Consider the following 56,314-nt stretch of genomic DNA (forward strand, 5'->3'; position numbering starts at 1 on the left):
GGAAGAAGCCGAGCGAGGCCAGCTCGGGATGGCGGCGGGCGAGCTCGGGACGCAGCAGCCGCCGCCCGAACGCGCCGAGGAAGTCGCGCACCCGCTCGTCGCCGACACCGAGACTCCCCGCTCCGGCCATCCCATCGAGCAGCCCTTCGACGTCCACCCGGGCGCCGGGGTCCAACGGACCGGCCGCATCCCGGGCGCCGGGGCGCAACGGGCCGGCCGCATCCAGGGCGCCGGAACGCGACGGACCGGCCGCATCCCGGGCGGTCGCCCTTCCGGGGAACCGCACCGCCAGCTCGTCGCTCGGGGGCGCGTCCATCAGGCGGCCACCTCTCCGGCGGTGTCGCTGCACCCGCGGGTCTCCGCCCGCGGCAGCCGCCCCAGCACCGAGAACCGCTTGCCCGGCCACACCCCGTCGTCCACCCCGTGCACCACCCCGAGGTCCTCGGTGAGCAGCACGTGCCCCGGATAGGACGTCGGCAGCGTGCTCACCACCTCGATCACCCCAGGCACGCCCGGCGGCGCCTCCCGCCACGTCTCCGGGTCGCGGATCACCACGTCGGCGAAGTCGGGACAGTAGAGCCCGTCACCCTCCGGCCCTTCGAGGAACACCGTGCCGATCTGCTCCACCATGCCGTAGAAGTCATGGATCCGGCTCAGCCCGCACTCCGCGCCCAGCCGGCGGCGGAAGGCGGCGTTGTCCACGGCCTGGTCGGCCAGCTTCTTCCAGCCGCCCGAATGGATGAGCACGCCCTGGGAGAGGTCGGCCCGCAGCGCCGGCAGGTGCAGCCAGACCATGAAGGTGAAGCCGAACACCAGGAACGGCGCGTGGCCGTGCCGCGCCAGGAAGGCCTCGACCGCCCGCCGGTCGAGGCCGCCCCGCTCGTCGAGCACGAAGGTGTGGTCGCGGCCGAAGTTCATCATTCCCAGCACCCCGGCGCCACGGGCGCTCAGCGCCGTCGCGCGGGTCACCGCCCGGCTGTCCACGATGAGCATCGGCAGCCGCCGCTCGCCCAGCACCGCCCGCAGCGTCGCCGCCAGCATGCGTGGCTGCGCCGCCGCCGCCTCGCGGTCGAGGTAGACGCGGCTGGGCGCCTGCCCGGTGGTGCCGCTGGACGTGAGCACCCTGAACACCTGCTCCTCGGGCACGCTGCGCAGCTCGTGCGTCTTGAACAGCCGCACCGGCAGCCACGGCAGGTCCGCCACCCGCTCGTACGGCCCCGCCGCGCCGATCGCCTCCAGAATCCTCTGGTACGGCGGGCAGGCGCGCCGGTGCCACTCGGTCAGCTCGGCCAGCCGGGGCAGCAGCGCCGCCTCCCGCTCGTCGGCCGTCAGCCGGAAGACGCTCACCCCGCGCCTCCCCTCGCCCGCGGGGCTCCTGGGCGGTCCGGCGGGCTCATGCGCGGGACTCCAGCGCGCGGTAGTCGATCTTGCCCGTGGTGAGCAGCGGCAGCCGGTCCACCGCCCGCACGTCGAAGCCGCTCCAGTGCAGCCGCAGCTCGGTGCCCAGCCGCCGGGCCAGCCGGGCGCACCCGTCGCGGTCGAGGCCCTCGGCCCACACCGTGACGCGGTCGTCGCCGCTCGTCGCCGCCACCGGGCCGCAGTCGCGCAGCAGCCCCTCGACGTCGTCGAGGTTGACCCGCACCCCGAAGATCTTGGCGATGCGCTTGACCCGGCCCGTGAGATAGAGGAAGCCCTCGTCGTCGAGGCGGCCGAGGTCGCCGGTGCGCAGCACGCCGCCCAGGTCGTCGCCCCGGGCCAGGTCGGCTGCCGTCTCGGCGTAGCCCATCATGACGTTGGGGCCGTGGTAGACGACCTCGCCGTCGTCGACGGTCAGGCGGCCGCCGGGGACGGCCTGCCCGCACGATCCCGGCTTGCCGGCCAGGTGGCGCGGGGCCAGGACGGAGATGCGGGCGGTCGCCTCGGTCTGGCCGTACATGACGAAGAACCGCTCCGCCTTGGCGGCGAACTCGCCGAGCAGCTCGGCCCGCAACCGCCCGCCCGCCTGGGTCATCGTGGTGAGCGTGGGGTGCTCGGCCGGGTCGAAGCGGAGCCTGCGCAGCATCTCGTACTGGTAGGGGACGGCGGCGAGCGAGGTGCAGCCGTGGCCGTCGAGGTGGGTCCAGAAGGACCGCTCCAGCAGCCCCGCGTCGGTCAGCACCACGGCGGCGCCCGCGGCGAGGTGGCTGTTGAGCACCGACAGGCCGTAGCTGTAGTGCAGCGGGAGGCTGGTCGGGGCGATGTCGCCGGGGCCGATGGCCAGGGTGGTGGCGATGGCCCGGGCGTTGGCCAGCACGGCCCGCCGGGACAGGCGGACGAGCTTGGGGTTGCCGGTCGAGCCCGAGGTGGCCAGCAGCAGGGCCAGGTCGGGATGGGGGTCGGGGGCCTCGCGGCGGCCACGCGGCGAGCCCTCGACGGCGTGCGCGAATCCGAACACCGCTGTCGGCCGGAACCTCCTGATCAGCATGGTCAGCGCGCCGGGGGAGAGGTCGGCGTCGAGCAGCGCCACCGGCGTGCCGGCCCGCAGGGCGGCGAGGTAGCGCACCACCGAGCTCAGGTCGTTGCGCATGCCGCAGAACACCGGGCCGGGCGGCACGCGGGTCAGGACCCGCGCCGCCCGTTCGATCCGCGCGGCCAGCTCGGCGCCCGCGAGCGCGCCCGGCTCGCCCGCGACGACGAGCCGCGCGTCCGGGTGCGGGAATGCGTCCATGGCAGGTCCATCCGTCGTGTCGGCTCTCACAGCACCAGCCCGCCGTCGACGCCGATGACCTGGCCGGTGATGAAGGAGGCGGGCTCGGACAGCAGGAACGCCACGGCGGCGGCCACGTCGGCGGGCCTGCCGAGACGGCCGAGCGGTGTCGCGGCGACCGTCGCCGCCCGCGCGTCGTCGCCGAGCGTGGCGAGCATGCCGGTGTCGATGTAGCCGGGCGCCACGGCGTTGACCCGGACACCGGCCGGGCCCAGCTCCTTCGCGGCGGCCACGGTCAGCCCGAGCAGCGCGGCCTTGGTGGCGGCGTAGACGGCCTGACCCGGGGCGCCGCGCACCCCCATGATCGACGAGACGAGCACCACGGCCGGGCGGGTGCCCCGCCGCAGCAGTCGGACCGCCGACTGCAGCGTGTGGACCGCACCCGTCGCGTTGGCCGCGAAGAGCCGGGACACCGTGGCGGTCGGCGTCATGCCGAGCAGGCCCGCCTCGTGCACGCCCGCGTTGACCACCAGGGCGTCGAGCCGGCCGTGACCGCGGTGGATCCCGCGCATCACGGCGGCCACGGCCTCGGCGTCGGCCACGTCGCCGTGCGCGGGGAAGGCGCGGCCACCGGTCTCGGCGGCCACCTCGGCGGCGGCCTTCGCCGCCCGCTCCCGGTCGCGGCCGTGCACGACCACGTCGTGCCCGGCGGCGGCCAGCGCGACGGCGACGGCCCGCCCGATGCCCGCGGTCGAGCCCGTGACCAGGGCCACGCGCGGACCTGCGGCGGCCGGATCGGGACGCGGCTCAGGACGAAGCGCCGGCACCGTGCTTCTCCAGCAGCCGGACCGCGTGGGTGAACGAGCTCATGTCGATCATCTCGTCGGTGTCGATCATGATGTCGAACTCGTCCTCGATCGCGGCGACCAGTGCCATGTGGGCCAGCGAGTCCCACTGCGGGATCGCCCGGTATCGGAGGTCGTCGACGTCGGCTCCGGCCGGGAGGCCCAGGGAGACGCGGAAGACGTCGCGCAGCCGGTCGAGGTGGATCATGATCACTCACTCTCTGTGGTCGAACCGAGACGTAGTGTAGCTCTGATCGCGCATGGCTCAAACCGAGACCCCGTCGCGGGTAATGGAACCGTATAACGCCGGATGGCGCGGGGGCGCGGCTGCGAATGTCGGACGGGGCGCGCCCACCGCTACAGGGGAAATGATGGACGAATCAAATCACTGGTACGGTCACTCCCGCATTCTCGGCACCTACTGCGGGCTGCCCGACGACACCCCCCGGCGTATTCAGGGGTTTGTCCAGCACGGCTGGAACTATTTGCATGGATTTCCACCCAACGACCATTGGTGCAGCCCGGGATATCCCCGTTTCATCTGGAGTGACGTGCTCAGACGCCGCGGCTGGTCCATGGGGCGCAGGGGCCATTACCTCATCGGCGCCCCCTGGATATACCTGCTCGACATGGAGCCCGACCTCGGCCGGATTCCCGAGGCCGAACGCCGCGGCACCATCTGGTACCCCTTCCACGGCTGGGAGAAGGGCGCGGTCGACGGCGACCACTTCCGGCTCGCCGCCGAGATACGCGAGGTCGAGACCGGCCCGGTGACGGTGTGCCTTTACTGGCTGGAGTTCGGCGATCCGGACATCAGGCGCGCGTACGAGTCGGCCGGTTTCCGGGTGGTCTGCCACGGCGACCGGGGGTCCCGCTGGGACGGCAGGGGCCGCGACTTCCTGCGCCGGCAGCTCACCGAGCTGCGCCGGCACCGCCGCGTCGCCTCCAACCGCCTCGGCAGCGCGCTGTTCTACGGCGCGTCCGTCGGCTGCGACGTCGCCGTCTACGGGGATCCGATGCAGTTCGAGGGGGAGCGGCCCGAGTACGGCGGCACGGCCCGGCGGATGCGGTTGTGGCCCGAGCTGCACGGGGTGCGCGTCGACCCCGGGCTGGCCGCCGAGGCCGCGCGGCGCGAGCTGGGGTTCGACCATCAGGCGACACCGGAGGAGCTGCTGCGCATGTTCGGCTGGAAGCGGGTGCGATGCGCGTGAACGAGACGCCGGGCAACGTCCGCATGATCGGCGGCGAGATGCTGCTCTGGTCCGACGCCGACGCGGCCACCGACTGGCGGGGGGTCGGCCTGGAGCTGGCCGGTCGGCTCCTCCCGGCGAGCGGCCGGGTGCTGCTGGCCGGCCCGCACGCCGCCGGGCTGGTCGCCGCCGTCGCCGATCGGGCGGGCCACGCCGCCGTCCTCGTCCGCTCCCATCCGGACGCGTGCGCCCTGGCCGGACGTCACCCCTCGCTGACCGTCCACTGCGGCCGGCTGCGCGCGCTGACGGAGGAGGAGCCGTACGACCTGGTGCTGGCGCTCGACGGCCTGGGACGCACGCACTCCGCCGAGGAGCCCGCCCCGTCGTGGCAGGAGTCGTTCGAGGCGCTGGCCCGGCTCGTCCCGCCCGGCGGCCGGCTCGTCCTCGCGGTCCCCAACGACCTGGGCGTCGACCGGTTCGTCGAGGCCAGGCCGCCCGACCGGCAGGGCGCCGACGGCGACTGGGAGCCCCGGGGCTTCGACCCCACCCACCCCTGCGGCCCGGCCGCGCTCGACGCGGCCCTGGCCGCGGCGGGCCTGGTGACCGAGGGCCGCTACGCCGCCTACCCGGGCCGCGACGCGCCGCGCGCGCTGCTCGCGAGCGAGCTGCTGGCCCAGGAGCTCCCGGAGGCGCTCACGGTCCCCCTCGCCGCCCGCGGCGGCGACACCATGCTGGTGGCCGACCCGCTCCGGCTGACCCGGCTGGCCTTCCGGCACGGTCTCGGCGAGCACCTCGCGCCCCTGTGGGTGGCGGTGGCGACCCGTCCCGCCGCCGGCCTTCCCGCCGAACCGCTCGCCGGGCTCCTGCCCGCCGGGCTGGTCGAGGTGGGCCGGGTCGTGCACGAGGTCACGGCCACCACCACCAGGCGGCTGCCCGACGGCAGCCCGCGGCCGATCCCGCGCGGGCGCGTCCTGGAGGAGGTGCTGGTCGAGGCGTGCGCCCGGGAGGACGTGCGGTCGATCCGCCACCTGCTCGCCAGACTCGCCGACTGGGTCGAGGACGGCGGCGACGCGCCCGCCGACAACCTCGTCTGGGACGGCGAACGGTTCGCCGCCGTCACCCCGCTGCCCGCGCCGACCGGCCCCGTCGCCGCGCGGGTGGTGCTCTGCCGCATCCTGTGGCGGTTCGCCGTACGCCTGCTGGCCGCCGGGCATCACCATCCGTGGCCGTGGCCGCAGGCGGCCGACGAGCTCGCGCTGACCCTGTGCGGCATGGCCGGCCGGCCGTGCGGCGAGGACGACCTCGACCAGGCGCGCAAGCTCGACGCCGAGCTGGGGGAGCCGGCCGGGCCGGCGACCGCGCCCGCCTACCGCGACCTGCTGGCCGCGCACGACCGGCTGTCCGACCGGCTCACGGCGACTCTGGCCAGGGTCGCCCGCCTGGAGACCAAGCTCAGCTACCGCGAGCGGGAGTTGGTGCGCGCCAGGGCCAAGCTGCGCAGGACCCAGCGCAAGGCCGCCGCCCTGCGCAGCAGCCTCGGCCACCGCCTCTCACGCCGCCTCGCCCGCCCCCGCAAGGCCGCCCGCAGGATGCTGCGCCTGCTGTCCGGCTGATCGAGAGGAGCACCCGTGCCGATCCTGTCGGTGATCGTCCCGTTCCACGACGTCGAGAGATACCTCGGCCCCTGCCTGGACTCGCTGGCCGCCCAGACCCTGCGCGACCTGGAGGTGATCTGCGTCGACGACGGCAGCGGCGACGGAGGGGCGGCCGTGGTCGAGGCCCGCATGGCGGCCGACCCGCGCGTGCGGCTCGTCCGGCAGGACAACCATGGCGTCGGCCGGGCCCGCAACACCGGCCTGCGGCACGCGACCGGCCGCTACCTGGCGTTCGTGGACGGCGACGACATCGTGCCGCCGCGGGCGTTCCACCGGCTGGTGACGTCGCTGGAGTCCACCGGGTCCGACCTGGCGTGCGGCAACGTCATGCGGCTGCACCGCAACCTGCTCGTCCCCTCGTGGGCGCACCGGGAGGCGTTCGCCCGGCCGCTGCGGCGCACCCACATCACCCGCCACCCGCTGCTGGTGCGCGACCGCATGCTCTGGAACAAGGTCTACCGGCGCTCGTTCTGGGAGTCGCTCGGGCTGAGATTCCCCGAGCGGATGTACGAGGACCAGCCGGTCGCCATGGCCGCCCACGTGGGCGCGTCCTCGGTCGACGTGCTCAAGGGGGTCGTCTACCACTGGCGGCTGCGCGACGAGCGCTCCTCCATCACCGAGCGGCGCCTGGAGCCGGCCAACCTGCGCGACCGCCTGCTGTCGGTGCTGGAGACGTCGTCGCTGCTCGCCGAGCGGGCGCCGCAGCTCATGCCGTACTTCGACCGCGACACGCTCGACATCGACCTGGCCGTCGCGGTGGAGGCGGTGGCCGGCCTGGGGGCCGCCGCCGACGCCGAACTGCTCGACCTCGCCTGCGGCTACCTCGACGGGGTCGAGCCCGAGGCGCTTCTGAGCCTGCCGTTCGCGCGCCGGCTCATGGTCCGCCTGCTGCACCTGCGCCGCCTGGAGGAGCTGGCGGCCGTGTTCGACCGGGACCGTGACGGCCGCCTGTGGCCGCGCCTTTCCGCCGACGGTCTCGTGCGCAGGCGCTGGTACGCCCGGCATCCGGCCCTGCCGCGCCCCCTGGCGGAGGTGACGGGCGAGCTGGCCCTGACCGCCCGGCTGCTCGACATCGGCTGGCGCGACGGCCTGCTGTGCGGCGAGGGCTGGGCGACGGTCGGGCGGTTCGCGGTCGAGGAGCTGCGGCGGATGCGCGTACGCGTCTGGCTGCAGGAGCGCGGGACGGGCGACAGGATGGCGCTGGGGGAGGAGATCGTCTCGCCCGCGTGGCGCAGCGTGGCCCAGGAGGGCGGGGGCGCGGTGCCCGAGCACGGCTTCTGCTTCGGGTTCGCGCTGGACCCGGCGGCGCTGGGCCCGGCGCGGCGGGCTCGTGAGGGACGCTGGGACCTGTGGGTGGAGCTGAAGGGCGCGGGGCTGCGGCTGGCGGCCAAGGTGGCGGGGCCGCGCTGGCTGCCGCCCTCGGTGCCGGCGCCGGTCCGCCTGACGGCCGCCGAGCCGCCGTTCGTCCCGGCCCCGCGCCGCGTGACCGACCCGGCCGCCCTCCGCGTCCCGTCCCGCGACGTGGCCACCAGCCGTCCGGGAGCCCGGTCCCGACCGGCGCCCGACGAGCCGTCCCGACCGGGGGACCCGTCCCGGCGCGGGGACGCCGAGCCGCCGTTCGTCCCGGCGCCGCGACCGGTGCCCGTCACACGCGCCCCTGAGTGCCCCGGAACTCCGGACGTCCCGGAGCCCGTGGCCCTGCCGGAGTCGCCGGATGTCGCGGAGTCCCCAGCCCTCGCGGAGTCCCCGGCCCTCGCGGAGTCCCCGGCCCTCGCGGAGTCCCCGGCCCTCGCGGAGTCCCCGGCCCTTGCGGAGTCCCCGGCCCTCGCCGAGCCGCCGGGCGTTTCCCAGCCGCCTGCCGTCTCCCGGCCGGTGCGGCGGGCGGGGGTGTGGGTGGTGCCGGTGCGCGGCGGCAGGGGAGTGTGGGGGCTGCGGCTGCGCCGCGCGGAGGCGTTCGTCAGCGAGTGCCGCCTCGACGGGGACACCCTGCTGGTCGCGGGGGAGCTGGCGGATCCGGGCGACGGCGACCCGGTGCTGCGGCTCGTCCGCCGCACCGACGGCGAGGAGATGTACTTCCCCCTGACGCTGGCCGGCCACCGCTTCCGGGCCAGGGTCCCGCTGGGCGACGTGGACGAGCCCGTCGGCCGTGAGTCGTGCTGGGAGGTCGTCATCGACCAGGGCCGCCCGCTCCGCCCTCTCGTCCGTACCCCGGCCCGCCCGGCGGCGACCGTCGCCGGGCGGCGCTTCCAGGTGGACCGGAGCGACGACGGCACCCTCATGCTCGCCGAACGCTGACAACCGACCCCCGGACGACCGACCCTCGGGCGGCCGACCCCGGGCGACCGGACCGCGAATGCCCGGAGCCCGGGCGACCGGACCGGAAACGACTGGGCGTCGCCGGTCCGGCCCTCCGCGATCGGAAGGCTAGGAGCCGAGGATGGACGTCAGGCACTCCACGACCCGGTCCTGCTCGGCGGAGGACAGGTCGGGGAAGAGCGGCAGCGACAACTGCTCGGCGTAGTAGGCCTCCGCCTCCGGGCAGAGCCCGCGCCGGTAGCCCAGGTCCTCGAACACCGGATGCCAGTAGGCCGGGATGTAGTTGACCTGCACCCCGATCCCGGCCGCCCGCATCCGGTCGTACACCTCGCCCCGCCGCCCGTCGCGCACCCGCACGGGGTAGAGGTGCCAGCTCGGCTCCACGTACGGCCGTCGCGCGGGCAGCGTCAGGCCGGGCACCCCGGCGAGCAGGGCGTCGTAGCGGGCGACCAGCTCGGCCCGCCGGGCCCTGAACGCGGCGAGGCGGCGCAGCTGGCTCGCGCCGAGGGCGCACAGCACGTCGGGCAGCCGGTAGTTGAGCCCGAACTCGTGCACCTCCTGGTGCCAGCCGCCGTGGCCGGGGTCGCGCTGTTCGGCCGGGTCGCGGACCAGTCCGTGGTTGCGGAAGCGGGCGGCCCGCCGGAACCGCTCGGGGTCGGCGACGGCCACCGCGCCGCCCTCGGCGGTGGTGACCGTCTTGGTGGGGAAGAACGAGAACGTCGTCAGGTCGGCGAGCCGCCCCACCGGCAGGCCCTTGTAGGTGGAGCCGATGGAGTGGGCGGCGTCGGCGACGAGCACCGCACCGGCCCGGGTGGCGACCTCGCGCAGCTCGTCGTAGTCGGCCGGGTGGCCGGCGTAGTCGACGGCGGTGACGGCCCGGGTGCGCCCGGAGACGGCGGCCGAGGCGGCGTCCGGGCAGAGCGTGCCGGTGTCGGGCCGGATGTCGGCGAAGACCACCCGCGCCCCGCGCAGCGCGGCCGTCGCCGCCGTCGCCACGAAGGTCAGCGGCGAGGTGACCACCTCGTCTCCGGGCGCCACCCCGGCGGCCACGTAGGCGACGTGCAGGGCGGCGGTGCCGGAGGTGACGGCCAGACAGGGGACGCCGCCGGTCCAGCGTGCCAGCTCCGCCTCGAACCGCCCGACGGCGGGCCCCGTGGTCAGCCAGTCGCCGCGGAGCACCTCGACGACCGCCTCCACGTCGTCGTCACTGATCGACTGCTTGCCGTACGGGAGCATCAGACGCCGACCGTCACCATCTCGCGCAGTTGCTCCACCGACAGCCAGCGGTCATTGGTGTCGGAGCGGTAGGCGAAGCCCTCCGGCAGCATCTGGCCGCCCTGCGGCGGCACGTAGCCCCAGGTCGCGATCGTCGGCAGCACGACGTAGCGGTCGGCGAGGAGCAGCGTGCGGCGGCCGTCGTCGGGCGCGATCATCTCCTCGTGCAGCTTCTCGCCCGGCCGGATGCCCACCTCGTAGACCGGGTTGCGGGGGGCCAGCGCCTCGGCCAGGTCGGTGATGCGCATGCTGGGGATGCGCGGCACGTACAGCTCGCCGCCGCGCATGAGGTCGAAGGAGTCGACGACGAAGCGCACCGCCTGGTCGAGCGTGATCCAGAAGCGGGTCATCCGCTTGTCGGTGATCGGCAGCGTGGCCCCCTCGCGGGCGAGCCGCTGGAAGAACGGCACCACCGAGCCCCGGCTGCCGACCACGTTGCCGTAGCGGACGACGGAGAAGCGGGTGACATGGCTGGCGGCGTAGTGGTTGGCCGACACGAAGAGCTTGTCGGCGACGAGTTTCGTCGCGCCGTAGAGGTTGATCGGGCTGGACGCCTTGTCGGTGGACAGCGCGACGACCTTCTGCACGCCCGCGTCGATGGCGGCCTCCACGACGTTCTGCGAGCCGGCGACGTTGGTGCGGACGTACTCGAACGGGTTGTACTCGGCCGTGTCGACCTGCTTGAGCGCCGCCGCGTGCACCACGTGCTCGACCCCGTGCATGGCCCTGGCCAGCCGGTCGCGGTCGCGCACGTCGCCGATGAACCAGCGCAGCCGCTTGTCGTCGCCGAACTGCTGGCGGACCTCGTACTGCTTGAGCTCGTCGCGGGAGAAGACGACGAGGCGCCGCACGTCGAGAACGTCGAGCGCGTGGCGGATGAACGCCTTGCCGAAGGACCCCGTGCCTCCGGTGATCAGTATTGACGATCCGCTGAGATTGCTCACGGGGCCCCCTGGAATCGCGCTGACGCGCTGTAGTCGTCCGAGCTGGCCGGTAGCATAGCGCGACCGGTCAGCGACGCACGGTCACACGGGGGAATGGGGCTTCGGTGCGCATTGTCGGAATTATTCAGGCCCGGATGGGGTCGACGCGCCTGCCGGGCAAGGTGCTGCGGGAGCTGCGCGGACGGTCGGTGCTGGGCTGGGTGGTGCGCGCCGTCAGGCAGGCGGAGGCGGTGGACGACCTGGTCGTGGCGACCACGACGGAGGCGGCCGACGACGCGGTGGTGGCCGAGTGCCGCAGGCTGGGCGTCGCCTGGCACCGGGGGCCGGTGGACGACGTGCTCAGCAGGTTCGTGGCGGCGGTGGAGGAGCACCCGGGCGAGGCGGTGATGCGCTTCACGGCCGACTGCCCGCTGCTCGACCCGGCGGTGATCCGCGAGGCGGCGCTCGTCTTCCGCGCGGTGCCCGGCCTCGACTACCTGAGCACCAGCCTGGCGCGCACGCTGCCGCGCGGCCTCGACGTCGAGATCGTCAGCCTGCCGGCGCTGCTGCGGGCCGACCGGGAGGCCACGGCCCACCACCGAGCTCACGTCACCTCCTACGTCTACACCTGCCCGGGCACGTCGCGGCTGCTTGGCCTGGCCTACGCGCCGGTCGCCGGCGAGCTGCGGGTCACCCTCGACACGCCGGACGACTGGCGGCTCATCTCCCGCGTCGCCGACGAGTTCGGCGACCGGTGCGTGCCGCACGCGACGCTGGTGGGCTGGCTGCGCGCCCGGCCTGACGTGCGCCTGCTCAACGCGCACGTGCAGCAGAAAGCGCTGCAGGAGTCTTGAGGACGCGGGTCGGCGTCCGCTGTGACGCGGGGGGCGCGCGCGGGGTGGGCCATCTGGTGCGCTGCGTGGCGCTGGCCGAGGAGTTGCGCGGGCGCGGGGTCGAGGTGTGCTTCCTGGGCGACCTGGCGGGGTCGGCGTGGGCGCGGGCGCAGCTGCTGGAGCGCAGGCTGCCGCTCGTCCCGGCGCCCGAACGGCCGGCGCGCCTGGCCGCGCTGGCGCGCGACCTCGAACTCGACGCCGTCGTGCTCGACTCCTACGACCTGCCGCCCGGCACGGGCGCGGCGGTGCGCGAGTCGGCCGCGGTGCTGGCCATCGTCGACGGCGACTCGCCGGGCCAGGACGCCGACCTCTACCTCGACCAGAACCTCGGCGCCGAGCTGCGCCCGGTTCCGCCGCTCACCCGGAGGCTGGCCGGGTCGCGCTACGTGCTGCTGCGCGACAGCGTCCGGCGGCTGCGCCGCAAGGCCGGGGCGCGACGGGCCGTGCCACGCGTGCTGTGCTTCTTCGGCGGCACCGACAGCGCGGGCGTGGCCCCCGCCTGGGCGCGGGCGCTGGCCGACACGGGCCTGCCGTTCCAGGCGACCGTGGTCAGCCCCAAGCCGTTCGCGGTCGAGGGGCCGTTCACCGTCATCCCGCCCACCGACCGGCTGCCCGTGCTGATGGCCGAGGCCGATCTCGTCGTCACCGCGGCCGGCTCGGCCGTGTGGGAGCTGCTCTACCTCGGCGTGCCGGCCGCCCTGACATGGGTGGCGGACAACCAGCTCATCGGGTACGAAGCGTTGGTGGGCCGGGGCATCGCCGCCGGTCTGGGACCGGAGGCGGGCCCAGCCGCCACCAAGGTGCTCGCCTGCCTGCTGGCCGACCCGGCGGCGCGCGAGGAGCTCGGCCGGCGCGGCCACGGCCTGGTCGACGGCAAGGGGCGCGAACGCGTCGCCGACACCCTGCTCGCGCTCATCGGCGGCTGACAGGGTCCACTGGGCGACGTCCCGTGCGACGTCCAGGGCGGGCAGGGACCGGCGGCGCGGCGCGCGTGAGCGTCACCTGTCAGCGTGGGCGGCTGAGGGCGGCCTCGGCCAGATCCGTCCAGGTCCCGGCGGAGGAGTGGGGCACGACCACCCAGTCCTTCACCACCCTGCCCCGCCCCGAGGGGTCGAACAGGGACGCGCCAGGCAGCCCGAGCGCGGCCGTGTGTTCGGGAGTGTCCCTGACGAGCCGGAACACCATCGCGCCGTCGCGCCACAGGCTCGCGAACACCTTGCCCGCCTGGTCCTTGAGCGCGGGGCTCCCCATCATCGTGGAGACCCGTACACCCAGGTCGGCCAGCTCGGCGCCGACCTGCCTGAAGTCCTCTTCCGCGCTCATCGTCAGTAGGTCCCCAACTCCATGGCGGTGTGGCCGGGCGGCTGGTCGTGGCCGGGGCCGCTCCCGTGTGACGCGATCGCCGCGGCTCCGCCTTCCGGCAGCACGGCGATCACGTTAGTCGCCCCGGCGGTGCCGATCAAGGCCGGGAAGGGGCCCCGTGCCCTCGCCTCCTGGGACCCCGTCTAGACGAGGTCCCAGGTGAGCGGGGTGCCGAGCGGGACGTCGCGGGTGAAGCGGCGGCCCATCACCTCGGCCAGCGCCGCGGGGGGCAGCCCGCCGGCGGGCCGGACGGACCGGACGTTGCCGTCGGTCACCGCCTCGCCCGCGCGCACGTCCCTGACCACGTACAGCGACCGGCGGAAGCGCAGCCCCTCGCGCTCCGACGGCCGCGGCCCCAGCTCCGGCCGCCCGAGCGCCTCCCAGGCGCGCCCGCTCTCGGTGACGAGCGCCGCCAGTTCGCCGGGCTCCAGCGAGAAGGCCGCGTCCACCCCGCCGCCCCGCCGGTCGAGCGTGACGTGCTTCTCGATCAGGCAGGCGCCGAGGGCCACGGCGGCGAGGGCGGCGCCGAGTCCCGGTGTGTGGTCGGAGACGCCGACCACGGCCCCGGTCAGCCCGGCCAGCAGCGGCAGCGCGCGCAGGTTGCTCTCGGCCGGGTCGGCGGGATAGCTCGCCGTGCAGGCCAGCACGGCGAGCTGGGCGCACCCGGCCTCGCGGGCGGCGCGCACGGCCGCGTCGATCTCGCCGGCCGACGCCATGCCGGTGGACAGGATCAGCGGCTTGCCGGTGGCGGCGGCGAGCCGGATCAGCGGCAGGTCCACGATCTCCGACGACGCGATCTTGTACGCCGGGACGTCCAGCTTCTCCAGCAGGTCCACGGCGGTGGGGTCGAACGGGGACGAGAACGCGACCAGGCCCCGCTGCCGGGCCCTGGCGAAGATGGGCTCGTGCCACTCCCAGGGCGTGTGGGCCCGCTCGTAGAGGTCGTAGAGGCGCTCGCCGCCCCACAGCTCGTGCCCGTCGCCGAGCCGGAACGCCGGCCCGTCGGCGTTGACCGTGATCGTGTCGGGCCGGTAGGTCTGCAGCTTGACCGCGTGCGCGCCGGCGTCGGCCGCCGCGTCCACGATCGCCAGGGCCCGCTGGAGGCTGCCGTCGTGGTTGCCGGACATCTCGGCGATGACGAACGGCGGATGGCCCGCCCCGACGGCGCGGCCCGCGATCGTGATCATGTGGGGTCCTTCCTGGTCAGCTCGACGGTGACGACGTCCACGGGCGTCCCGTCCACCTCGCGCCGGTGGACGCCGACCTCGGCGAAGCCGAAGCGGCGGTGCAGCCGCCGGACCGGTTCGTTGCCCGCGAGCACCTGGCCGCGCAGCGTGGTCAGGCCGAGCGGGCCGAAGGCGTGGCCGATCGCGGCCCGCTCCAGCCCGGCCCACGCCCCGAGCACCGCGCCCGTCCGCTCCAACCCGTCCAGGTCGAGGTAGAAGCCCCACTCACCGGTCGTGGCGGCGGGATCGAGCCCGGAGAAGGTCACCACGCCCGCGTCGCGCCCGTCGTGCTCGTACACCAGCACGCGCCTGGCCGGATCGTGGCGCACCGCCGCCCACCAGCGGGCGTGCTCGGCCGCGCCGATCACATGGGTGGTGAAGCTGGCCGCGCGCACACGCGGGTGGTTGCGCCAGCGCAGCAGCGCCGGCAGGTCGTCGTCGCGAACCGGCCTCAGCACGACTCCTCCTACGCTCCGTGTCGGTACGAACTCACACCGTAGCGGATTATGTGTCTGGTAAAGACCTGATCAGGGAGGGGCAGCGCGACCCGCCGACCGGCGACGGCCGGGGCATGCTGCCGTCTAACCATCCCCCGCACGCAAGGAGCCCGCTCATATGGCGCCCCTGGTCAGCGTCGTCGTCCCGTTCTACAACGTCGAGCCGTACATCACCGAGTGCCTGGAGTCCCTGGCGGCGCAGACGCTCGCCGACATCGAGGTCATCCTGGTCGACGACGGCTCGACGGACGGCAGCAGGCGGATCGCCGACGCCTTCGCCTCCCGCGACCCGAGGTTCGTGGTGGTCCGCCAGCCCAACCGCGGGCCCGGGCCGGCCCGCAACGAGGGCATCCGGTGGGCCCGCGGGTCCTACCTCGCCTTCGCCGACAGCGACGACGTCGTGCCGCCCGAGGCGTACGAGACGCTGGTCTGCTCGCTCGAACGCACCGGCTCCGACCTGGCGTGCGGTGGCGTTCGGCGGATCAGGGACGGCGGCCTGGCCGCCTCGTCGCTGCACGAGAAGGTCTTCAGGCGGGCGGTGCGGCGCACCCACATCATGGACCGGCGGGTGCTGGTGCGTGACCGGACCGTGTGGAACAAGGTCTACCGCCGGGACTTCTGGCAGGAGCACCGGCTGCGCTTCCCCGCCGGGATCTACGAGGACGTGCCGCTCAGCATGCGGGCGCACGTGCTGGCCGACAGCGTGGACGTGCTGCCCGACGTCGTCTACCACTGGCGCAAACGCGAGTCGGGCGAAGGCTCGATCACCCAGCGCCGCGCCGAACTGGCCAACCTGAGCGACCGGCTGGAGGCCATCTGCGCGGTCCGGGCGTTCCTGCGGGAGGAGGCGCCGGAGCTGATCCTCGCGTTCGACGGGCTGGTGCTGGAGAAGGACATCGTCTTCCTGTTCCAGGCGCTGGAGCAGGCCCGCGACGAGGACGTCCCGCCGCTGCACGACCTGGCCCGCCAGTGGCTGGCCGTCCTCAGCCCCGCCGTGCTCGGCACCGCCCCGTCCCTGCGCCGGCTGGAGCTCCACCTGGTGGAGCGCGGTCTGATCAAGCAGTTCCGCGAGGTGCGGGAGTTCAGGCGGGCCACGGCCGACTCGCCGCGCATCGTGCCGCGCGGGCTGCGCAGGACGGGCTGGTACGGCGACTACCCCTACTTCCGGGATCGCTCGCTGCGCATCCCGGACACGGTGTACGACGCCACCGACGAGCTGAAGCTGATGGCCAGGGTGGAGGAGTGCCGGTGGACGGGCAGCCGCTTCACCGTGCTCGGCGAGGTGGCCGTCCACCGGGTCGAGCGCCGGCCGCGCAAGGTGCGGCTCTTCCTCAGCGACGGCAACCGCGAGGTGCCCGTGCCGTCCCGCCGGACGAAGAACGGCAGGTACGTGGCGGAGATCGACCCGGCGCACCTCAAGGGCGGCGGGCCGACCTGGCGGCTGCACGCCCTGGTCGACGCCCGTGGGGTGGAGCTCACCGGGCATTTCCGCGACGGGGACGCCAACCGGCCGTGGCGGCTGTCGGTTCCGGGATGGTCAAGAACCGGCATGGACATCGCCCATTAGTTCCAGAGAGTAATACGGACATGACGTTGCGTAGCCATGCTGAATCCATGAGCACCTATTCGCTCGCCGAGGTCTACGCGGCCCGTAAGCGCAGAGACTCCTGGTGGACCGTCTACTTCGTGGACCCGGTCGCCTGCCGGGCGGCTCTGGCGGTGGCCAACCACACCCGGATCACGCCGAACGCGCTCACCGTGACCTCGCTGGTGCTGGGCCTGCTCGCCGCCGGGTGCTTCGCGATGGACGAACTGGCCGCGGGGGCGGCCATGTTCTACCTGAGCTTCATGATCGACTGCGTGGACGGCAAGATCGCCAGGCTGAAGGGCACGGGGACGCCCTTCGGGCTCTGGCTCGACTACGTGGGCGACCGGGTGCGGGTGGTCTTCTGCGCCGCGGGCCTCGCCTACGGCCAGTACGCGCTCACGGGGGAGGCGCGCTGGATCGTGCTCGGCGCCGGGGTGGCCGTGCTCGACCTGTTCAGGTACGTCAACGCCCCCCAGATGAAGCGGGTCCGCGAGACGATCAAGGAAGCGCGGGCCCAGGCCGCGGAGTGCGCCACGGCGGCCGGGCTGGTGCCCGCTCCGCGCGGCGCGGGCAGGCGGCGGTCCTTCGGCAGGCGGCTCAACCGGTATCTCGCCCGCCGCCGGGTCCGTACGCACCTGATCAGCGGCATCGAGTTCCACGCGGCGGTGTTCGTGGTCGCGCCCCTCGTCGGGGCGGCGGCCCTGGTGCCGGTCGCGGCCGTCGCCGGCGTCCTGCTGCTCGGCAACGAGATCTTCCTTGTCTACCGGATGTGGCTCTTCACGCGCAGGCACACCGTGTCCGCCCCGCAGGAGAGCCGAGAGCACGTTCTCGTCTAAGTTTCGGGGGTTAGAACCAGATGTCCGATCGGCCAGTGTTCGTCGTCGGCTGCCCGCGCTCCGGCACCACCATGCTGCAGCTCATGCTGCACTCGCACCCGCGCATCGCGGTGCCGCCGGAGACGCGGTACCTCATTCCCGCCTACATGCGCCGCCGGACGTTCGGCGACATGCGCCTCGCCCAGCGCCGCCGCGCGCTGGCCGAGTGGGTGGCAGGGGACCGCACCACCAAGTTCAAGGAACTCAAGATCGACAACGACGACTACGTCCGGCAGGCCGTGGAGGGGCCCGGCTCGCTCGGCTCGGTGCTCGGCATCACCTTCCGCATGTACGCCGAGCGGTTCGGCAAGGCCCGCTGGGGCGACAAGCGGCCGAGCTACGTCAAGCAGGTCGAGTACCTGCTCAGGCTCTTCCCGGACGCCCAGTTCATCCACCTGATCAGGGACGGCCGCGACTGCGTCTCCTCCCTGAAGGAGATGCCCTGGTACACCCACAACTCCTTCCACGCCGTCTCCACCTGGGCCGAGGCGATCGACGCCGGGGTCCGGCTGCGCAAGACGATGCCCGAGGACAGCTACTACGAGCTGCGCTACGAGGACCTCACCGACGACCCGTCGACCGAGCTGAAGAAGCTCTGCCTCTTCCTGGAGGAGGACTTCGACCCGGCCATGGTCTCGCCGCGCGAGGCCGCCGCGGTGGCGGTGCCGCCGCACAAGGTCTGGCACAGCAACACCCACGGCGACGTCACCCGTTCCCGGGTCGGGAGCTGGGCCAACCGGCTCGACGCCTGGGAGATCTCGCTGTGCGAGCAGGTGCTCGGCGACCGGCTGGTGGCCAACGGCTACGAGCTGACCGGCGCGCCGCCGGCCTCCAAGGCGCACCTGGCGATCTTCCAGAAGACCGCGCAGAAGCGCCGGGCGAGCCGGGTGCGCAAGCACATGCGCGACCGCATCAACCGGCTGCGCGAGCCCGGACCGGTGGCCGCGCTGCTCACCACGACACAGCGGGCGCTCGCCGGGGTCCCGCAGCAGCGGGCCGAGGAGCCCGAGCTGGCCGACCGCTCGCGGTAGAGCCGGATGCCCGGGGCGCCGCACGGGGGTGGGCGCTCCGGGCATCCGCCTGTCGTCCGCTCAGCGGGAGATGTGGGTGAACAGCGCCTCCCACTCGTCCAGGACGCGGTCCAGGCGGAACCTCCCGGCCCTGGCCCGGGCGGCGGCTCCCAGCCGGCGCCGCTCCTGCTGCGACTCGGCGAGCCGGGCCAGCTCCCGCGCGAACGCGTCCACGTCGCCGGCCGGCACGAGCACCGGACCGGCCGACCGCACCCCGCCCGACACGTCGAACGCCACCGCCGGCACCCCGTGCGCGGCGGCCTCCAGCAGCACGATCGGCAGCCCTTCGTGCTCGCTCGTCACGGCCACGATCGAGGCGGCCAGGTACTCGCCCGGCATCCGCGCCGCCGCCACCCGCCCCTTGATGACCACCCGGTCGGCCACGCCCTCCTCGGCCGCGTGGACGCGCAGCCGCTCCAGTTCGCCGCCCTCGCCGATCAGGTGCAGCTCCCACGGCCGGGGCACGCCCGACCGGGCGAACGCGGTGATGAGCCGGTCGAACCGCTTGACCCCCTCCAACCGGCCCACCCCCAGCACCCGGGGGGTCTCCAGCGTCGCGGTCTCCTGCGGCCAGGTGGCCAGCGGGTTCGGCACCGCCCACGCGTTGGGCAGCAGCGCGTGCTCGGAGAACATCCACGCGTCGTCCCGGCTGAGGAAGACCGCCTGGTCGAGGGCGGGGTAGTGCTTGCGGATGGAGCCGAGGTGCCAGCAGTCGCGGGCGTGCTCGTACGAGCCGTGATACTGGCCGATGGTGCGCAGCGAGTCGGGCAGCAGTCGCGCCAGCCGGGTGACCACCGAGGGCGAGGTCATGACGGCGAAGCCGGGCTGCACGGAGCCGAGCAGCCGGGCGAGGCGCCGGTCGGCGTGACAGCGCGCCAGGCGCCCCTGCCGGTCCACGGCCGTCCGGCTGATCACGTGCTCCTCGTACAGCGGGCTGTCGACGTAGTGGAACGGCGATGCCGCCTGGTACAGGCCGATCACGTGGACGTCGTGGCCGCGCCCGGCCAGACCCTGCGCGAGGGTGTGCGTCACCTGCTGGACACCGCCGAGAGTGTCGGCTTCCAGGCACGCGAAGACAATGGTCACGGCACCCTCCGCGCCTCGATGAAAGCTCCGAAGAAGTCCTCGACGACCCGGGCCGCGGCGTCGCCGCGCTCGTCGGCGCACCACGTCTCGCGGAAGGCGGCGTACCGCCCGGCGTGGGAGGCGTGCACGGCGGGCAGGTCGCGCAGGCAGGCGACCAGCTCCTCCGTCGTGGTCACGCACGGGCCTGGGGCGATCGACGGAAGGTCGTGGTAGACGCCACGCTCGCGCAGCCGGTAGTCGTCCCAGTCGTCGATGAGGAAGAGCATCGGCCTGCCGGTCAGCGCGTAGTCGCACATCACCGACGAGTAGTCGGTGAGCAGCGCGTCGGAGGCGAGCATGAGGTCGTTGACCTCGGGATAGGTTCCGGCGGGCCGGACGAAGTGCAGCAGGTGCCGCGGCACCGCGTAGCGCTCCACCGGGTGGGTCCGCAGGATCACCACCCACTCGCCGGCCAGCTCCTCGGCCATCAGCTCCAGGTCGGCCCGTACCGACCTGCCGTCGCCCTTGGCCTGGTCGCGGTAGGTGGGGGCGTACAGCAGCACCTTGCGGCCGGGCGGGATCTCCAGCCTGGCCCGCACGTCCGTGGTGGATCTGCCGTGCACCAGGGCGTCGCAGCGCGGCGTGCCGTACCGGTAGACGGGCCCGGTGTAGCCGTTGGCGCGGACGAAGTGCCGGGTGAACTCGGCGCTCGGCGAGACCAGCGCGTCCCAGCGGGCGACGGCGGCGCGCCAGCGCCGGCGCGGCCGGTCGAAGTCCGCGCGCAGGTCGGGCGCGTCGAAGCCGATCGACTTGATGCCCTGGCCGTGCCAGGTCTGCAGGTAGCGGGTACGGCGCGGCTTGGGGTAGTCGAGCGGGAAGCCGTGGCTGTCCACCCAGAGGCCGGCCCTGGCCAGGGTCCAGACGTAGCGCCAGCCGCCGCGCCGCACCAGCCGGGCGCCCTCGGGCGCGCCGCCGCGGCCGGGCGCCACCGACCAGACCACCTCGACCGGCAGCCGGCGACGGCGCAGCTCCTCGTAGATCGCCCGCGGGCTGCCGGTGCAGCCCTTGCCGACGTCCGACTCGAACAGGGCCAGATTCCGGCGCGGCGGCAGGATCCTGATCAGCGTCCGGTAGGCGCGCAGCTTGTTCGCCGGGGTGCCGGCCCGGCGCAGCAGCGCCCGCCGGATCCGCGGCAGGAGAGGCCGGCGCGGGTGGGGGGCGCGCACGATGAGGTGGGCCGCCGGGCCGCCCGCCGAGACCCGGACGCCGCCGGGCAGCTCGATCGGCTCCATGGCGGGGTTCACCAGCAGCCGGTCGGTCGTGGTGTGGCCGGTGGCGAGGCTGGTGAAGCCGATGCGCGGGTCGCACTGGGCCCGCGGGACGAAGCTGACCTCGCTGACGTAGCCGCCCTCACCGGACGCCTGCGGGTGGATCGGCACGCGCTCGCGGCCGAGTCCCAGGAACGCGGTCCACTCCAGCGGCAGCGCGCCGAACGGGTCGTAGGTGCGCACGGTCATCCTGACCCGCGGGCCGTCGGCGGAGAGCTCGGTCACCTCGTGCCGCAGCCGGCTGGCGCTGAAGGGCAGCTCGGCCAGCCGCAGGCGGGTGATGTCCATGCCGGGGGAGACCGTGGTGCCCCAGTACGTCCGGCCGGCCTGCCGCACCGCGGCCCGTGGCGGCGCCTGCGGCCCGGTCAGCGAGGTGGCCGCGACCAGCAGGTCGTCAATCCGGTCGGACAGGATGAGGTGGCAGCACACCCTGGCCATCGGGTCCAGCCGGTCCAGCACCTCGGCGGGGACCCCCTCCAGGTACGGCCGGACGACCGCGGCGAACTCCTTGGCCCACACCCTGTCGCGGGTGGGCAGCGGGTTGAGGTAGACGCGCAGGTCCTGGCGCAGGAACCGTTCCTGGCGGGCCGGCACCAGGTCGGCCGCGCCGTGGGCGCGCAGCGCCGCGTCGCTCCGGCGGGCGGCGGCGACCCGGTGGCGGACGTTGTCCATGTCGCCGATGCTGAGCGAGATGGACGAGCGGTCGCGGGTGCGGTGCCAGAGGTAGACGACCCACGGGACGACGGCGAACCGCTCGGCGACGGCGTACAACTCGCTGGAGAAGACGTGGTCCTCGTAGTGGATGTCCTCGGGGAAGCGCAGCAGGCGGTCGCGCAGGAAGCGCACGCTGTAGATCTTGTTGGTGGTGAAGGAGTCGAGGAACAGCTCCGGTTCCTCGCGGATGCCGGACACCACCCTGCGCCGGGCGAACAGCGCCGGGTAGTAGCGCTGGGTCCGCCCGTTCCACTCGTACAGGCGGGTGATCTGCCCGGAGACGAAGTCGGCGCCGGTGCGTTCGATCTCGGCGAGCAGGCTCTTGCAGGAGTGCCGGGGGAGCTCGTCGTCGCTGTCGAGGAACATGACGTACGGCGACTCGGCGGCGTCGAGGCCGTCGTTCCTGGGCGCGCCGCAGCCGCCGCTGTTGGCGGCGCGGCGCAGGTAGCGCACCCGGGGGTCGGCGCGCATGAGCTCCTCGGCGACCCTGGGGGTGGCGTCGGTGCTCGCGTCGTCGGCGATCAGGACCTCGAGGTCGCCGAGGGTCTGGGCGAGCACGGAGCGTACGGCCCTCGGCAGGCGGTCCGCGTCGTTGTAGGCGATCACGACAACAGTGCAGGCCGGCATGCCATCTCCCCCCGGTCGGACACGTGCCAGGGGCATTCCCGCAGGTCGCGGCATAGTGCCCGGCTTGGAGGGGTTTTTGCCGGATTTAACGCTTTCGTCGCCTGATCAGCCGGCGGAGGAGCAGCAGTGCCACGACGGCCGCCGCGACGGGCGCCAGCCGCTTCAGCACCGGGGCTCCGGCGATCTCCAGCAGGTCGAGCGCCTGCTCGTCGGCCGTGCGCGAGGTGCGAGCCGCGGGCGCGTGCTCCGCGGCCACGGGCTCCTCGGTCGCAGGCTCCCCGCCCGCGGATTCCCCGCCTACGGACTTCTCGCCCACGGTCTCCCCGCCTACGGACGGCTCGCCCACGGTCTCCCCGCCTGCGGTCTCCCCGCCTGCGGGCTCGTCACGGGCGGGCCGGTCCTCGGCCGACGGATGCTCGGACAGCAGGTCGGACAGGTTGGCCGCGAAGCGGTCGATCAGTTTGCCGCCGACCTCCGCCATCACGCCGCGTCCGAACTGCGCCGGCCGGCCGGTCACATTGAACGACGTCTCCACCGCGACGGCCGTCGCGCCGCCCGCCGGGCTGAGCCTGGCCCGGACCGTGGCCGAGGCGGTGCCGGCGCCCCGGTCCTCCTTGCCGGACGCCTTGATCGTGAGCGTGTGGCCGTCCTTGTCCACGTCCTCGAACTCGGCCGTGCCGCGGTAGGCCACGGTGATCGGACCCACCTTCACCTTCATCCGGCCGGTGAACCGCTCGCCCTCGACGGTGTCGAGCGACGCCCCCGGCAGGCACGGCGCGACCCGCTCGACGTCGAGCAGCACCGCCCACGCCTGCTCGACCGGGACCGGGACAGTGAACTCGTGCTCGAACCGCATCGCCATCGGATCCGCTCCTCCTCCGCCGTTCCCTCGTACCTGGACGGGCGGGACGCCCCGGGAGGGGTCGCCCCGCCCCCGCGCCTCAGCCCCAACCGGCGGCGGTGCGCACCGCCCGGTGCGTCAGCACCCTGGCCAGATGCCGCCGGTAGTCCGGCTGGGCGTGCAGGTCCGCCGGCGGCGACGTGTCCGCCGCGGCCTCCTCGCACGCCGCCCGCACCCGGTCACCGGCCTCCGCCCCGCGCAGGGCGGCCTCCGCCGCGCGGGCCCGCACGGGCGTCGCGCCCATGTTGGTCAGCCCGATCCTGGCCTCCTCGATGCCGCCGTCGGAGCGCTTGACGGCAGCGGCCACCCCCACCACGGCCCAGGCCTGCGCCGTACGGTGGAACTTCTCGTAGTGGTAACCCCAGCCCGGACCGAGCTTGGGGATCCGCACCCCGGCGAGGATCTCGTCCGGCTCCAGCGCCGTCTCCAGGTAGTCGGCGAAGAACTCGGCCGCCGGGATCTCCCGCTCGCCGCGCGCCGACCTGGCCACCAGGACGGCGTCCAGCGCCAGCACCACGGCCGGCAGGTCACCGGCCGGATCGCCGTGGGCCAGCGAGCCGCCGAACGTGCCGCGGTGCCGCACGGCCGGGTCGGCCACCGTGGCGGCGGCCAGGGCGACCAGCGGGCAGGCGCCGTGGATCACGGGAGAGCGCAGGACGTCGTCGTGCGTGGTCATCGCGCCGATGTAGACGTGGTCGTCGCGGTCGTGCACGCCCGACAGCTCCGGCAGCCGGCCGATGTCCACCAGCGTCGACGGGTAGGCCAGCCGCAGCCGCAGCAGCGGCAGCAGCGACTGCCCGCCCGCCAGCACCTTGGCGTCCTCGTCGGCGGCGAGCGCCTGGCACGCCTCCTCGACCGACCCGGGCCGCACGTAGTCGAACGGGGCAGGGATCATGACCGGGCTCCTTCCAGCGCGCGCCAGATCCGCTCGGGCGTGCAGGGCATGCGGATGTCGTCGATCCCGTACGGGCGCAACGCGTCCACGACGGCGTTCACCACGGCGGGCGTGGAGGCGATCGTGCCCGCCTCGCCGACGCCCTTGACGCCCAGCGGGTTGCCGGTGGACGGCGTCTCGGTGCGGTCCGTGGTGAAGTCAGGCAGGTCGGCCGCCGACGGCAGCAGGTAGTCGGCCATCGTCGTGGTCAGCAGGTTGCCGTCGGCGTCGTAGACGGCCTCCTCGAACAACGCCTGGGCGATGCCCTGCGCGATGCCGCCGTGCACCTGGCCCCGCACGATCAGCGGGTTGACCACCCTGCCGACGTCGTCCACGGCCACGTACGAGCGGATCCGCGCCTGCCCCGTCTCGGTGTCCACCTCCACCGCGCACAGGTGCGTGCCGTGCGGGAAGGAGTAGTTGTCCGGGTCGAACGTGGCGTCGGAGTCGAGCCGCGCCTCCACGCCCTCGGGCAGGTCGTGCGCCGTGAACGCGGCGAACGCCAGCTCCTGGATCGTCTTGGCGGACCCGGTGCCCCGCACCGTGAACGCGCCGCCGTCGAACTCCAGGTCGTCCGGCGAGCACTCCAGCAGGTGCGCGGCCAGCTTGCGTGCCTTGGCCTTGACCTTCTCGCACGCCTGCAGCACCGCGACGCCGCCGATCACTAGCGAGCGCGAGCCGTAGGTGTCCATGCCCTTGTGCGCGATGGCGGTGTCGCCGTGCAGCACCGTCACGTCGTCGAACGGCACGCCCAGCGAGTCGGCCACGATCTGGCTCCACGCCGTCACGTGCCCCTGGCCGTGCGGCGAGGTGCCGGTGATCACCTCGACCTTGCCGGTCGGCAGCATGCGCACCGAGCCGTGCTCCCAGCCGCCGGCGCCGTAGTTGGCCATGCCGAGCATCCGCGACGGGGCCAGCCCGCACATCTCGGTGTAGGTGCTGACGCCGATGCCGAGCTGGACGGGGTCGCGCCGGTCACGCCGGTCGGCCTGCTCGGCCCGCAGCTTGTCGTAGCCGAACAGGGCCAGCGCCCGGTCCGTGGCCGCCTCGTAGTTGCCCGAGTCGTAGGTCAGGCCCGAGACGGTCGTGTACGGGAACTCCTCGTGCCCGATCCAGTTGCGCCGCCGCACCTCGACCGGGTCCATCTTCAGCTCGGCGGCCAGCTCGTCCATGATCCGCTCGATCGCGAACGTCGCCTCCGGCCGGCCCGCGCCCCGGTAGGCGTCGGTCGGCATCTTGGTGGTGAAGACGCCCGTGCAGCCGAACTCGTAGGCGTCCATCTTGTAGATGCCGTTGAACATCGACGCGCCCAGCATCGGGATGCCCGGCGTCACCAGCATCAGGTAGGCGCCCATGTCCGCCAGCAGCCGCACCCGCAGCCCCCGGATGCGCCCGTCGGCCTCGGCCGCGAGCGTCAGGTGCTGGATCTGGTCGCGGCCGTGGTGCACGGTCAGGTTGCCCTCGGAGCGCGACTCGGTCCACTTGACCGGCACGCCGAGCCGCCGGGTGAGCAGCAGGCACAGCACCTCCTCGGCCGTGACCTGCAGCTTCGAGCCGAACCCGCCGCCCACGTCGGGCGCGATCACCCTGAGCCGGTGCTCGGGGATGCCGGTCGTCACGGCCAGCATGACCCGCAGCACGTGCGGGATCTGGGTGGACGACCAGAGCGTGAACGTGTCGCCGTCGGTGCTCGCCAGCACCGCGCGGGGCTCCATCGCGCTCGGGATGAGCCGCTGCTGGACGTACGTCCGGTCGATGACCACGGGCGCGTCGCGCAGCGCCGCCTCGACGTCCCCCGAGGTGATCGTGACGCTGAAGGCCTTGTTGCCCGCTTCGTGCACCTTCGGGCTGTCCGGCGCGAGCGCCTCGTTCATGTCCATGACGGCCGGCAACGGCTCGTAGTCGACCTCGACCGCCTCCAGCGCGTCGGCCGCCCGGTAGCGGTCGGTGGCGATGACGCAGGCGACCGCCTCGCCGACGTAGCGCACCTGCGACACGGCCATCGGCGGGTGGTCGGGGATCACGATGTCCTCGCTCACCGGCCACGCGCACGGCAGGCTGCCCTGCTCGTCGGCGAAGTCACGGCCGCTGAAAGCGGCCACCACACCCGGCAGGTCGCGCGCCGCCGACACGTCCACCCGCGTGATGCGGGCGTGCGCCATCGGGCTGCGCACGAACATCACGTGCAGCATCCCCGGCTGCTGGAGGTTGTCGGTCCACCGGGTGTGCCCGGTCAGCAGCCGCCGGTCCTCCTTGCGCCGCCGGGCGCGGCCGATCTCGCGGGCGCCGTCCGGCTCGGAGATCTGCCCGCTCTCCGCGATCTGCTCGCCGACCAGGCCGGCGTCCAGTTCGGTCATGGCGTCCTCACCGCCTGCCCCATCTCCTGGGCGCCCCTGCGCACCGCGCGGACGATGTTGCAGTAACCCGTGCACCGGCACAGGTTGCCCTCCAGGCCCCGGCGGATGGTCTCCTCCGACGGGTCGGGGTCGTCCCTCAGCAGGTCGATCGCGGCCATCACCATGCCGGGCGTGCAGTAGCCGCACTGCAGCGCGTGCTCCTCGTGGAAGGCCTGCTGCATCGGGTGCAGCGAGCCGTTCGCCCCCAGGCCCTCGATCGTGACGACGTCGCAGCCGTCGGCCTGGACGGCGAGCACCGAGCAGCTCTTGACGCTCCTGCCGTCGAGCATGACCGTGCAGGCGCCGCAGTTGGTGGTGTCACAGCCCACCGGCGTGCCGGTCCTGCCCAACCTGTCTCGCAGCAGGTGAACGAGCAGCAGTCGCGGCTCGACGTCCTCTTCGTGTTTGATCCCGTCGACGGTTATGGCGATGCGGGGCATACGTCCTCCCTCAGAGCAGGGGGGAATAAGTGGATAAATGCCAAGGTACGCCGGTGTTTTTCCCGGTCAAGGGTTACTTACCTCTGACGACCCTGGCGACCACCGCCACCAGCCCCGCGAAACCCAGCCCCATCACCACCAAGCCGGACAGGACCAGCGGATCCGTGATCGAGCGGGTCAGTAGGAGGATGCCCAGCACCACGAACAACAATCCGCTCAGCAGCGCCATCCAGTCGGTCCGGTGCGCCCGCCCCGGCCGGTCCAGCTCGGACCCCGGCATGCCGTCGTGCTCACGCGGCACGCCGCACCTCCACGTCGCCCATGCCGCCGCGCAACTGCAGCTCGATCGTCGGCGGCTCGCCCTGCGGCCGGACCTCCGGCTCCAGCACCTTGTCCCACGTCACGTCCACGCCGCCGCGCAGCGACTGGTCGAGCTTGATGTCGCCGACCCGGTTCTCGGCGTGCACCTCCACCCTGGCCTCGGGCGGCACGATCACCAGCAGCTCGCCGACCCGCACCGAGGCCCGCACCGTGAGCTCGGCTCCCGGCGCCAGCTCGATCTGCGACAGGTCCAGCCGCCCGCTGCCCAGCCCGATGTCGTACGACCGGCTCGCGGCGGCGTTCGCGGTGAGGGGGACCCAGACGGTGTTGCCGACCTCGCGGGGCCTGCCTCCGAAGGTCATCACCGCCGCGATCAGCAACGCCACGGCGGTGCCCGCCGCCACCAGCCCCGCCCCGCGCCCCCACCAGGCGGCGACCAGCAGGCCCGCCCCTATGGTGACCAGCACGGCGCCGCCCACGATGGTGGGATTCGCTCCCGTGCCCGATCCGGCTTGGACCGCCACGACGATGCCTCCAATGACGATGGCCAGCAACACGGTGATGAGGCCGATGAACGATCTGGGCCGCCGGCGGCGCGGCGCCGGCCGGCCGTACAGGGCGGGGTCGTAGGGGGAGGAGTGCCCGGCCCGCCTGCGCGGGTCCAGCGGCTGGTAGCCGTCCGCCCGGGGGAGCCCGCCCTCCTCGGTGACACCGGCCGCCTGGAAGGCGTCTCGTCGCCGGTGCGGGCCACTCGGCTGGAACGGGCCGCGCGGGGCGAACGGCCGGCCGTACACGGCGTTCTCCTGCGAGTTGCCGGACCCGCCCCGACGGCGCTCCGTCCCGCCCGCCTCGCCGTAGGGAGGCGGCTGCTCGTCCGCCTCGCCGTAGGGGAGCGGCTGCTCGCGCGTCCCGCCGTACGGGAGCGGCTGATCGTCCGCCGCCTCGACGGGGACGGGCGCGGGCCGGTCGCGCTCGGGCTCTGGCACGCCCGCCGGGGACCCGTCCGCCGCCGGCGAGGGGCGCGCCTCCTCGGCGGGACGCGGAGCCGGCCCCTGCGCCGGGCCCCGGAGCTCGCCGGGCACGGGGGCCGGCGGCCGGTCCGCGTCGGGCGCGGGCGTGCCGACCCCGGCGGGCGCCCGCTCGGACGGCGTGGAGACCGGAGGGTAGGCCGACGGGTAGGCCGACGGGTAGGCCGACGGCGGGGCCGCCCGGCGGTTGAGCCGCTCGGGCATCGATCGGACCAGGGCCACCAGGTCCACGCCGCTGGAGTGGGCGGCGAGCAGCGAGACGGCGAGCAGCAGCCCCACCACCAGCGTCCCCGTGTCGAGCCACACCGTCGTGAGGTTGATCGCCAGCCCGAACCCCAGCACCGCCGTGAGCAGCGCCAGCACCGTCTCGGCGTCGAAGTCGCGCTGGGTCCAGGTCTCGATGTACCCGGGCCGGCCGCTCGGCTCCTTCATCAGCAGGAACGCCGCGATGTACAGGAACAGGCCGATGCCCGAGCCGAACAGCAGCACCGCGAAGGCGACCCGGAACACCACCGGGTCGATGCCCGTGTGCCGTCCCAGCCCGGCGCAGATGCCCAGGAGGAGACGTCCCTCGCTGCTGCGCCGCAGCGCGCGGGGAGGCGCGCCGGCTTCCTTGGGCGGTGCTTGCGTCATGGCACCATCGTGGCCCCTGCCGGCCGTCCCTGCATCCGGGGAACCCCTGACCCGACCCGGGGGTTGTTCCGGATGCCGTTTTCGTCCCGCGCGTGTGACGATGGCGATGTTATGGCTGACCAGAAGACTCTTGCCGAACCCGGTGGCGACGCCCCCTACCGCCGGTTGATGCGGCCCATGGAGGGCCGCCTCCTCGGCGGCGTGGCGCAGGGGCTGGCCGCACAGCTCAAGCTCGATCCCGTGGTGATCAGGCTGATGTTCGTGCTGCTGAGCGTGGTCGAGGGAGTCGGGGTGGTCGCCTACGCGGTGCTGTGGATGATCTCGCCCCGCGAGCCGTACGAGGGCCGGCCGCCCGCCCGCGACTGGAGCCAGCTCGCGGCGTTCAGCGCCATCGGCGTGGCGCTGCTCGCGTTCGGCTGGCTGACCGGCGCGTCCAAGGGCGGCATCGGCGTGCTCCCGTTCGCGGTCGGCGGCATCGGCGCGCTCATCCTGTGGCAGCAGGCCGATCCGGAGCGGCGCAAGGGCTGGGTGAGCGGCGCCACCACGAGCATCAGGAAGAACCGGGCGCGCACCCTGCTCGGTGTGGCGCTCGTCGTCGGCGGGGCCGCGGGCTTCCTGGTCATCGAGGGGCGGCTCGCCGAGGCCGGCCAGGGGCTGCTGTTCACCGCGGTCGTGGTCGGCGGGCTCGCCGTCATCGCCGCCCCCTGGCTCGCGGGCCTGTGGAAGGAGCTCCAGCTCGAACGGCGTGAGCGCATCCGGCAGGAGGAGCGCGCCGAGGTCGCCGCGATGATCCACGACTCGGTGCTCCACACGCTCACCATCATCCAGCGCGTCGCGCACGACCCCCGCGAGGTCAGCCGCCTCGCCCGCGCGCAGGAGCGTGACCTGCGCAACTGGCTCTACCAGCCCGCCCAGGACGCCGACGCCACGCTCGCCGCCGCCGTGCGCCGGATCGCCGCCGAGGAGGAGGACGCCCACGGCGTGGCCATCGAGGTGGTGTGCGTGGGCGACGTCGAGCTCGACGCGGAGGGCAGGCTCGCCGCCATGCTGAAGGCCTCCCGACAGGCCATGGTCAACGCGGCGAAGTACTCCGGGAGCCCCTCCATCTCCGTGTACGCCGAAGTCGAAGGTGAAGAGGCCACGATTTTCGTGAAGGATCGGGGCAAAGGGTTCGACCTCGACGCGGTGCCGGCCGACAGGATGGGGATCAGGGAGTCCATCGTCGGCCGGATGGAACGCCACGGCGGCACGGCCAGGGTGCGCACCGAGCCGGGCGAGGGCACGGAAGTGATGCTGACCATGAAGGTGGCGAAAGAGTGAACGTGATCCGGGTGCTGATCGTGGACGATCACCGGTTGTTCCGGTCGGGTGTGCGGGCGGAGCTGGGCGACTCGATCCAGGTCGTCGGCGAGGCCGAGGACGTGGAGACCGCCGTGCGCGCGATCTCCGAGCTTCAGCCCGACGTGGTGCTGCTCGACGTGCACATGCCCGGCGGCGGCGGCCAGGAGGTGCTGCGCCGGGTCCTCGGCTCCGGCTCGCAGGTGCGCTTCCTCGCCCTGTCGGTCTCGGACGCCGCCGAGGACGTGATCGGCGTCATCCGGGGCGGCGCCCGCGGCTACGTGACCAAGAACATCAGCGGCAGGGAGCTGACCGACGCGATCCGCCGGGTGGCCGAGGGCGACGCGGTGTTCTCGCCGCGGCTGGCGGGATTCGTGCTGGACGCGTTCGCCTCGTCGGAGGCGCCCTCGATCGACCCTGAGCTCGACTCGCTGACGCAGCGTGAGCGGGAGGTGCTGCGGCTGATCGCGCGCGGTTACGCGTACAAGGAGATCGCCAAGGAGCTGTTCATCTCGGTCAAGACGGTGGAGACGCACGTGTCGTCGGTGCTGCGCAAGCTTCAGCTCTCCAACCGGCACGAGCTCTCCCGCTGGGCCACCGCCCGCCGGCTCGTCTGACGGCCCCGGCCCCGCGCCCCCGCTCTCCAGGCCGCGCCCTCGCTCTCCCGGCCGTGCCCCTGTTCTCCCGGCCGCGGCCCGCGATCACGGTCCCGCCTCCGGTCCCGTGCCCGGCTCGCCGGGGCCGTTCCGGGGCCGGGACGTGCGGTCGTTCGCGGGGACGAAGGAGGTCGACAGGGGAAAGGTGAGCGGGCCGTTGCCGGAGCGGGCTGGTACAACGGCTGGTGACGTGCGACATTTCCGATATGGGCAAAGATGTGCCGGTCGTTGTCTTCAGCCGGGACGACCGCCGGAAATACCGGGAAAAGGTGCGTCGATGTCTCGACGTCTTCGCCCAGATGCTCGCCGCGTCCCGCTTCGCCGACGAACGCCCCCTGGCCGGCCTGGAGATCGAGCTCAACCTCGTGGACGCGGGCGGCGAACCCGCCATGTGCAACGCGGCCGTCCTCGACGCCATCCAGCGGCCCGACTGGGCGACCGAACTCGGCCAGTTCAACATCGAGATCAACATCGAGCCGCAGGACCTGGCCGGCGACGGCGCGCTCCGGCTGGAGAACGACGTGCGGGCCCGGCTCGACCACGCCGAGGAGCGCGCCCGCTCCCTCGGCGGACACCTGGCCCTGATCGGCATCCTTCCCACGCTGCGCGAACGGGACGTCGACGAGGGCACGCTGTCGGCCAACCCCCGCTACCGGCTGCTCAACGAGCAGATCTTCGCCGCCCGCGGCGAGGACCTCCACCTGTGCGTCGAGGGCGTCGAACGGCTCGACACCCACGCCGCCAGCATCGCCCCCGAGGCGGCCTGCACCAGCGTCCAGCTCCACCTGCAGGTCAGCCCCGAGGCGTTCGCCGCCCACTGGAACGCCGCCCAGGCGGTCGCCGGGGCCCAGGTGGCGGTCGCCGCCAACTCGCCGTACCTGTTCGGCAAGGAATTGCACCGCGAGACCAGGATCACGCTGTTCGAACAGGCCACGGACACCCGTCCGGCCGAGCTGAAGGCGCAGGGCGTGCGCCCGCGCGTCTGGTTCGGCGAACGGTGGATCACCAGCGTCTTCGACCTGTTCGAGGAGAACGTCCGCTACTTCCCGGCCCTGCTGCCCATCTGCGCCGAATCCGACCCGGCGGCCGAGCTGGCGGCGGGCCGGACCCCCGAGCTGGACGAGCTCACCCTGCACAACGGCACGATCTACCGCTGGAACCGGCCGGTCTACGCGGTGGTCGGCGGCGTCCCGCACCTGCGCGTGGAGAACCGGGTGCTGCCCGCCGGCCCGACCGTGCTGGACATCGCGGCCAACGCCGCCTTCTACTACGGGCTGATGCGCGTCCTGCCGTTCGGCGAGCGGCCCATCTGGAGCCAGATGTCGTTCGCGGCGGCGGAGGACAACCTCACCACCGCCGCCCGGCACGGCCTGGACGCGCGGCTGTACTGGCCGGGGATCGGCGAGGTGCCCGCCGCCGAGCTGATCCTGCGCCGCCTGCTCCCCATGGCGTACGAGGGGCTCGCCGTGCGCGGCGTGGACACCGCCGTCGCCGACCGGCTGCTCAGGGTCATCGAGGGCCGCTGCCTGACCGGCCGCACGGGCGCGACCTGGCAGGTGGAGAAGGTACGCGCCCTCGGCGGCGACAGGCACGAGGCGCTGCGCCTGATGACGCTGGAGTACATCGAGCGCATGCACACGAATGAACCCGTGCACACCTGGGAAGTCTGACCGCGTGACACGCGCCCTCGCCCTGGTCCTGGTGCTCCTGCTCGCCGGGTGCGGGCTCACGGGCGTGCCCTCCAGGGACGTCCGGGGCGCCGACACCTTCGCGGACGACGTCCAGGGGGCGCGGGAGCTGGGCGAGACGTTCTGGAAGCAGCAGTTCGGCGAGGCCGGCCGGACCTACCGGCCGATCAACGGCTTCGTGCCCTACTCGGGGCGGTCCGGCCCGCGCTGCGCCGGGGAGCGCTCCGTGCCCAACAACGCCTTCTACTGCCCCGCCGGGCATTTCGTCGCCTTCGACCGCGACTGGATGGAACGGCTGTGGAGCGAGATGGGCGACGGATCGGTGTACCTGATCGTGCTGCACGAGCTCGGCCACGCCGTCCAGGCGCAGCTCGACTCCCGGTTCGAGCTGAACGTCCAGGCGGAGCTGCAGGCCGACTGCTACGCGGGCGGCACGCTGTCGGCCCTGGTCCAGGCGGGGTCGCTGCGCGCCGAACCGGGCGACGAGGAGGAGTTGCTGCTCAACCTCGAAGCCGCCGGCGACCCCACGGACGACTGGCTCAACCCGGCCGCCCACGGCACGGCCGAGCAGCGCCAGCAGGCGTTCGCCACCGGCTACAACCGTGGGGTGAGCGCCTGCTGATCGCGGGCCTCCGGGTCCGGCCCGAGATGTATCCGAGCGTCAACCCCCAGGATGATGCGAGCGATCATGAACACGGCATAGCGTGGCCTCATGCCCTTGGAGGAGACCGGCTGGCTGCGCGGGGGCGCGTGCAGATCCAGCGACCCTGAGCTCTTCTTCCCCCTCGCCCCCTCACCGGCCCAGGAGGCGCGCGCCAAGGAGATCTGCGCCGGGTGCCGGGTGCTGCAGGAGTGCCGCTCCTACGCGCTGCGGGCGGGCGAGGCGGAGGGCATCTGGGGCGGCCTCACACCGCAGGAGCGCCGCCGCAGCCGCTTCCCGGCCGGCTGGCGCACCCCCGCAGCGTCCTGACCCGGGCGTGCGCGGCACCGCGCGGGCGCTTCGGCGTGTCCGGAGTGACGTGTGGGCCCGCGGGCGCACACGGGGCGACATAGCCTGCAGGAGTGCTGCTTCCCTCGATCGCCGTGCTGGTCGCGGCCAACGTCCTCAACAACAAGGTCGCCCCCCGGCTCGGCCCGCTGACCTCGGCCGCCGCCACCGCCGCGCTGGTGGCGATGGCGCGCAGGTCGGGGGCGTCCTGGCGAGAGCTCGGGTTCGAGCAGCCCCGGCGCGGCGCCCTCGCCGGGGCGGCGCTGGCCACCGGGGTCGTCGCCGCCTACACGGCGGGCGTCGCGCTGCCGCGCACCCGGCCGCTCTTCCACGACGAGCGCGCGCTGTCCCTGTCACGGGCGCGCGTGCTGGAGGAGGTTCTCGTACAGGTCCCGTTCGGCACGGTCCTGCTGGAGGAGGTGGGCTTCCGCGGCGCCCTGTACGGCGGGCTGCGCCGCACCCACGGCACGGCGACGGCGACGGCCGTGTCGTCGGCGCTCTTCGGGCTGTGGCACATCCTGCCGGCGATCGACATGGCCCGCGCCAACCCCGCCCTCGGCGCCCTCACGGCGGGCGAGTCGCCGGGCCGTCTCGACACGGCCCGGGTGGTCGCGGGCAGCGTGCTGTCCACCGGGGTGGCGGGGGTGCTCTTCTGCGAGCTGCGGCGCCGTGCCGGTCTGCTGGCCCCCTCGATGCTGCACCTGTCCACCAACTCCCTCGGCTACGTCTTCGCCCGCCTCGCGAGCAGGCGGGGCACACGGATTCCGCCCGAGGGGTAGAGATCCTCCACCGCCGTCCCGACGTGCACGCCGAGGGAGGGCTTCGGTGCAGTACGTTCTCCGCTGCGCACGTTCCGTTCCGGACGATGTGCGGAGCGTGCGTATATCAAGATCACTGTCTGTGATATACGGTGGAGGTAGCGGAGGTGATGCCCCTTGCGTACGGTCATCGACATCGACAAGGAGCTCCTGGAGGTCGTCCAGGAGGAGCTTGGGACGAAGAACATGAAGGAGACGGTCCACGCCGCCCTGACGGAGGTCGCCGAAAGGGCAAAGCGTCGAGAAGCGTTCGAATACTGGACCTCACGGGACAATACCGATCTCTTGGATCCGGAGATCATGAAGCATCCGTGGTAGCCACCGGCGTGGTCTACCTCATCGACAAGAGCGCTCTGGCGCGCATGCCCAACCCGCTGGTCGGACGCGCCCTGAAACCGCTCATGCTCGACAAGATGTTGGCGATCTGCACGGTCACGCAGCTCGAAGTGCTCTTCAGCGCCCGAGACCCCGCGGGGTACGAACTTGACGCACAGCATCTGCGCGACGACTTCCGGTGCTTGGAGCTCAATGCCGACGTGCAGGCACGAGCCCTCGACGTGCAGGGCTTACTCGCCCGTAAGTCGCAGCACCGGGGCGTCGGGCCGAACGACCTGCTGATCGCGGCCTGTGCCGAGGTGCACGGGGCGACGGTCCTGCACTACGACCGCGACTACGACGTCATCTCCGAGGTCACCGGGCAGCCCTCTCTGTGGGTGGTGCCGCCGGGCTCCGTGTCGTGATCCGCCCTCGGCCTCCGTCCGCGCACGGAGGCCGCGTCCGTGGCGGATGGTCTGCCGCACCGGCGCAGGTGAGTGCCGGTGGGCGGGGGCAGTGGGGTGGGGCCGGTGGTGCAAAGGCCGTGGGGCCGGTGGTGCAAAGGCCGTGGGGCCGGTGGTCAGGCCGTGGGGACGATCTGGAAGGCCTCCGCGTAGCGGCCCGCGCCGAAGCCGGCCCGCGTCGCCCACTCCGCCCAGCGCGCCTTGACCGCCTCCTCGAACCCCTCCACGTGCGCGATCTGGCTCACGTGCGACTGCAGGGCCGCCAGCTTGCGGTCGAGCACGGCGGTGACGTCCACCCAGTGGTCGGGCGTCATCCCGCCCATCAGCCACACCTCCGGCACCGTCCACGCCTCCAGGCCCTCCTCCCGCAGCAGCTCGGGGAAGGCGTACGGGTTGCGGGCGTCGGGGTAGACCGCGTCGAGCGCGGCGCCGCCGACGGCGCGGTGGTCGGGATGGCTGGGCGCCACGAACTGGTAGTTGCGGTCGGGATGGTGGGTGATCACCAGGTCGGGGCGCACCTGGCGGATGACGCGGGCGATGTCGCGTCGAAGCTCCAGCGACGGCGTCACCGTCCCGTCGGCGTAGCCGAGGAAGCGCACGTCGGTGACGCCGACGGCCTTGGCGGCGGACGTCTGCTCGGTCCGGCGCAGCTCGGCCATGCCGGAGTTGTCGAGGTCGCGGTCGTTGCCGCCGGCGTCGCCGTCGGTGACCAGCAGGTAGGTGACCTGGACGCCCCGGTCGGCGAAGAGCGCAGCCGACCCCGCGGCGCCGAAGTCGACGTCGTCCGGATGGGCCGTGACGGTCAGCACCCTGTTGATCTCACTCTCGGCCAGCATGGTCTCCCTTTCTGATCTCCTGTCGGGAGACAACCGCCGGTTCCCGGTCGGCATTCCGGGCACCGATTGTCGGTGGGGCGTCTTAACCTAGATGCGTGCCGACCACCCAGGTCTCTGTTGACCACCCCTTGCTCGACGGACTCAACGCGCAGCAACGCGAGGCCGTGATCCACCACGGCAGCCCGCTGCTGATCGTGGCGGGAGCGGGCTCGGGCAAGACCCGGGTGCTCACCCACCGCATCGCCTACCTGCTCGCCGAGCGCGACGTGCATCCGGGCGAGATCCTGGCGATCACGTTCACCAACAAGGCCGCCCGCGAGATGAAGGAGCGCATCGACAAGCTGGTCGGCCCGCGCTCCCGCGCGATGTGGGTGATGACGTTCCACAGTGCCTGCATGCGCATCCTGCGCCGCGAGGCCAAGCGGCTCGGTTTCCCCTCCAGCTTCTCCATCTACGACCAGGCCGACTCCCAGCGGCTGATGGCCATGGTCTGCCGCGAGATGGACCTCGATCCCAAGCGCTATCCGCCGAGGTCGTTCTCGGCCCAGGTGAGCAACTTCAAGAACGAGCTGGTCGACTACGAGACCGCGCTCGACAAGGCGGGCTCCCACCTGGAGAAGGTGCTGGCCGAGGCCTACAAGAGCTACCAGCTCAAGCTCACCGAGTCCGGCGCGATGGACTTCGACGACATCATCATGAACACGGTGACGCTCTTCCAGCTCTTCCCCGAGGTGGCCGAGCACTACCGGATGCGGTTCAGGCACGTCCTCGTCGACGAGTACCAAGACACCAACCACGCCCAGTACATCCTGATCAGGGAGCTGGTGGGCCGTCCCGAGCTGCGCACCGGCGACGGCGAGCTGATCCGGTCGGGCGCCGACCAGTCGGAGCTGTGCGTGGTCGGCGACGCCGACCAGTCGATCTACGCGTTCCGCGGCGCGACGATCCGCAACATCCTGGAGTTCGAGCGCGACTACCCCGACGCCCGCACCATCCTGCTGGAGCAGAACTACCGCTCCACCCAGAACATCCTGGCCGCCGCCAACGCGGTCATCTCGCGCAACGAGGCGCGCAAGCCCAAGAACCTCTGGTCCGACCAGGGCGACGGCCCCAAGATCGTCGGATACGTGGCCGACAACGAGCACGACGAGGCGGTGTTCGTCGCGCAGGAGGTCGACCGGCTCTGCGACGAGGAGGACGTCCGGCCGGGCGACGTGGCCGTCTTCTACCGCACCAACGCCGCCTCCCGGGTCTTCGAGGAGATCTTCATCCGCACCGGCCTGCCCTACAAGGTGGTCGGGGGCGTGCGCTTCTACGAGCGCAAGGAGGTCAAGGACCTGCTGGCCTACCTGCGGGTGCTGGCCAACCCCAACGACGTGGTGTCCCTGCGGCGCATCCTCAACGTGCCCAAGCGCGGCATCGGCGACCGCGCCGAGGCGATGATCGAGGCGCTGTCGTCCCGCGAGCGCATCTCCTACTGGGAGGCGCTGCGGCGGGCCGACGAGGCGTACGGCATGGCGACCCGCTCGCTCAACGCCGTGCGCGAGTTCGTGGCGATGATCGACGAGCTGATCAGCAAGGCCGCGGGCATGCCGCCGTCGGCGCTGGCCGAGGAGGTGCTGGTCGCCACCGGCTACCGCGCCGAGCTGGAGGCGTCGGAGGATCCGCAGGACGAGTCGCGCCTCGAAAACCTCAACGAGCTCGTCTCGGTGGCCTCGGAGTTCGAGGAGGCCAATCCCGAGGGCACGCTGGTGGAGTTCCTGGAGCAGGTGTCGCTGGTGGCCGACGCCGACCAGATCCCCGAGGCCGACGGCGGCCAGGGCGTGGTCACGCTGATGACCCTGCACACCGCCAAGGGCCTGGAGTTCCCGGTGGTGTTCCTGACGGCCATGGAGGACGGCGTCTTCCCGCACGTCCGCTCCCTGGGCGAGCCCAAGGAGCTGGAGGAGGAGCGCCGGCTCGCCTACGTCGGCATCACCCGGGCCCGGCAGCGCCTCTACCTGACGCGGGCGGCGGTGCGCAGCTCGTGGGGCTCGCCGTCGTTCAACCCGGCCTCGCGCTTCGTGAACGAGGTGCCCGGACAGCTCGTCGACTGGCGGACACCGCCGGAGAAGACGGCCTGGACCGCGGCCACCCGGCGCGAGCCCGCTCCCACGGCGGCCCCCAAGAAGAGCGCGCGGGTCGTGCCGTCGCTGACGCCGGGAGACCGGGTGTCGCACGACGCCTTCGGCCTGGGCACCGTCGTGTCGGTCGACGGGGTGGCGGAGAAGACCAAGGTCAAGATCGACTTCGGCAGCGGCGGCGAGAAGACGCTCCTCCTGGCATACGCGCCCCTGGAGAAGCTCTAGCCCACCCGCGACCGGCGCCACGTCCGCCCGCGACCGGCGCCACGTCCGCCCGCGACCGGCGCCACGTCCGCCCGCGACCGGCGCCACGTCCGCCCGTGACCGGCGCCACGTCCGCCCGTGACCGGCGCCACGTCCGCCCGTGACCGGCGGCACGTCCGCCCGTGACCGGCGCCACGCCCGCCCGAGACCGGCGGCACGTCCGTCGGCGGCACGCCCGCCCGTGACCGGCGGCACGTCCGCCGGTGCCCGCCCGGCTCCGGCGCTTGAGCCGGGTGGGCGGGATGGCGTCGGGCGCCGGGCGGGCGACGGGTCGAGCCGGTGGCGGGGTCAGCTCCTGAGCGCGCTGCCCTTCTTCCACTGGGTCCAGTTGAGCTGCCAGTAACTCCAGCCGTTGCGCCAGTCCAGCTTGCGCTTGGTGCCGACGATCTTCACGACGTCACCGCGCTGGGCGATGCCGTAGAACCACTTGGCGCCCGCCGGGGTGGCGCGCACGCAGCCGTGGCTCTGGTTGGACCGGCCGAGGTACTGGTAGTCGCCGTAGCTCTGGTGCACGTACTCGCCGCTGTCGGAGATGCGGACCGCCCAGGGGATCTCCTCCTTGTAGTAGCGCGGGTCCTTGGGGTCCGTGACGCCCATCCAGGAGGACGTCATCGTCTCCACGGCCTTCTTGCCCATGGTCAGGTGGACGCCGCTGGTCGTCAGGTAGACGTCCACGCCGTTCCTGATCATGCCGCCGCGGCCCGCGCTGATCGGGATGGTCCGGGCGAGCTTGCCGTCGCGGCGGACCTTCATCACGTGCCGGCGCGTGTCGACGAGCGAGATGTTGGCCGTGCCGACCGCGAAGCGGCGCGAGACGTCCTTGGCGGCCTCGTTGCCCGGGATCTGGCTGAGGCGGGCCTTGAAGAGCACCTTCTGGTGCGGCTTCCAGTACGTCTTCGTCCGGTAGATGACCTTGCGGTGCGACACCCACCGCCAGGCGCCCTCGACCGGCTTCTCCGGCCGCACCTCCAGTGCCGCCTCGGCCGCCGCCTTGTCGCGGACGTCGCGGTCGAAGGTGACGATGATCGGGAAGCCGACGCCGACCTTCTCCGCCTTCTCACCCATGGGGGTGATGTCGGCGATGCCGAGCCGCGGCTTGCCTGCGGACGTCTTCGTCGAGGTGGCGGTCGGCGTGGGGGCCGGCGTGGTCGCGGCGGCCTTGGCGGCGACACCCGCGGCGTTGACCACGCCGGGGGCGAATGAGGTGCTCGCGGCGCGGACCGCGGCCGCGGGCGGGGCGGACGTGCCTTCCGCCGCGCACGCGGTCGCCGTGGCCAGGGCGAGGAGTGCGGCGACTATCGGCATCCGGGGGAGGGGATTCACGGGGGTTACTCCAGGAGTAAGTGCTACGTCGCATAGGTAGACAAACGAAAGCCTTTCTCCGTAGGCAAGATGGCCCTAACGATCCGGTAACGGGTGGCTGCCCGTGCTGCCACGCTGTGACCCCGGCGCGGGCGGTCCGGCGGTCGGGGATGATCAGAACTGGGCGGGGTCGGGGAGATTCCGACGCCCTGGTTGCACGACGACTGCGCGTGACGCGCGCCATGGGAGGCAGGGGACTGGCATGAGCGTGTTGATTTCCGGCGGTGCGGGATTCATCGGGAGCACGGTGGCGTCCGCGTGCCTGGACGCGGGGATCGAGCCGGTGATCCTCGACAACCTGGTGACGGGACGGCGGGAGTTCGCCGAGGGGAGGGCGTTCCACGAGGGCGACATCAGTGACGGCGCCCTGGTGGACAAGGTGTTCGCGGAGCATCCCGACATCGAGGCGGTCGTCCACTGCGCGGCGTTGATCGTGGTGCCCGACTCGGTGGCCGACCCGGTGGGTTACTACCGGGCGAACGTGGCCAAGAGCCTGGAGTTCGTGGACCACCTGCTGCGCAACGGGTGCGAGCGGATGGTCTTCAGCTCGTCGGCGTCGATCTACCGGGCAGGGGCGGACCACACGGTGGACGAGGGCTCGCCGCTCGACCCGCAGAGCCCGTACGCGCGGACGAAGGCGATGTGCGAGGCGATGTTCGCCGACATCGCGGCCACCCGGCCGATCCGGGTGCTCTCGCTGCGCTACTTCAACCCCATCGGCGCCGACCCGCGGATGCGCACCGGGCTGCAGCTGCGCCGGCCCAGCCACGCGCTCGGCAAGCTCATCGAGGCCTACGAGGACGGCGTGCCGTTCCGGCTCACCGGCACCGACTACCCGACCCGTGACGGGTCCGGCATCCGCGACTACGTGCACGTCTGGGACCTGGCGACGGCCCACGTGGAGGCGCTGCGGCGCTTCGACGGGCTGTTCCCCGAGGGAGCGGTGATCAACCTGGGCACCGGCACGGGCACGACGGTGCGGGAGCTGGCCGAGGCGTTCAACCGCGTGGTGGACCGGCCGGTCGAGGTGGTGGAGGCGGAGCGCAGGCCCGGTGACGTGGCGGGGGCGTACACGCGCAGCGACCTGGCCGAGCGGCTGCTGGGCTGGCGGGCGCGCCACTCGGTGGAGGAGGGCATCAGGCACTCCCTGGAGTGGGCGCGGGTGCGCGACTCCCGGCTGCGAGGCTAGGCCGTACGCGCCGGTCACGACCTCGGACCACCGGCGGGTGAGCGCCGGGACGAGACGTTCACCCGCCGGGAACCAGACATGCCTCGGCCGCCCGGAGGGCGAGGCGAGGCATGCGGTGCCGAAACGAGAGACCCCTCTCCCGCCCGGAGGGGGAGACGAGGCATGCGGTGCCGGAAACGAGAGACGCCTCTCCCGCCCGGAGGGGGAGAGGCGTCGACGCCGCCGCGTCAGTGCACGATGGCGCTGAGCGGGATGCTCTTCGGGCCGGGGAGGTCGATGGCCTCCTCCAGGGTCTTGGCCACCTCCAGCTCCGGCGGAGCGGTGACGGTGACCGGCGTGCCCCAGTCGCTGTAGCGGGTTTCGACGCTGATCGTCACGCCCTTGGGGGTCATGCCGAGCACCGACGACGGGAACGCCGACGCCAGCCGCACCGGCAGGCCCTTGGCGTCCACGGAGAGCTTCCAGCTGATGGCGCCCTTGGCCTTCTTCACGTTGATCCCGGGCGTGTTGCGGAACGTCGGCGACACCTTGCTCAGCTCGCCCGCCGAGATCTTGCCGTAGAAGCCGTCCTTGGTCGCCTTGGCGCCCTTCATCAGGGTCTTGAGCGTGGCCGGCTCGCCGACGATGTTCAGCGGCTGGCTGTAGGTGCTCGTCAGGCCCACGGGGGCGGTTCCCGGGATCTTGATCCAGCCCTTGTTGGAGTTCAGCAGGGCACTCCACAGGCCGCCCGTCAGGTAGGTCGACTTGCCGACCGTGACGATCCGCTCGGGCGTGGTGAGCGCCGTGACGAGGGTCTCGCCGAGCTCGGGCTCGTCCTCGTCCGCGAGGATGTCGGACAGCGCTTCGACGTCGCTCCTCTTGATGTTGAGCTGGCCGGTGATGTCCGAGGCGACGACGCCCGAGCTGCCGAACTGCAGCGTGCCGCTGCGCCGCAGGAGGATGTCCCGCTCGCCCTTGTACACCATCTTGACGACCTCGGCGAATTTGACGCCCTTGCCGGCCGCGTACTGCTTCTGGACGGCGGCGGCCGGGTTCACCGGCGCGGCCTGTGCCGGAGCGGCCGCGATGAGCGTCGCAGCCGAGGCCAAGGCCAGGCCGGTGACGATTCGCTTCATTATGAATCCCTCTCTTTTCTCATTGCGCGAGGAGATCCTGCCAAGCGAAGATCACGATGTTATCTCGGTCTATGGCGTACTTGAGGGAAAAGTGTGGATTTCTCGTGCAGAAGGCTGACCGGTTTACGGTGAGGTCGGTGAACGTCACTTTGGGCGATGCCTCCGGCCATTTCGGGGCGCCATGACGAAGCCGGGAATGGCGTTTATCGCCCCCGGGCACTTTGTGGGAAGGCGTGGTGGATTGTGAGGGTTATCCGAGATCGCCCTGCCGGATGGTCGCCACGGTACGCCGCCGGGCGCCCGCCCGTCCGGAGGCTCGCGACAGTGAGATCACCGTCACATCACGGCATATCGCCCACCCGGTGACCTGGGGAGGTCGGGCTTGGGGCTAGGCTTCACTGGCGGAAACGCCCGGCACGCACGGGGTGGCCCGGGCCGTCGAACATCAGTCGGATAAGCAAGGACGGACCCTCGTGGACCTGTTCGAACATCAGGCGAAGGAGCTCTTCGCGGACTACGGCATCCCGGTGCCGCGCGGCATCGTCGCCCACACCGTGGAGGAGGCGCGGGCGGCAGCCGAGCAGCTCACCGGCCGCGTCGTGGTCAAGGCCCAGGTGAAGACCGGCGGCCGTGGCAAGGCCGGCGGCGTGAAGGTGGCGGACGACGCCGCCGACGCCGTCGAGAAGGCCAAGGCCATCCTGGGCATGGACATCAAGGGCCACACGGTCCACAAGGTGCTCGTGGAGGAGGCAAGCGCGATCGCGGAGGAGTACTACTTCTCCTTCCTGCTCGACCGCGCGAATCGTACATTCCTCGCGATCTGCTCCGCAGCGGGCGGAATGGACATTGAAGAGGTCGCGCACTCCACTCCCGAAAAGGTGGCCAAGGTCCCGGTCTCCGCGCTGGACGGCGTCGACCGGGCCAAGGCGCGCGAGATCGCGGTCGCGGGCGGGCTGCCCGAGCAGTCGCTCGACGGCGCGGCCGAGCTGATCGAGAAGCTGTGGTGCTGCTTCGTCGACGAGGACGCGACGCTGGTCGAGGTCAACCCGATGATCCTGTCGGCCGACGGCCAGGTGAAGGCCCTCGACGGCAAGGTCACGCTCGACGACAACGCCGTCTTCCGCCAGTCCGAGCACGAGGCGTACGCCGACAAGGCCGCCGAGGACCCGCTCGAGGCCAAGGCCAAGGAGAAGGACCTCAACTACGTCAAGCTCGACGGCGACGTCGGCATCATCGGCAACGGCGCCGGCCTGGTCATGTCCACCCTCGACGTGGTGGCCTACGCGGGCGAGGCCTTCCCCGGCAAGCCGTCCCCCGCCAACTTCCTCGACATCGGCGGCGGTGCCTCGGCCGAGGTCATGGCCGCCGGCCTGGAGATCATCCTCTCCGACCCGTCGGTGAAGTCGATCTTCGTGAACGTCTTCGGCGGCATCACCTCCTGCGACGCCGTCGCCAACGGCATCGTGGCGGCCTTCAAGCTGCTGGAGAGCCGCGGCGAGGCCGTGACCCACCCGCTGGTGGTCCGCCTCGACGGCAACAACGCCCAGCTCGGGCGGCAGATCCTCGCCGATGCCGCGCTCCCGCGGGTCGAGCTGGTTGACACGATGGACGAGGCGGCCAAGCGCGCCGCGGAGCTCGCTGCGGTAGGTGCGTGAGACATGGCTATCTGGCTGACCGAGAACAGCAAGATCATCGTTCAGGGCATGACCGGCGGTGAGGGCACCAAGCACACCCGGCGCATGCTCGCCTCCGGCGCGCGCGTCGTGGGCGGCGTGAACGCCCGCAAGGCCGGCATCACCCACGAGGGCCTGCCCGTGTTCGGCACGGTCGCGGAGGCGATGGCGGAGACCGGCGCCGACGTGTCGGTCGTCTTCGTGCCCCCGGCGTTCACCAAGGCCGCCGTCAAGGAGGCCATCGACGCCGAGATCCCGCTCTGCGTGGTCATCACCGAGGGCGTCCCGGTGCACGACTCGACCGAGTTCTGGGCCTACGCGGTGGCCAAGGGCAACAAGACCCGCATCATCGGCCCCAACTGCCCGGGCATCGCCTCGCCCGGCGCGTCCAACGCCGGCATCATCCCCGCCGACATCACCACGGCGGGCCGCATCGGCCTGGTCTCCAAGTCGGGCACGCTGACCTACCAGCTCATGTACGAGCTGCGCGACTTCGGCTTCTCGACGGCCGTGGGCATCGGCGGCGACCCCGTCATCGGCACCACCCACATCGACGCCCTGCAGGCGTTCCAGGAGGACCCCGACACCGACGCGATCGTGATGATCGGCGAGATCGGCGGTGACGCCGAGGAGCGGGCCGCCGCCTACATCGAGCAGCACGTGACCAAGCCGGTCGTCGCCTACGTCGCGGGCTTCACCGCCCCCGAGGGCAAGACGATGGGCCACGCGGGCGCCATCGTGTCCGGCTCGGCCGGCACGGCCCAGGCCAAGAAGGAGGCACTGGAGAAGGTCGGCGTCCGCGTCGGCAAGACCCCCTCCGAGACGGCCCGCCTCATGCGCGAGATCATGCAGGCCCGCTGAACACCCTGTCGAAGGCCCCGCACCGGTCCGGTGCGGGGCCTTCGCGCGCCGCACCGGCGCTCCCGTCGCCCCACCGGCCCGTCCGCCCCCGACGGCTCCCCGTCCACCGGCCCGTCCCGCTCCGACGGTCCGGCATCCACCGGCTCCGACGCTCCGGCATCCACCGGCTCCGGCGGTCCGGCATCCACCGGCCCCAACGGTCCGTGCCCCAGTGACCCGTCCGGCTTCGGCGGCCTGTGCGGCCCGGAAAGGCCACAAAGCCGGACCGGCGCGGCGCGTCAACCAAGCGGCGGTCGGAAAAGATTGCGAAAATCGTCTACTGTGACGGCGATTCTCGACCAGCTCCGAGCAGCCCCCCGCTCGGTGCTCGGCAAACTCCCCGGGGTGCCGGACGACGACGAGTCCCGGCGGCCGCTGCCCGTGTCGGGGATGCTGGCCGCCGCCTGCACGCTGGGCGTCGGACTGGCCGCGCTCACCACGCTCACCCTCGTCGGCTGGATCGCCGCGCCCAACGGCACGCTCGGGGCCGGCCTGCCGGGGGTGTTCCGCACGGCGGCGCAGGCCTGGCTGGCCGCCCACCACGCCGGGTTCGCGATCCCCGGCGGCCGGGTCGGGCTGCTGCCCCTCGGTCTGATCATCCTGCCCGCGCTGCTGCTGTACCGCGCCGCCCGCTGGATGGCCCGCGACGCCGACCTGCGGCTGCGGCTGCCGGCCCGGCTGCCGAAGAACAGCCCCCGCGAGAAGGCCGGCGCCCGCCGCCGGGCGCAGCTCGTGCTGGTCGCGCAGGCCGGGGTCTCGCTGGCGGCGCCGTACGCGCTGCTGGCCGGGCTGATCGCGGTCGTGGCGCGCAACGACATCACCCAGCCGTTCATCGGCGAGGCGCTGCTGAGCCACTTCACGCTCGCCTTCCTGGCGGGCTCGCTGGCCACGGCCCGCACGATCGGGCCGTGGCGGGCGATGCTGCGGCTGCTGCCCGAGCGGGTGCGCGCGCTGACCCTCGGCACGGCGGTGGCCACGGCGCTGCTGCTCGCCGCCGGGCTGGTGCTCGTGGTCGTGGCGGTCGGGGTCAACTTCGGGCAGGTGCGCGAGCTGTCCGGGGTGCTGTCGCCCGGGTTCGTGGGCGGGGTGCTGCTCCTGCTCCTCCAGCTGCTCTACCTGCTCAACGTGGTCATCTGGGCGCTGTCCTACATCGCCGGGCCCGGGTTCGCCATCGGCACCGGCACGCTGGTGGCGCCCACGGGCGTGCAGCTCGGCACCGTGCCGAGCCTGCCGATCCTCGGCGCGCTGCCCGACAGCGGTCCGGTGCCCGGCTGGGTGATGGCGGTGGTCGCGCTGCCGTTCCTGGCCGGCGCGGTGGCGGGCGTGGTGTTCGCCCGGATCTCGCCCTCTCCCTCGTACGAGGCCGCCCCGCTGTGGGGCTTCTTCACCGGCGTCACCACGGGCCTGGTGGCGGGGCTGCTGGCGGCCCTGTCGGGCGGCCCGATCGGCGGCGGGCGGCTGGCCGCCGTCGGGCCGTCGCCGTGGGAGGTCGCCGTGTCGGTCGCCCTGGAGGTGGGCGTCGCGGCGGGCATCTCCGCCGGGGTGACCAACCTCCTGCTGCTCAACCGGCGGGCTCGCGTCCCGCTCGACAAGGCCGCGGCACCGGTGCGCAAGGCCGGGGCGGCGCTCGCCCGGGCGGCGAGCAAGGTCGGCCTGGCCGAGGCCGACGCCCGCCCGCTGCCGGGTCACTGGATGGACGCCACCGAGGCCGACACCCAGCCCATCCCCGTCATCCGCGACGACTGGCAGGACGAGCACGCCTCGGCCGAGGCGGAGACGCTGGCCCAGGCGCGGCCCCGTCCGGCCGACGGCGGCCGGACGGGGCCGCGCAGGGACATCGTGGACGAGTCGGACGACCGCGGCGGGCACGTCATCTACCTCGACCCGTACGCCTGGGACCGCGACTGACACCCGCGCGGATCGAGGCCGGACGGCGATGCCCGTGCGGCTCAGGGCTGGAGGGCGGTGCCCGTGCGGCTCAGGGCTGGAGGGCGGTGCCCGTGCGGCTCAGGGCTGGACGGTGCCCAGCATCTCCAGCACGTCGGCGGGGAGCTTCTGCTGGGCCGCGTCCCTGAACCGGGTGAAGCACTCGCCCTGCGAGGTGACCGTGCCGGCCGCCTGCATGCACTCCTGGTAGGCGGAGTATTCGTCCATCAGGTAGACCTGCATCGCGGTGGCGCCGCCCGACAGCGCCAGCGCGATCACCGAGACGGCGATGCCGCCCACGGCCGTGCCGGTCGGCCTGCCCGCGCTCCTGAGCTGCGGCAGCGCGCGGATGCCCGCCATGAGGGCGAACAGCGCCATCACCAGCCCGGCGAGTGGCAGCATGAACGTCATGGCCAGCGCTGCGATGGACAACCAGATCGCGCGACGGCCCGCGGAATCCGCGGGCTGCTGGCCCGCCGGCGCCTGCACCGGTGTCGACACCTGACCTCCTCTGCGTGACCGGGCGAGGAGCGGATACGCTGGCAGCCCCACCCCGGTTTTCCCATTGGAGTGATGCGTGTCTAAGGCTGGGCGGCTCGTCGTCCTCGTCTCCGGCTCTGGAACCAACCTACAGGCCCTGCTGGACGCTTCCGCCGACCCGTCGTACGGGGCACGCGTGGTCGCCGTCGGCGCGGACCGGGACGGGATCGCGGGGCTGGACAGGGCGGAGAAGGCCAAGGTGCCGACTTTCGTCGAGAAACTGGCGGACCATCCGTCGCGGGCGGAGTGGGACGACGCCCTCGCGGCCAGGATCGCCGCGTACGAGCCCGATCTCGTGGTCGCGGCGGGATTCATGAAGATCCTGGGGGAGCCGACGATCGGCGCCTTCCCGGTGGTCAACACCCATCCCGCGCTGCTGCCGTCCTTCCCGGGCGCCCACGGCGTGCGTGACGCGCTCGCCCACGGCGTGAAGGTGACGGGCTGCACGGTGATGCTGGCCGACTCGGGCGTCGACACCGGGCCCATCATCGCGCAGGAGGCGGTGAGCGTGCTGCCCGACGACGACGAGGCGTCCCTGCACGAGCGCATCAAGAGCGTCGAGCGCCGCCTGCTCGTCGACATCGTCGGCCGGATGGTCCGCGAGGGCTGGACGGTCAGCGGACGCGTGGTCCGCATCGGGAACCAAACAGGAGGGGAATCCAAGTGACTCGCATCGCCATCCGGCGCGCGCTGATCGCGGTGTACGACAAGTCCGGGCTGGAGGAGCTGGCCAGGGCGCTCGACGGGGCCGGCGTGGAGATCGTGTCGACCGGCGGCACCGCGGCCGCCATCGCGTCCTACGGCGTCCCGGTGACCAAGGTCGAGCAGCTCACCGGGTTCCCCGAGTGCCTCGACGGCCGGGTCAAGACCCTGCACCCGCGTGTGCACGCCGGGCTGCTGGCCGACCTGACCAAGCCCCACCACGTGGCCCAGCTCGACGAGCTGGAGATCGACCCGTTCCAGCTCGTGGTCGTCAACCTCTACCCGTTCGCCGAGACGGTCGCCTCCGGCGCGTCGCCGGAGGAGTGCGTCGAGCAGATCGACATCGGCGGGCCGGCGATGATCCGCGGCGCGGCCAAGAACCACAGCACCTGCGCCGTCGTCGTCGACCCCGGCGCCTACGGTGCCGTGCTGAACGCCCTGAACGAGGGCGGCTTCACCCTGGCCGAGCGCAGGCGGCTGGCGGGCCTCGCCTACGCCCACACGGCCTCCTACGACGTGGCCGTCGCCTCCTGGTTCGCCGACGTGTACGAGCCCGACGGCGAGTGGCCGGCGTTCATGGGGGCGACCTGGGAGCGCAAGGCGACCCTGCGCTACGGCGAGAACCCGCACCAGGCCGCCGCCCTCTACACCGGCGGCTCGGGCGGCCTCGCCGAGGCCGAGCAGCTGCACGGCAAGGAGATGTCCTACAACAACTACCTCGACGCCGACGCCGCCTGGCGGGCCGCCTGGGACTTCACCGACCCGTGCGTGGCGATCATCAAGCACCAGAACCCGTGCGGCATCGCCGTCGGCGCAGACGTGGCCGAGGCGCACCGCAAGGCCCACGCCTGCGACCCGGTGTCGGCGTACGGCGGGGTGATCGCCGTCAACGGGCCGGTCACGGCCGAGCTGGCCGGGCAGATCGCCGAGGTGTTCACCGAGGTCGTGGTGGCGCCGTCGTTCGAGCCCGCGGCGCTGGCCGTGCTGACCAGGAAGAAGAATATCCGGCTGCTGGCCTGCCCCGAGGGCCCGGCCAACACGTCGGAGTTCCGCCGGATCGACGGCGGGCTGCTCCTGCAGCGGGCCGACCGGGTCGACGCGCCCGGCGACGCGCCCGAGCAGTGGGAGCTCAAGGCCGGCGCGCCCGCGAGCCCCGAGGTGCTGGCGGACCTGGCGTTCGCCTGGCGGGCCAGCCGTTCGGTCAAGTCCAACGCCATCCTGCTGGCCTCCGGCGGGGCGACCGTGGGCGTCGGCATGGGCCAGGTCAACCGGGTCGACTCCTGCCGCCTGGCGGTCAGCCGGGCCGGTGAGCGGGCCGCCGGGTCGGTGGGCGCCTCCGACGCGTTCTTCCCGTTCGCCGACGGGCTGGAGGTGCTGATCGAGGCCGGGGTGAAGGCCGTGGTGGAGCCCGGCGGGTCCGTCCGCGACCAGGAGGTCGTCGACGCGGCCGAGAAGGCGGGCATCACGCTCTACTTCACCGGCACGCGCCACTTCTTCCACTGACCGGCGTCCCCGGCCGGCCGTACCGGCCGGGGTGGTTTTCGCCACGAGCCCGGCCGAACGGCGGCGAGCATCGGCGAGGTCCGGTTACCCTATGGGCCTCGCCGTCTGTTTCTCCCCTCGGAGTCCTCTTATGGTGCTGCTCGACTCGATCCTGTACGCCTTCGTGACCGTGAACGGGTTCGCCACGAGCCCTTTCATGCTGGTGGTGCTCGCGTTCCTGGGTGCCTACCTGGGCGTCCGGGCCGTTGAGCTGATCCCCTTCACCCGCAGGATCATCGAGCGGCGCGAGGCTCAGGCCGCGGCGGAGTCCGAGTAGTCGAAGGCCAGCTTGGCTGCCCCGGCCAGGCCGGCCCGTACGCCCAGCATGGTGGGCTGGACGTCCACCGCCCGGACGAACCCCAGCCCGGCCACGTCGTCCAGGGCCCGTTCCAGCGGCTCGAAGAGCACCGGGCCGGCCCCCGACACGCCGCCGCCGATGACGACCCGGGTCACCTCGGCCGCCGCGGTGGCGGAGGCGATCATCCCGGCCAGCGCCCTGGCGGCCCGCTCGTAGGCCGCCACCGCGACCGGCTCGCCCTCGGCGGCGTCCCGGGCCAGGTTCCGCGAGTCGGCCGGTTCGCCCTCCGGCGCCTTCCAGCCGTTGTCGAGCGCCCAGCGGGCCAGGTTGGGGCCGCTGGCGTAGCGTTCGACGCAGCCGCGCCCGCCGCACTCGCAGCGCTCGCCGTACGGGTCCACCGTCATGTGGCCGACGTGCCCGGCGTTGCCGGTCGGGCCGAGCAGCGGCACGCCGTCGATGACGAGCCCGCCGCCGATGCCGGTCGAGACGACGATGCCGAGCAGCGCCGAGCTGCCCCGCCCGGAGCCCAGCCAGTGCTCGCCCAGCGCGAAGCACTGCGCGTCGCCCGCGAGCACGGTCGGCAGCCCGGTCAGCTCCCGCACCTCGTCACGGAGCGGGAAGTCGCGCCAGCTCGGCATGTTCACCGGGCTGACGGTGCCGGCCGCCAGGTTCAGCGGTCCGGCGCAGCCGACGCCGACGGCCCGGGGCCGCTCCCCGCCGTCGCACACCTCGTCCATGAGGGCGGCCAGGGTGGACATGACGTCCGTACGCGGTGTCGGCCGGATGGCCGAACGCGTGACGGAACCGTCCTCGCCCACCAGGGCGGCGGCGAGCTTGGTTCCCCCGATGTCGATGGCGAGGACGGAGCTCATCGACGCTCCCACGGGGTGACGGACAAGGGGGCTCCTCGGTGCGCGGTGGATGGGCGAGCGTCACTTTATGTCCTTCTACGCCCGATGACAACGATGTCACCACCGGGACGGACACCGGAGTGCGGCCGCCCTGGCAGCCGTGGAAGGATGGGGCGACATGAGCGCAGTGAAACTCGACGGCAAGGCCACGGCCGCCAGGATCAAGGCAGACCTCGCGGCCCGGGTGGCCGCGCTCAAGGCCCGCGGCGTCACGCCCGGCCTGGGCACGGTCCTCGTGGGAGACGACCCCGGCAGCCAGATCTACGTCGCCGGCAAGCACCGCGACTGCGCCGAGGTGGGCATCGCCTCCATTCGTGTGGACCTGCCGGCGACCGCCACGCAGGCCGACGTCGAGGCCGCCATCGACGACCTCAACTCCTCGCCCGAGTGCACCGGTTACATCGTGCAGCTCCCGCTGCCGCGCCACCTCGACACGATGGCGCTGCTCGAGCGGATGGACCCGGCCAAGGACGCCGACGGCCTGCACCCGGTCAACCTCGGCCGGCTCGTCCACATGGTCGACGCGCCGCTGCCCTGCACGCCGCACGGCATCGTGCTGCTCCTGCAGGAGTACGGCGTGCCCATCAAGGGCGCGGAGGTGGCCGTGGTCGGCCGCGGCATCACCGTGGGCCGGTCCCTGGGCCTGCTGCTCACCCGCCGCAGCGAGAACGCCACCGTCACGCTCTGCCACACCGGCACCCAGGACCTGGCGGGCCACGTCCGCCGGGCCGACATCGTGGTGGCGGCCGCGGGCGTGCCCGGCCTCATCACGCGCGACATGGTCAAGCCCGGCGCGGCCGTCCTCGACGTGGGCGTCTCCCGCGTCGACGGCAGGATCGCCGGTGACGTGGCGGCCGACGTGGCCGAGGTGGCGGGTTTCCTGACCCCCAACCCGGGCGGCGTGGGCCCCATGACCCGCGCCCTCCTCCTGTCCAACGTCGTGGAAGCCGCCGAACGCCGGTAGCCCGGCGGGCCGTGCCCCTACGCCCTGCAGGCCCCTACGCCCGGCGGGAGCGCATGGCCTTGAGGACCGTGACGCCGGGCACGTCACCGGCGACGAGCCGGTCGTACTCCGCCGACCCGGCCGGGCACAGGCTCACCCGGCCGGCGCCGTCGAAGAGCAGCCCCCAGCCGTACTTCTTCGGCAGCGGCGACGCCCGCAGGCAGGCCTGCGGCCTGGCGAAGAACTCCGCGCGCAGCCGGGCCCGCTCGGCCGGGTCCGGCTCCGGCTCGTCGCGGCGGCGAAGCCACGTCTCGAAGAGCACGTCCTCCTGGGTCAGCTCGCCCGGGTGCTCGGCGAGGAGTTCGTGCTGCACCACCGCGACGGTCTTCCTGCCGCCCCGCGGGGCCGGCACCACGGCGCCGGCGGTGGGACAGTCGTCGGCGATCGCGATGAGGGTGTCGTAGTAGTTCAGGTCCACGACGGCATGATGCCCCACCGCGTCAGCGCGCGGGGTGCGGACGGGCGGCGAAGATCCCGGCGACCGCCTGGACGAGGCAGAACGCCAGGCCGGCCAGCAGCGGCGTGGTCCAGCCGCCCGAGGTCTGCCGGAGCAGCCCGATCAGCAGCGGCCCGGCCGCGGCCAGCACGTACCCGCACGACTGCGCGACCGCCGACAGGGCCGTGACCGACGACGGGTCGGGGGCGCGGAGCGTGATGATGAGCAGCGCGAGGGCGATCGCGGCGCCCTGGCCGAGACCGAGCACGATCATCCACAGCCAGGGCAGGGTCGCGGGGGCGAGCAGCACGCCGAGGTAGCCGGCGATGGTCAGGACCGTCGCGACCGTCACGTGCGGCACCTGGGAGGCGCGCCGGCCGGCGTGGACGGGGACGGCGAGGGTGGCGGCGATCTGCGCGAGGTTCGTCAGGCTGAGCAGGTATCCGGACTGGTCGGCGGGCAGGCCCGCCTCCTGGAAGATCGTCGGCAGCCAGGCCAGCATGATGTAGAAGGTCAGCGACTGCACGCCCATGAACACCGTCACCCACCACGTGACCGGGCTGCGCAGGATGGCGGCGAAGTGGCGGGGCCGGTCGCCGGTGCGGGCCGGCCTGCGCAGCGCCTGGGGGAGCCACAGCAGGGCGGCGGCCACGGCCGGCACCGCCACGAGGGCGGAGACGCCGCGCCAGCCGTGGCCGGTGAGCCGCTCCAGCGGGATCATCAGCGCGGAGGCGGCGGCGGCCCCGGCCACCAGCCCGGTGACGTAGACCGACGTGTACGCCCCGACCTGGTGGGGGAAGTGCTGCTTGACCACGCCCGGCATGGCCACGTTCATGATCGCGATCGCGGTGCCGGCCAGCGCGGAGCCGAGGTAGAGCGCGGGCACGCCGTCCACGGTCCGCACGAGCACGCCGACGGCGAGGAGGAGCAGGCCCGCCATCAGGGTGCGGTCGAGCCCCGTGTGCCGGGCCAGGACCGGGGTGAGCCCCCCGAACACCCCCAGGCACACCACCATGACCGTGGTGATGGCGCCGCCTCCGGCCGGGGTCAGGCCGAGATCCGTCATGATCTCGTCGAGGAGTGGGGACACGCCGGCGAGCGCGGGCCGGAGGTTGAGCGACGCGAGGACGAAGCCGCCGAGCAGGAGGACGCTGCGTGGCGACATTCAGCCGGTCCGCGCCGGACGGGGTCCCTGCAAGGTCATCTGGACAGGGTACGCCGTGGCGCCGGACGGCCCACGCGGCGGGTGAGCCGTGAGGTCCGTCCGGCGGTCCGGATCGCCCCCGGGCGGCGCGCCGGGACGCGGCGGAAGCGGGTACGGGAAGGGAGGTCGAGGCCGCCCTGTCAGAGGAGTCGAGCATGCGCATCGGATTCGCGGTGCCCCAGTACGGCCCGTTCGCCGACCCGGACTTCATCCGGGAGGCCGCGACGAGGCTGGAGGACATGGGCTACGACAGCCTGTGGGCCAGCGACCGGATCATCGTGCCGCTCGCCCCCAGCCACCCCTATCCGGGCGGCGGCGGGATCCCCGCGGCCTACGGGACGTTCTTCGACCCCCTCGCGGCGCTGACGCTCGCGGCCGTCGGCACCCGCCGCGTCAGGCTGGGCACCAGCACGCTGAACGCGCTGTGGCAGCCGCCCGTCCTGCTGGCCCGCAGCCTGACCTCGCTCGACCTGCTCAGCCACGGGCGGCTCGACGCGGGTTTCGGCCTGGGCTGGCTGGGCGACGAGTACGCAGCCGCAGGGGTGCCCTGGCGGGGGAGGGGCGCGCGGCTGGAGGAGACGCTCGACCTGCTGGAGACCCTCTGGACCGCGGAGGTGGTGGCGCACGAGGGGCCGCGGTGGACGGTGCCGCCGTCCCGGGTGGACCTCAAGCCCAGCCAGCGCCCACGCCCGCCGATCCTGCTGGCCGGCTTCACCGTGGCCGCCCTGGAACGGGTCGGCCGCCGGGCCGACGGCTGGCTGGGGGCCGCGATGCCCGCCCCCTACCTGAAGACCCTGTGGGACACGGCGCTGCGGTCGGCCGAGAAGGCGGGCCGCGACCCGGCCGCGCTGCGGATGGTCGTCCGGATCAACCCGCGGATCACCCGGGACCCCGCGCCCGCCGCCGAGGTGCCGCGCGCCTGCACCGTCGCGCAGCTCGCCGGCCACCTCCAGGTCCTCGCCGAGGCGGGCGCCCACGAGGTCTTCGTGGACGTGCAGACGACGACGTCCGCGCGGGAGGAGCTGATGGACGTCGCGGCGGAGTTCGCGGCGCGGACGCGCGACCTGCGCTGAGCCGGGGTCAGGAGCGGTGGCGGTAGCGGTCCGTGGCCTCGCGGGTGGCGCGGATGGCCGCGCCGGCCGTGTCGTAGGTGCGCTGGGCGAGGCCGACGAAGACGCAGTCGACGATCAGCAGCTGGCTGATGCGGCTGGCCAGCGCCCCCGGCCGGAAGGCCGTCTCGCGGCCCGCCGACACCATCGTGTGGTGGGCCACCTCCGCCAGCGACGAGCGCGGGTTGTTGGTGATGCCCACGACCACGGCCCCCGCCTCGGCGGCGGTGCGGGCGGGCACCAGCACGTCGGGCGTCTCACCGCTGCAGCTGATCGCCACGGCCACGTCTCCCGGGCGCAGCAGGGCGGCGCTGGTGAGGGCGAGATGGGCGTCGGCGAACGGATGGCTCGACAGGCCGATCCGCAGCAGCTTCTGCGACATGTCGGCGGCCACCAGCCCCGAGGCGGCGACGCCGTACACGTCGACGCGGCGGGCGGCGGCGATGGCGGTCACCACCTCACCGAGCAGCCCCGGGTCGAGCTGCGCGGCCGTGTCCGCCAGCGCCTCCGACTCCGAGCGGGCGACCTTGGCGATGACGTCGGTGAGCGGGTCGTCGGGGCCGAGGTCGCCGGGCACGAGCCGGTCCGGCTCCCTGGCCTGTTCCTTGGCGACGGCCGCGGCCAGCGCGAAGCGCAGCTGCGAGTAGCCGGAGAAGCCGAGCACGCGGGAGGTGCGCACGATCGTCGCCTCGCTGGTGCCGGACACCGCGCTGAACTCGGTGATGGTGCTCCGGACCACCAGCTCCGGGTCGTCGAGGATGATCCGGGCGATGGCCCGCGCGGCGGGGGTGAGCGACGGCAGCACGGCCCGCACCGCGGCCGCCGGGTTGGCCGGCGCCTGGGGGGTGGCGTCGGCCGACCGGCCGCCGCTCATCGCACCAGCCATTCGGCCGCGGCCCGAGCCGAGACGCGGGAGACGCCGTGCGTGGCGACGTGCGTGGCGCGCGGGTCCGCCGGCGGGTCCGCCGGGATGCCGGTGTCCACGACGATCACGTCCGGCCGCGCCCGTACGGCCCGCTCCACCCGCTCCCGGACCCAGGCGTGCCGGGCGGCGTCGTGCACGACGAGCACCACCGGCCGGTCGTCGAACGGCGGCAGTTCCCCCTCCTCCGGGAGCCGGGCACGGGACGTGCCGGGCAGCAGCTCGGTGATCGCGGCCGTCAGCCCGGTCGGCATGGCCGGGTCCACGGCCTGGCTGAAGCGGGTGTTGACCTCCACGACGAGCGGCGGCCGCGTCAGCCGGCCGGTGCCGGAGGTGGTGAGCGCCGCCCGCGCCGCCTCCAGGCCCACTCCGGGGTCGGCGTCGGCCAGCGCCTTCTCGCGCAGCGCCGCCCGCCCGCCGTACCAGTCGGACACGGCCCGCACCCGGGCGGCGGCCTGAGCCAGGCGCTCCTCGGGCAGCGCGCCCTCGCGGACGCCCGCCACGATGGCGTCGCGCAGCTCGTACAGCGTGCGCTCGGTGGTGAGGCCGGCGCAGATGGCGTCGGCGCCGGCGGCGAGGGCGCGCACGGCGATCTCGCCGGGGGAGAACCGGGCGGCCACCGCCCGCATCTCGATCGCGTCGGTGACCAGCATGCCCTCGAAGCCGAGCTCGTCCCTGAGCAGTTCGGTGAGGATGGTACGGCTGAGCGTCGCGGGCAGCTCGGGGTCGAGGGCGGGCACCAGCAGGTGACCGCACATGATCGCCTGGACGCCGGCCCGGATCGCGGCGCGGAACGGCGGCAGGTCGCGCTCGGCCAGCACCTGGCCTGAGGCGTGCACGGCCGGCAGCGCGAGGTGCGAGTCGGTGGTGGTGTCGCCGTGGCCGGGGAAGTGCTTGGCGCAGGCGGCGACCCCGGCCCCCTGCACCCCGCGCAGGTAGGCGACGGTGTGCCGGGACACCAGGTCCGGTTCGGGGCCGAACGAGCGGACGCCGATCACCGGGTTGGCGGGGTCGGCGTTGACGTCGGCAGCGGGGGCGTAGTTCAGGGTGATGTCGGCCTCGGCGAGCATCCGGCCGATCTGGCGGCCGACCCGCTCGGTGAGCTCCACGTCGTCGACCACGCCGAGCGCGCGGTTGCCCGGGAAGGAACTGCCGGCGGCCACCTCCAGCCGGGTGACGGCCCCGCCCTCCTCGTCGACGGCGA

Annotated in this window: 53 protein-coding genes (2 of these 53 only partly in view); 26 read left to right on the plus strand and 27 right to left on the minus strand. The window is 73.2% G+C overall.

The features are described from left to right. The 5 genes in view from CXR44_RS04630 to CXR44_RS04650 are tightly spaced (at most 46 nt apart) and all read right to left on the minus strand, a layout consistent with a single transcriptional unit that may run on beyond the window. On the minus strand, positions 1 to 316 hold the 5' end (the start) of the coding sequence (locus CXR44_RS04630) for an acyl-CoA reductase (protein ID WP_101783630.1). Its footprint begins 1,034 nt before the window's first position; the window shows 316 of its 1,350 coding nt (coding positions 1–316); the start codon lies at positions 314 to 316; its stop codon lies beyond the left edge, outside the window. Further along, positions 316 to 1,347 (minus strand): LuxE/PaaK family acyltransferase, encoded by a 1,032-nt coding sequence (locus CXR44_RS04635; protein WP_101783631.1) that lies wholly within the window; start codon positions 1,345 to 1,347, stop codon positions 316 to 318. Before CXR44_RS04635 ends, CXR44_RS04630 begins: the two co-directional genes overlap by 1 nt. A 46-nt stretch (positions 1,348 to 1,393) precedes the next feature. Next, complete coding sequence (locus tag CXR44_RS04640; RefSeq protein ID WP_101783632.1) at positions 1,394 to 2,707, minus strand: AMP-binding protein; 1,314 nt, start codon at positions 2,705 to 2,707, stop codon at positions 1,394 to 1,396. 26 nt (positions 2,708 to 2,733) lie between these two features. Continuing rightward, a complete protein-coding gene (locus CXR44_RS04645) occupies positions 2,734 to 3,459 on the minus strand; it encodes an SDR family NAD(P)-dependent oxidoreductase (protein WP_245898837.1) in 726 nt (241 codons plus the stop codon). A gap of 34 nt (positions 3,460 to 3,493) precedes the next feature. Next, positions 3,494 to 3,739: an acyl carrier protein gene (locus CXR44_RS04650; RefSeq protein WP_245898838.1), complete on the minus strand. Its 246-nt coding sequence runs from the start codon at positions 3,737 to 3,739 to the stop codon at positions 3,494 to 3,496. Positions 3,740 to 4,082: 343 nt separating this feature from the next. Here CXR44_RS04650 and CXR44_RS04655 point away from each other — a divergent pair, with 343 nt between their 5' ends. From CXR44_RS04655 to CXR44_RS04665, 3 genes are read left to right on the plus strand one after another with little or no spacing between them, the layout of a single operon-like run. After that, entirely contained in the window at positions 4,083 to 4,742 is a 660-nt protein-coding gene (locus CXR44_RS04655) for a hypothetical protein (protein ID WP_245898839.1), read from the plus strand. Next, positions 4,733 to 6,334: a class I SAM-dependent methyltransferase gene (locus CXR44_RS04660; RefSeq protein WP_101783635.1), complete on the plus strand. Its 1,602-nt coding sequence runs from the start codon at positions 4,733 to 4,735 to the stop codon at positions 6,332 to 6,334. The genes CXR44_RS04655 and CXR44_RS04660 overlap by 10 nt, the downstream gene beginning before the upstream one ends. 15 nt (positions 6,335 to 6,349) lie before the next feature. Beyond that, a complete protein-coding gene (locus CXR44_RS04665; protein ID WP_101783636.1) occupies positions 6,350 to 8,671 on the plus strand; it encodes a glycosyltransferase in 2,322 nt (773 codons plus the stop codon). Positions 8,672 to 8,800: 129 nt separating this feature from the next. Here CXR44_RS04665 and CXR44_RS04670 read toward each other — a convergent pair whose 3' ends face one another. After that, positions 8,801 to 9,928, minus strand: a complete 1,128-nt coding sequence (locus tag CXR44_RS04670; RefSeq protein WP_101783637.1) for a DegT/DnrJ/EryC1/StrS family aminotransferase — start codon at positions 9,926 to 9,928, stop codon at positions 8,801 to 8,803. Next, the gene (gene pseB, locus CXR44_RS04675) at positions 9,928 to 10,911 is read right to left on the minus strand and encodes a UDP-N-acetylglucosamine 4,6-dehydratase (inverting) (protein WP_101783638.1); all 984 of its coding nucleotides are present in this window, start codon (positions 10,909 to 10,911) and stop codon (positions 9,928 to 9,930) included. Before pseB ends, CXR44_RS04670 begins: the two co-directional genes overlap by 1 nt. Positions 10,912 to 11,015: 104 nt before the next feature. Here pseB and CXR44_RS04680 point away from each other — a divergent pair, with 104 nt between their 5' ends. Further along, on the plus strand, positions 11,016 to 11,744 hold the full coding sequence (locus tag CXR44_RS04680) for a cytidylyltransferase domain-containing protein (protein ID WP_101783639.1): 729 nt from the start codon (positions 11,016 to 11,018) through the stop codon (positions 11,742 to 11,744). Further along, a complete protein-coding gene (locus CXR44_RS04685) occupies positions 11,741 to 12,709 on the plus strand; it encodes a PseG/SpsG family protein (protein ID WP_101783640.1) in 969 nt (322 codons plus the stop codon). The genes CXR44_RS04680 and CXR44_RS04685 overlap by 4 nt, the downstream gene beginning before the upstream one ends. A gap of 79 nt (positions 12,710 to 12,788) precedes the next feature. Here the strand turns inward: CXR44_RS04685 and CXR44_RS04690 are convergent, their stop codons facing one another. The 3 genes from CXR44_RS04690 to CXR44_RS04700 all read right to left on the minus strand — a co-directional run bounded on the left by CXR44_RS04690 (position 12,789) and on the right by CXR44_RS04700 (position 14,829). Beyond that, a complete protein-coding gene (locus tag CXR44_RS04690; RefSeq protein WP_101783641.1) occupies positions 12,789 to 13,106 on the minus strand; it encodes a hypothetical protein in 318 nt (105 codons plus the stop codon). Positions 13,107 to 13,288: 182 nt separating this feature from the next. Next, positions 13,289 to 14,332 (minus strand): pseudaminic acid synthase, encoded by a 1,044-nt coding sequence (gene pseI, locus CXR44_RS04695; protein WP_101783642.1) that lies wholly within the window; start codon positions 14,330 to 14,332, stop codon positions 13,289 to 13,291. Beyond that, positions 14,329 to 14,829 carry a GNAT family N-acetyltransferase gene (locus CXR44_RS04700; RefSeq protein WP_101783643.1) on the minus strand — a complete coding sequence of 167 codons (501 nt, stop codon included), beginning with the start codon at positions 14,827 to 14,829 and terminating at the stop codon, positions 14,329 to 14,331. The genes pseI and CXR44_RS04700 overlap by 4 nt, the downstream gene beginning before the upstream one ends. A gap of 157 nt (positions 14,830 to 14,986) precedes the next feature. On the opposite strand from CXR44_RS04700, the gene CXR44_RS04705 reads away from it, so the two are divergent. From CXR44_RS04705 to CXR44_RS04715, 3 genes are read left to right on the plus strand one after another with little or no spacing between them, the layout of a single operon-like run. After that, positions 14,987 to 16,435, plus strand: a complete 1,449-nt coding sequence (locus CXR44_RS04705) for a glycosyltransferase family 2 protein (protein ID WP_101783644.1) — start codon at positions 14,987 to 14,989, stop codon at positions 16,433 to 16,435. A 47-nt stretch (positions 16,436 to 16,482) separates the two neighbouring features. Beyond that, on the plus strand, positions 16,483 to 17,292 hold the full coding sequence (locus tag CXR44_RS04710; RefSeq protein ID WP_101783645.1) for a CDP-alcohol phosphatidyltransferase family protein: 810 nt from the start codon (positions 16,483 to 16,485) through the stop codon (positions 17,290 to 17,292). A 20-nt stretch (positions 17,293 to 17,312) separates the two neighbouring features. Continuing rightward, positions 17,313 to 18,362 carry a sulfotransferase family protein gene (locus CXR44_RS04715; protein ID WP_101783646.1) on the plus strand — a complete coding sequence of 350 codons (1,050 nt, stop codon included), beginning with the start codon at positions 17,313 to 17,315 and terminating at the stop codon, positions 18,360 to 18,362. 60 nt (positions 18,363 to 18,422) lie between these two features. On the opposite strand, the gene CXR44_RS04720 is transcribed toward CXR44_RS04715, so the two are convergent. The 8 genes from CXR44_RS04720 to CXR44_RS04755 form a co-directional block, all read right to left on the minus strand. After that, positions 18,423 to 19,487 carry a glycosyltransferase gene (locus tag CXR44_RS04720; RefSeq protein WP_101783647.1) on the minus strand — a complete coding sequence of 355 codons (1,065 nt, stop codon included), beginning with the start codon at positions 19,485 to 19,487 and terminating at the stop codon, positions 18,423 to 18,425. Beyond that, the gene (locus CXR44_RS04725; RefSeq protein ID WP_101783648.1) at positions 19,484 to 22,135 is read right to left on the minus strand and encodes a CDP-glycerol:glycerophosphate glycerophosphotransferase; all 2,652 of its coding nucleotides are present in this window, start codon (positions 22,133 to 22,135) and stop codon (positions 19,484 to 19,486) included. The genes CXR44_RS04720 and CXR44_RS04725 overlap by 4 nt, the downstream gene beginning before the upstream one ends. An 85-nt stretch (positions 22,136 to 22,220) precedes the next feature. Next, on the minus strand, positions 22,221 to 22,997 hold the full coding sequence (locus tag CXR44_RS04730; protein WP_101783649.1) for an SRPBCC family protein: 777 nt from the start codon (positions 22,995 to 22,997) through the stop codon (positions 22,221 to 22,223). A gap of 79 nt (positions 22,998 to 23,076) precedes the next feature. Continuing rightward, positions 23,077 to 23,931: an FAD binding domain-containing protein gene (locus CXR44_RS04735; RefSeq protein WP_101783650.1), complete on the minus strand. Its 855-nt coding sequence runs from the start codon at positions 23,929 to 23,931 to the stop codon at positions 23,077 to 23,079. Beyond that, positions 23,928 to 26,327, minus strand: a complete 2,400-nt coding sequence (locus CXR44_RS04740; protein WP_101783651.1) for a xanthine dehydrogenase family protein molybdopterin-binding subunit — start codon at positions 26,325 to 26,327, stop codon at positions 23,928 to 23,930. Before CXR44_RS04740 ends, CXR44_RS04735 begins: the two co-directional genes overlap by 4 nt. After that, a complete protein-coding gene (locus tag CXR44_RS04745) occupies positions 26,324 to 26,806 on the minus strand; it encodes a (2Fe-2S)-binding protein (protein ID WP_101783652.1) in 483 nt (160 codons plus the stop codon). The genes CXR44_RS04740 and CXR44_RS04745 overlap by 4 nt, the downstream gene beginning before the upstream one ends. 73 nt (positions 26,807 to 26,879) lie before the next feature. After that, entirely contained in the window at positions 26,880 to 27,107 is a 228-nt protein-coding gene (locus CXR44_RS04750) for a hypothetical protein (RefSeq protein WP_245898840.1), read from the minus strand. Then, positions 27,097 to 28,788 (minus strand): PspC domain-containing protein, encoded by a 1,692-nt coding sequence (locus CXR44_RS04755; RefSeq protein ID WP_101783653.1) that lies wholly within the window; start codon positions 28,786 to 28,788, stop codon positions 27,097 to 27,099. The genes CXR44_RS04750 and CXR44_RS04755 overlap by 11 nt, the downstream gene beginning before the upstream one ends. 111 nt (positions 28,789 to 28,899) lie before the next feature. On the opposite strand from CXR44_RS04755, the gene CXR44_RS04760 reads away from it, so the two are divergent. The 8 genes from CXR44_RS04760 (at position 28,900) to CXR44_RS04795 (ending at position 35,016) form a co-directional block, all read left to right on the plus strand. Continuing rightward, entirely contained in the window at positions 28,900 to 30,108 is a 1,209-nt protein-coding gene (locus CXR44_RS04760; RefSeq protein WP_101783654.1) for an ATP-binding protein, read from the plus strand. Beyond that, positions 30,105 to 30,743: a response regulator gene (locus tag CXR44_RS04765; RefSeq protein WP_180903186.1), complete on the plus strand. Its 639-nt coding sequence runs from the start codon at positions 30,105 to 30,107 to the stop codon at positions 30,741 to 30,743. Before CXR44_RS04760 ends, CXR44_RS04765 begins: the two co-directional genes overlap by 4 nt. Positions 30,744 to 31,051: 308 nt before the next feature. Further along, positions 31,052 to 32,452: a glutamate-cysteine ligase family protein gene (locus CXR44_RS04770; RefSeq protein WP_245898841.1), complete on the plus strand. Its 1,401-nt coding sequence runs from the start codon at positions 31,052 to 31,054 to the stop codon at positions 32,450 to 32,452. Between the two features lie 4 nt (positions 32,453 to 32,456). Next, complete coding sequence (locus tag CXR44_RS04775) at positions 32,457 to 33,092, plus strand: neutral zinc metallopeptidase (RefSeq protein WP_101783656.1); 636 nt, start codon at positions 32,457 to 32,459, stop codon at positions 33,090 to 33,092. 90 nt (positions 33,093 to 33,182) lie between these two features. Further along, positions 33,183 to 33,440, plus strand: coding sequence for a WhiB family transcriptional regulator (locus CXR44_RS04780; RefSeq protein WP_101783657.1), 258 nt, complete (start codon positions 33,183 to 33,185; stop codon positions 33,438 to 33,440). Positions 33,441 to 33,532: 92 nt separating this feature from the next. Next, positions 33,533 to 34,237 (plus strand): CPBP family intramembrane glutamic endopeptidase, encoded by a 705-nt coding sequence (locus CXR44_RS04785; protein WP_101783658.1) that lies wholly within the window; start codon positions 33,533 to 33,535, stop codon positions 34,235 to 34,237. Between the two features lie 156 nt (positions 34,238 to 34,393). After that, positions 34,394 to 34,594 (plus strand): type II toxin-antitoxin system VapB family antitoxin, encoded by a 201-nt coding sequence (locus CXR44_RS04790; RefSeq protein ID WP_101783659.1) that lies wholly within the window; start codon positions 34,394 to 34,396, stop codon positions 34,592 to 34,594. After that, complete coding sequence (locus CXR44_RS04795; RefSeq protein WP_101783660.1) at positions 34,588 to 35,016, plus strand: PIN domain nuclease; 429 nt, start codon at positions 34,588 to 34,590, stop codon at positions 35,014 to 35,016. Before CXR44_RS04790 ends, CXR44_RS04795 begins: the two co-directional genes overlap by 7 nt. A gap of 155 nt (positions 35,017 to 35,171) precedes the next feature. Here CXR44_RS04795 and CXR44_RS04800 read toward each other — a convergent pair whose 3' ends face one another. Further along, on the minus strand, positions 35,172 to 35,891 hold the full coding sequence (locus CXR44_RS04800) for a PIG-L deacetylase family protein (protein WP_101783661.1): 720 nt from the start codon (positions 35,889 to 35,891) through the stop codon (positions 35,172 to 35,174). A 128-nt stretch (positions 35,892 to 36,019) separates the two neighbouring features. On the opposite strand from CXR44_RS04800, the gene pcrA reads away from it, so the two are divergent. Then, positions 36,020 to 38,239, plus strand: coding sequence for a DNA helicase PcrA (gene pcrA, locus CXR44_RS04805; protein WP_101783662.1), 2,220 nt, complete (start codon positions 36,020 to 36,022; stop codon positions 38,237 to 38,239). 327 nt (positions 38,240 to 38,566) lie between these two features. Here pcrA and CXR44_RS04810 read toward each other — a convergent pair whose 3' ends face one another. Further along, positions 38,567 to 39,583 carry a L,D-transpeptidase gene (locus CXR44_RS04810; RefSeq protein ID WP_101783663.1) on the minus strand — a complete coding sequence of 339 codons (1,017 nt, stop codon included), beginning with the start codon at positions 39,581 to 39,583 and terminating at the stop codon, positions 38,567 to 38,569. 259 nt (positions 39,584 to 39,842) lie between these two features. Between CXR44_RS04810 and galE the strand changes: the two genes are divergently transcribed. Further along, the gene (gene galE, locus CXR44_RS04815; RefSeq protein ID WP_101783664.1) at positions 39,843 to 40,829 is read left to right on the plus strand and encodes a UDP-glucose 4-epimerase GalE; all 987 of its coding nucleotides are present in this window, start codon (positions 39,843 to 39,845) and stop codon (positions 40,827 to 40,829) included. 227 nt (positions 40,830 to 41,056) lie between these two features. Here galE and CXR44_RS04820 read toward each other — a convergent pair whose 3' ends face one another. Then, the gene (locus CXR44_RS04820; protein WP_101783665.1) at positions 41,057 to 41,944 is read right to left on the minus strand and encodes a hypothetical protein; all 888 of its coding nucleotides are present in this window, start codon (positions 41,942 to 41,944) and stop codon (positions 41,057 to 41,059) included. Positions 41,945 to 42,417: 473 nt separating this feature from the next. On the opposite strand from CXR44_RS04820, the gene sucC reads away from it, so the two are divergent. The 3 genes from sucC (at position 42,418) to CXR44_RS04835 (ending at position 46,425) form a co-directional block, all read left to right on the plus strand. After that, positions 42,418 to 43,599: an ADP-forming succinate--CoA ligase subunit beta gene (gene sucC / locus CXR44_RS04825; RefSeq protein WP_101783666.1), complete on the plus strand. Its 1,182-nt coding sequence runs from the start codon at positions 42,418 to 42,420 to the stop codon at positions 43,597 to 43,599. A gap of 3 nt (positions 43,600 to 43,602) precedes the next feature. Beyond that, positions 43,603 to 44,478: a succinate--CoA ligase subunit alpha gene (gene sucD, locus CXR44_RS04830; protein WP_101783667.1), complete on the plus strand. Its 876-nt coding sequence runs from the start codon at positions 43,603 to 43,605 to the stop codon at positions 44,476 to 44,478. 321 nt (positions 44,479 to 44,799) lie between these two features. Further along, positions 44,800 to 46,425 carry a cell division protein PerM gene (locus CXR44_RS04835; protein WP_101783668.1) on the plus strand — a complete coding sequence of 542 codons (1,626 nt, stop codon included), beginning with the start codon at positions 44,800 to 44,802 and terminating at the stop codon, positions 46,423 to 46,425. A 99-nt stretch (positions 46,426 to 46,524) separates the two neighbouring features. On the opposite strand, the gene CXR44_RS04840 is transcribed toward CXR44_RS04835, so the two are convergent. Further along, on the minus strand, positions 46,525 to 46,944 hold the full coding sequence (locus tag CXR44_RS04840) for a hypothetical protein (RefSeq protein WP_245898842.1): 420 nt from the start codon (positions 46,942 to 46,944) through the stop codon (positions 46,525 to 46,527). A 76-nt stretch (positions 46,945 to 47,020) separates the two neighbouring features. On the opposite strand from CXR44_RS04840, the gene purN reads away from it, so the two are divergent. The 3 genes from purN (at position 47,021) to CXR44_RS04855 (ending at position 49,504) form a co-directional block, all read left to right on the plus strand. Continuing rightward, on the plus strand, positions 47,021 to 47,650 hold the full coding sequence (purN, locus tag CXR44_RS04845; protein WP_101783669.1) for a phosphoribosylglycinamide formyltransferase: 630 nt from the start codon (positions 47,021 to 47,023) through the stop codon (positions 47,648 to 47,650). Further along, positions 47,647 to 49,188: a bifunctional phosphoribosylaminoimidazolecarboxamide formyltransferase/IMP cyclohydrolase gene (gene purH / locus CXR44_RS04850; protein WP_101783670.1), complete on the plus strand. Its 1,542-nt coding sequence runs from the start codon at positions 47,647 to 47,649 to the stop codon at positions 49,186 to 49,188. The genes purN and purH overlap by 4 nt, the downstream gene beginning before the upstream one ends. Before the next feature lie 130 nt (positions 49,189 to 49,318). Next, on the plus strand, positions 49,319 to 49,504 hold the full coding sequence (locus CXR44_RS04855) for a hypothetical protein (protein WP_245898843.1): 186 nt from the start codon (positions 49,319 to 49,321) through the stop codon (positions 49,502 to 49,504). Here CXR44_RS04855 and CXR44_RS04860 read toward each other — a convergent pair. After that, positions 49,480 to 50,397: an ROK family protein gene (locus CXR44_RS04860; protein ID WP_101783671.1), complete on the minus strand. Its 918-nt coding sequence runs from the start codon at positions 50,395 to 50,397 to the stop codon at positions 49,480 to 49,482. The two genes, CXR44_RS04855 and CXR44_RS04860, sit on opposite strands and share 25 nt — an antisense overlap. Positions 50,398 to 50,554: 157 nt before the next feature. Here CXR44_RS04860 and CXR44_RS04865 point away from each other — a divergent pair, with 157 nt between their 5' ends. Beyond that, complete coding sequence (locus CXR44_RS04865; protein ID WP_101783672.1) at positions 50,555 to 51,400, plus strand: bifunctional methylenetetrahydrofolate dehydrogenase/methenyltetrahydrofolate cyclohydrolase; 846 nt, start codon at positions 50,555 to 50,557, stop codon at positions 51,398 to 51,400. Positions 51,401 to 51,434: 34 nt separating this feature from the next. Here the strand turns inward: CXR44_RS04865 and CXR44_RS04870 are convergent, their stop codons facing one another. Both CXR44_RS04870 and CXR44_RS04875 read right to left on the minus strand, forming a co-directional pair. Beyond that, on the minus strand, positions 51,435 to 51,857 hold the full coding sequence (locus CXR44_RS04870) for a DUF6157 family protein (RefSeq protein ID WP_219601677.1): 423 nt from the start codon (positions 51,855 to 51,857) through the stop codon (positions 51,435 to 51,437). A 22-nt stretch (positions 51,858 to 51,879) separates the two neighbouring features. Further along, a complete protein-coding gene (locus CXR44_RS04875) occupies positions 51,880 to 53,040 on the minus strand; it encodes a CynX/NimT family MFS transporter (RefSeq protein ID WP_101783674.1) in 1,161 nt (386 codons plus the stop codon). A 194-nt stretch (positions 53,041 to 53,234) separates the two neighbouring features. Between CXR44_RS04875 and CXR44_RS04880 the strand changes: the two genes are divergently transcribed. Continuing rightward, a complete protein-coding gene (locus CXR44_RS04880; RefSeq protein WP_101783675.1) occupies positions 53,235 to 54,152 on the plus strand; it encodes a TIGR03619 family F420-dependent LLM class oxidoreductase in 918 nt (305 codons plus the stop codon). Between the two features lie 7 nt (positions 54,153 to 54,159). Here the strand turns inward: CXR44_RS04880 and CXR44_RS04885 are convergent, their stop codons facing one another. Then, complete coding sequence (locus CXR44_RS04885; protein WP_101783676.1) at positions 54,160 to 55,062, minus strand: MurR/RpiR family transcriptional regulator; 903 nt, start codon at positions 55,060 to 55,062, stop codon at positions 54,160 to 54,162. Beyond that, on the minus strand, positions 55,059 to 56,314 hold the 3' portion of the coding sequence (locus tag CXR44_RS04890) for a glycoside hydrolase family 3 protein (RefSeq protein ID WP_101783677.1). 184 nt of this gene lie beyond the right edge of the window; 1,256 of the gene's 1,440 nt are visible here — the last part of the coding sequence; the start codon falls outside the window, past its right edge; the stop codon is at positions 55,059 to 55,061. Before CXR44_RS04890 ends, CXR44_RS04885 begins: the two co-directional genes overlap by 4 nt.

Origin of the sequence: Nonomuraea indica, from assembly GCF_002850745.1 — a bacterium.
Taxonomy (GTDB): domain Bacteria; phylum Actinomycetota; class Actinomycetes; order Streptosporangiales; family Streptosporangiaceae; genus Nonomuraea; species Nonomuraea indica.

Bases quoted from the DNA above. Each gene is read 5' to 3' on its own strand.
- CXR44_RS04810 (WP_101783663.1), bottom strand. From the start codon at position 39,583: ATGCCGATAGTCGCCGCACTCCTCGCCCTGGCCACGGCGACCGCGTGC.
- galE (WP_101783664.1), top strand. From the start codon at position 39,843: ATGAGCGTGTTGATTTCCGGCGGTGCGGGATTCATCGGGAGCACGGTG.
- CXR44_RS04865 (WP_101783672.1), top strand. From the start codon at position 50,555: ATGAGCGCAGTGAAACTCGACGGCAAGGCCACGGCCGCCAGGATCAAG.
- CXR44_RS04640 (WP_101783632.1), bottom strand. From the start codon at position 2,707: ATGGACGCATTCCCGCACCCGGACGCGCGGCTCGTCGTCGCGGGCGAG.
- CXR44_RS04735 (WP_101783650.1), bottom strand. From the start codon at position 23,931: ATGATCCCTGCCCCGTTCGACTACGTGCGGCCCGGGTCGGTCGAGGAG.
- CXR44_RS04715 (WP_101783646.1), top strand. From the start codon at position 17,313: ATGTCCGATCGGCCAGTGTTCGTCGTCGGCTGCCCGCGCTCCGGCACC.
- CXR44_RS04660 (WP_101783635.1), top strand. From the start codon at position 4,733: ATGCGCGTGAACGAGACGCCGGGCAACGTCCGCATGATCGGCGGCGAG.
- CXR44_RS04705 (WP_101783644.1), top strand. From the start codon at position 14,987: ATGGCGCCCCTGGTCAGCGTCGTCGTCCCGTTCTACAACGTCGAGCCG.
- CXR44_RS04880 (WP_101783675.1), top strand. From the start codon at position 53,235: ATGCGCATCGGATTCGCGGTGCCCCAGTACGGCCCGTTCGCCGACCCG.
- CXR44_RS04820 (WP_101783665.1), bottom strand. From the start codon at position 41,944: ATGAAGCGAATCGTCACCGGCCTGGCCTTGGCCTCGGCTGCGACGCTC.
- CXR44_RS04710 (WP_101783645.1), top strand. From the start codon at position 16,483: ATGAGCACCTATTCGCTCGCCGAGGTCTACGCGGCCCGTAAGCGCAGA.
- CXR44_RS04730 (WP_101783649.1), bottom strand. From the start codon at position 22,997: ATGGCGATGCGGTTCGAGCACGAGTTCACTGTCCCGGTCCCGGTCGAG.
- sucD (WP_101783667.1), top strand. From the start codon at position 43,603: ATGGCTATCTGGCTGACCGAGAACAGCAAGATCATCGTTCAGGGCATG.
- CXR44_RS04875 (WP_101783674.1), bottom strand. From the start codon at position 53,040: ATGTCGCCACGCAGCGTCCTCCTGCTCGGCGGCTTCGTCCTCGCGTCG.
- CXR44_RS04670 (WP_101783637.1), bottom strand. From the start codon at position 9,928: ATGCTCCCGTACGGCAAGCAGTCGATCAGTGACGACGACGTGGAGGCG.
- CXR44_RS04800 (WP_101783661.1), bottom strand. From the start codon at position 35,891: ATGCTGGCCGAGAGTGAGATCAACAGGGTGCTGACCGTCACGGCCCAT.
- CXR44_RS04690 (WP_101783641.1), bottom strand. From the start codon at position 13,106: ATGAGCGCGGAAGAGGACTTCAGGCAGGTCGGCGCCGAGCTGGCCGAC.
- CXR44_RS04760 (WP_101783654.1), top strand. From the start codon at position 28,900: ATGGCTGACCAGAAGACTCTTGCCGAACCCGGTGGCGACGCCCCCTAC.
- CXR44_RS04740 (WP_101783651.1), bottom strand. From the start codon at position 26,327: ATGACCGAACTGGACGCCGGCCTGGTCGGCGAGCAGATCGCGGAGAGC.
- CXR44_RS04650 (WP_245898838.1), bottom strand. From the start codon at position 3,739: ATGATCCACCTCGACCGGCTGCGCGACGTCTTCCGCGTCTCCCTGGGC.
- CXR44_RS04855 (WP_245898843.1), top strand. From the start codon at position 49,319: ATGGTGCTGCTCGACTCGATCCTGTACGCCTTCGTGACCGTGAACGGG.
- CXR44_RS04860 (WP_101783671.1), bottom strand. From the start codon at position 50,397: ATGAGCTCCGTCCTCGCCATCGACATCGGGGGAACCAAGCTCGCCGCC.
- pseI (WP_101783642.1), bottom strand. From the start codon at position 14,332: ATGATCACGATCGCGGGCCGCGCCGTCGGGGCGGGCCATCCGCCGTTC.
- CXR44_RS04780 (WP_101783657.1), top strand. From the start codon at position 33,183: ATGCCCTTGGAGGAGACCGGCTGGCTGCGCGGGGGCGCGTGCAGATCC.
- CXR44_RS04745 (WP_101783652.1), bottom strand. From the start codon at position 26,806: ATGCCCCGCATCGCCATAACCGTCGACGGGATCAAACACGAAGAGGAC.
- CXR44_RS04725 (WP_101783648.1), bottom strand. From the start codon at position 22,135: ATGCCGGCCTGCACTGTTGTCGTGATCGCCTACAACGACGCGGACCGC.
- CXR44_RS04755 (WP_101783653.1), bottom strand. From the start codon at position 28,788: ATGACGCAAGCACCGCCCAAGGAAGCCGGCGCGCCTCCCCGCGCGCTG.
- CXR44_RS04885 (WP_101783676.1), bottom strand. From the start codon at position 55,062: ATGAGCGGCGGCCGGTCGGCCGACGCCACCCCCCAGGCGCCGGCCAAC.